The 56,512-nt window shown below is 65.3% G+C and carries 52 protein-coding genes (1 of these 52 only partly in view); 22 read left to right on the forward strand and 30 right to left on the reverse strand.

Features of this window, described 5'->3' with window-relative positions:
- The 4 genes from QX126_RS15075 to QX126_RS15090 form a co-directional block, all read left to right on the forward strand.
- Positions 1-334: the 3' portion of a hypothetical protein gene (locus QX126_RS15075; protein WP_315781943.1), read on the forward strand. It extends 20 nt beyond the left edge of the window; 334 of the gene's 354 nt are visible here — the last part of the coding sequence; its start codon lies beyond the left edge, outside the window; it ends in the stop codon at positions 332-334.
- Between the two features lie 164 nt (positions 335-498).
- Positions 499-1,620 (forward strand): efflux RND transporter periplasmic adaptor subunit, encoded by a 1,122-nt coding sequence (locus QX126_RS15080; RefSeq protein WP_315781945.1) that lies wholly within the window; start codon positions 499-501, stop codon positions 1,618-1,620.
- The gene (locus QX126_RS15085; RefSeq protein ID WP_315738582.1) at positions 1,621-4,695 is read left to right on the forward strand and encodes a CusA/CzcA family heavy metal efflux RND transporter; all 3,075 of its coding nucleotides are present in this window, start codon (positions 1,621-1,623) and stop codon (positions 4,693-4,695) included. It begins immediately after the preceding gene.
- Positions 4,692-5,003, forward strand: a complete 312-nt coding sequence (locus QX126_RS15090; protein ID WP_315781947.1) for a DUF3240 family protein — start codon at positions 4,692-4,694, stop codon at positions 5,001-5,003. Before QX126_RS15085 ends, QX126_RS15090 begins: the two co-directional genes overlap by 4 nt.
- Before the next feature lie 109 nt (positions 5,004-5,112).
- On the opposite strand, the gene bfr is transcribed toward QX126_RS15090, so the two are convergent.
- From bfr to QX126_RS15105, 3 genes are all read right to left on the reverse strand, one after another.
- Positions 5,113-5,598 carry a bacterioferritin gene (gene bfr, locus QX126_RS15095; RefSeq protein WP_315717837.1) on the reverse strand — a complete coding sequence of 162 codons (486 nt, stop codon included), beginning with the start codon at positions 5,596-5,598 and terminating at the stop codon, positions 5,113-5,115.
- A 120-nt stretch (positions 5,599-5,718) separates the two neighbouring features.
- A complete protein-coding gene (locus tag QX126_RS15100) occupies positions 5,719-6,003 on the reverse strand; it encodes a bacterioferritin-associated ferredoxin (RefSeq protein ID WP_315738584.1) in 285 nt (94 codons plus the stop codon).
- A gap of 188 nt (positions 6,004-6,191) precedes the next feature.
- On the reverse strand, positions 6,192-6,449 hold the full coding sequence (locus QX126_RS15105) for a hypothetical protein (RefSeq protein ID WP_315781949.1): 258 nt from the start codon (positions 6,447-6,449) through the stop codon (positions 6,192-6,194).
- A gap of 181 nt (positions 6,450-6,630) precedes the next feature.
- Here QX126_RS15105 and QX126_RS15110 point away from each other — a divergent pair, with 181 nt between their 5' ends.
- Together QX126_RS15110 and QX126_RS15115 are read left to right on the forward strand one after the other, a co-directional pair.
- Positions 6,631-6,969 (forward strand): hypothetical protein, encoded by a 339-nt coding sequence (locus QX126_RS15110; RefSeq protein ID WP_315738586.1) that lies wholly within the window; start codon positions 6,631-6,633, stop codon positions 6,967-6,969.
- Between the two features lie 215 nt (positions 6,970-7,184).
- Positions 7,185-7,466 (forward strand): hypothetical protein, encoded by a 282-nt coding sequence (locus QX126_RS15115; protein ID WP_008964967.1) that lies wholly within the window; start codon positions 7,185-7,187, stop codon positions 7,464-7,466.
- An 82-nt stretch (positions 7,467-7,548) separates the two neighbouring features.
- On the opposite strand, the gene QX126_RS15120 is transcribed toward QX126_RS15115, so the two are convergent.
- The 3 genes from QX126_RS15120 to ettA form a co-directional block, all read right to left on the reverse strand.
- Positions 7,549-8,736 carry a lytic murein transglycosylase gene (locus QX126_RS15120; RefSeq protein WP_315781951.1) on the reverse strand — a complete coding sequence of 396 codons (1,188 nt, stop codon included), beginning with the start codon at positions 8,734-8,736 and terminating at the stop codon, positions 7,549-7,551.
- A 132-nt stretch (positions 8,737-8,868) separates the two neighbouring features.
- Entirely contained in the window at positions 8,869-9,447 is a 579-nt protein-coding gene (locus tag QX126_RS15125) for a TIGR00645 family protein (protein ID WP_315781953.1), read from the reverse strand.
- A gap of 145 nt (positions 9,448-9,592) precedes the next feature.
- Positions 9,593-11,242 (reverse strand): energy-dependent translational throttle protein EttA, encoded by a 1,650-nt coding sequence (ettA, locus tag QX126_RS15130; protein WP_315781955.1) that lies wholly within the window; start codon positions 11,240-11,242, stop codon positions 9,593-9,595.
- Positions 11,243-11,546: 304 nt separating this feature from the next.
- Here ettA and QX126_RS15135 point away from each other — a divergent pair, with 304 nt between their 5' ends.
- Together QX126_RS15135 and QX126_RS15140 are read left to right on the forward strand one after the other, a co-directional pair.
- Complete coding sequence (locus tag QX126_RS15135) at positions 11,547-11,765, forward strand: hypothetical protein (protein ID WP_315738590.1); 219 nt, start codon at positions 11,547-11,549, stop codon at positions 11,763-11,765.
- Positions 11,766-11,889: 124 nt separating this feature from the next.
- A complete protein-coding gene (locus tag QX126_RS15140; RefSeq protein ID WP_315781957.1) occupies positions 11,890-12,852 on the forward strand; it encodes a D-2-hydroxyacid dehydrogenase family protein in 963 nt (320 codons plus the stop codon).
- A gap of 81 nt (positions 12,853-12,933) precedes the next feature.
- Here the strand turns inward: QX126_RS15140 and QX126_RS15145 are convergent, their stop codons facing one another.
- Complete coding sequence (locus tag QX126_RS15145; protein WP_315738592.1) at positions 12,934-14,169, reverse strand: L,D-transpeptidase; 1,236 nt, start codon at positions 14,167-14,169, stop codon at positions 12,934-12,936.
- A gap of 363 nt (positions 14,170-14,532) precedes the next feature.
- Here QX126_RS15145 and QX126_RS15150 point away from each other — a divergent pair, with 363 nt between their 5' ends.
- Positions 14,533-15,555 carry a hypothetical protein gene (locus tag QX126_RS15150; protein WP_409999102.1) on the forward strand — a complete coding sequence of 341 codons (1,023 nt, stop codon included), beginning with the start codon at positions 14,533-14,535 and terminating at the stop codon, positions 15,553-15,555.
- A gap of 14 nt (positions 15,556-15,569) precedes the next feature.
- Here the strand turns inward: QX126_RS15150 and sseA are convergent, their stop codons facing one another.
- The 3 genes from sseA to QX126_RS15165 all read right to left on the reverse strand — a co-directional run bounded on the left by sseA (position 15,570) and on the right by QX126_RS15165 (position 18,244).
- Entirely contained in the window at positions 15,570-16,427 is an 858-nt protein-coding gene (sseA, locus tag QX126_RS15155; RefSeq protein ID WP_315781960.1) for a 3-mercaptopyruvate sulfurtransferase, read from the reverse strand.
- A 107-nt stretch (positions 16,428-16,534) separates the two neighbouring features.
- Positions 16,535-16,948 carry a rhodanese-like domain-containing protein gene (locus QX126_RS15160; RefSeq protein ID WP_315755314.1) on the reverse strand — a complete coding sequence of 138 codons (414 nt, stop codon included), beginning with the start codon at positions 16,946-16,948 and terminating at the stop codon, positions 16,535-16,537.
- A gap of 120 nt (positions 16,949-17,068) precedes the next feature.
- The gene (locus tag QX126_RS15165; protein ID WP_315755313.1) at positions 17,069-18,244 is read right to left on the reverse strand and encodes a VWA domain-containing protein; all 1,176 of its coding nucleotides are present in this window, start codon (positions 18,242-18,244) and stop codon (positions 17,069-17,071) included.
- Between the two features lie 115 nt (positions 18,245-18,359).
- Between QX126_RS15165 and QX126_RS15170 the strand changes: the two genes are divergently transcribed.
- Together QX126_RS15170 and QX126_RS15175 are read left to right on the forward strand one after the other, a co-directional pair.
- Positions 18,360-18,605, forward strand: a complete 246-nt coding sequence (locus QX126_RS15170) for a GlsB/YeaQ/YmgE family stress response membrane protein (RefSeq protein ID WP_315781962.1) — start codon at positions 18,360-18,362, stop codon at positions 18,603-18,605.
- A 97-nt stretch (positions 18,606-18,702) separates the two neighbouring features.
- Positions 18,703-19,545 (forward strand): MoxR family ATPase, encoded by an 843-nt coding sequence (locus QX126_RS15175; protein WP_315781964.1) that lies wholly within the window; start codon positions 18,703-18,705, stop codon positions 19,543-19,545.
- A gap of 33 nt (positions 19,546-19,578) precedes the next feature.
- Here QX126_RS15175 and QX126_RS15180 read toward each other — a convergent pair whose 3' ends face one another.
- Both QX126_RS15180 and QX126_RS15185 read right to left on the reverse strand, forming a co-directional pair.
- The gene (locus QX126_RS15180; protein WP_315738598.1) at positions 19,579-19,962 is read right to left on the reverse strand and encodes a response regulator; all 384 of its coding nucleotides are present in this window, start codon (positions 19,960-19,962) and stop codon (positions 19,579-19,581) included.
- Positions 19,955-23,653: a PAS domain-containing protein gene (locus tag QX126_RS15185; RefSeq protein ID WP_315781965.1), complete on the reverse strand. Its 3,699-nt coding sequence runs from the start codon at positions 23,651-23,653 to the stop codon at positions 19,955-19,957. Before QX126_RS15185 ends, QX126_RS15180 begins: the two co-directional genes overlap by 8 nt.
- Positions 23,654-23,891: 238 nt before the next feature.
- Between QX126_RS15185 and QX126_RS15190 the strand changes: the two genes are divergently transcribed.
- Positions 23,892-25,403: an ATP-binding protein gene (locus tag QX126_RS15190; RefSeq protein ID WP_315781967.1), complete on the forward strand. Its 1,512-nt coding sequence runs from the start codon at positions 23,892-23,894 to the stop codon at positions 25,401-25,403.
- A gap of 45 nt (positions 25,404-25,448) precedes the next feature.
- Here the strand turns inward: QX126_RS15190 and QX126_RS15195 are convergent, their stop codons facing one another.
- Positions 25,449-27,578: a phosphocholine-specific phospholipase C gene (locus QX126_RS15195; RefSeq protein WP_315781969.1), complete on the reverse strand. Its 2,130-nt coding sequence runs from the start codon at positions 27,576-27,578 to the stop codon at positions 25,449-25,451.
- 277 nt (positions 27,579-27,855) lie between these two features.
- Between QX126_RS15195 and QX126_RS15200 the strand changes: the two genes are divergently transcribed.
- Entirely contained in the window at positions 27,856-29,448 is a 1,593-nt protein-coding gene (locus QX126_RS15200; protein WP_315738603.1) for an ATP-binding protein, read from the forward strand.
- An 849-nt stretch (positions 29,449-30,297) separates the two neighbouring features.
- Here QX126_RS15200 and QX126_RS15205 read toward each other — a convergent pair.
- Positions 30,298-30,702, reverse strand: a complete 405-nt coding sequence (locus QX126_RS15205) for a VOC family protein (protein WP_315738604.1) — start codon at positions 30,700-30,702, stop codon at positions 30,298-30,300.
- 103 nt (positions 30,703-30,805) lie between these two features.
- Between QX126_RS15205 and QX126_RS15210 the strand changes: the two genes are divergently transcribed.
- Complete coding sequence (locus QX126_RS15210; RefSeq protein ID WP_315738605.1) at positions 30,806-31,288, forward strand: MarR family transcriptional regulator; 483 nt, start codon at positions 30,806-30,808, stop codon at positions 31,286-31,288.
- 182 nt (positions 31,289-31,470) lie between these two features.
- Here QX126_RS15210 and QX126_RS15215 read toward each other — a convergent pair whose 3' ends face one another.
- Complete coding sequence (locus QX126_RS15215) at positions 31,471-32,649, reverse strand: cytochrome P450 (RefSeq protein WP_315738606.1); 1,179 nt, start codon at positions 32,647-32,649, stop codon at positions 31,471-31,473.
- A 90-nt stretch (positions 32,650-32,739) separates the two neighbouring features.
- Positions 32,740-33,531 (reverse strand): helix-turn-helix transcriptional regulator, encoded by a 792-nt coding sequence (locus QX126_RS15220; RefSeq protein WP_315781971.1) that lies wholly within the window; start codon positions 33,529-33,531, stop codon positions 32,740-32,742.
- A gap of 177 nt (positions 33,532-33,708) precedes the next feature.
- Here QX126_RS15220 and QX126_RS15225 point away from each other — a divergent pair, with 177 nt between their 5' ends.
- Positions 33,709-34,854 carry an ABC transporter substrate-binding protein gene (locus tag QX126_RS15225; protein ID WP_315781973.1) on the forward strand — a complete coding sequence of 382 codons (1,146 nt, stop codon included), beginning with the start codon at positions 33,709-33,711 and terminating at the stop codon, positions 34,852-34,854.
- 375 nt (positions 34,855-35,229) lie between these two features.
- On the opposite strand, the gene QX126_RS15230 is transcribed toward QX126_RS15225, so the two are convergent.
- The 5 genes from QX126_RS15230 to QX126_RS15250 form a co-directional block, all read right to left on the reverse strand.
- Positions 35,230-36,864, reverse strand: a complete 1,635-nt coding sequence (locus tag QX126_RS15230; RefSeq protein ID WP_315781975.1) for a GMC family oxidoreductase — start codon at positions 36,862-36,864, stop codon at positions 35,230-35,232.
- Positions 36,865-36,927: 63 nt separating this feature from the next.
- Positions 36,928-37,521 (reverse strand): GNAT family protein, encoded by a 594-nt coding sequence (locus QX126_RS15235; protein WP_315781976.1) that lies wholly within the window; start codon positions 37,519-37,521, stop codon positions 36,928-36,930.
- Positions 37,522-37,704: 183 nt separating this feature from the next.
- On the reverse strand, positions 37,705-38,631 hold the full coding sequence (locus QX126_RS15240; protein ID WP_315781978.1) for an SMP-30/gluconolactonase/LRE family protein: 927 nt from the start codon (positions 38,629-38,631) through the stop codon (positions 37,705-37,707).
- A gap of 160 nt (positions 38,632-38,791) precedes the next feature.
- Complete coding sequence (locus QX126_RS15245) at positions 38,792-39,631, reverse strand: AraC family transcriptional regulator (protein WP_315781980.1); 840 nt, start codon at positions 39,629-39,631, stop codon at positions 38,792-38,794.
- 78 nt (positions 39,632-39,709) lie between these two features.
- The gene (locus QX126_RS15250) at positions 39,710-40,087 is read right to left on the reverse strand and encodes a hypothetical protein (RefSeq protein ID WP_315738614.1); all 378 of its coding nucleotides are present in this window, start codon (positions 40,085-40,087) and stop codon (positions 39,710-39,712) included.
- Between the two features lie 134 nt (positions 40,088-40,221).
- On the opposite strand from QX126_RS15250, the gene QX126_RS15255 reads away from it, so the two are divergent.
- Positions 40,222-40,494 carry a hypothetical protein gene (locus QX126_RS15255; protein ID WP_315718054.1) on the forward strand — a complete coding sequence of 91 codons (273 nt, stop codon included), beginning with the start codon at positions 40,222-40,224 and terminating at the stop codon, positions 40,492-40,494.
- 23 nt (positions 40,495-40,517) lie between these two features.
- Here QX126_RS15255 and QX126_RS15260 read toward each other — a convergent pair whose 3' ends face one another.
- The 3 genes from QX126_RS15260 to QX126_RS15270 all read right to left on the reverse strand — a co-directional run bounded on the left by QX126_RS15260 (position 40,518) and on the right by QX126_RS15270 (position 42,741).
- Complete coding sequence (locus tag QX126_RS15260) at positions 40,518-40,994, reverse strand: HXXEE domain-containing protein (RefSeq protein ID WP_315738615.1); 477 nt, start codon at positions 40,992-40,994, stop codon at positions 40,518-40,520.
- A gap of 308 nt (positions 40,995-41,302) precedes the next feature.
- On the reverse strand, positions 41,303-41,737 hold the full coding sequence (locus QX126_RS15265; RefSeq protein WP_315781982.1) for a cupin domain-containing protein: 435 nt from the start codon (positions 41,735-41,737) through the stop codon (positions 41,303-41,305).
- A gap of 350 nt (positions 41,738-42,087) precedes the next feature.
- On the reverse strand, positions 42,088-42,741 hold the full coding sequence (locus QX126_RS15270) for a glutathione S-transferase family protein (protein ID WP_315781984.1): 654 nt from the start codon (positions 42,739-42,741) through the stop codon (positions 42,088-42,090).
- Between the two features lie 191 nt (positions 42,742-42,932).
- Here QX126_RS15270 and QX126_RS15275 point away from each other — a divergent pair, with 191 nt between their 5' ends.
- Positions 42,933-44,153, forward strand: coding sequence for a polyhydroxyalkanoate depolymerase (locus QX126_RS15275; RefSeq protein WP_315781985.1), 1,221 nt, complete (start codon positions 42,933-42,935; stop codon positions 44,151-44,153).
- On the opposite strand, the gene QX126_RS15280 is transcribed toward QX126_RS15275, so the two are convergent.
- The gene (locus QX126_RS15280; RefSeq protein WP_315781987.1) at positions 44,143-45,186 is read right to left on the reverse strand and encodes an AraC family transcriptional regulator; all 1,044 of its coding nucleotides are present in this window, start codon (positions 45,184-45,186) and stop codon (positions 44,143-44,145) included. The two genes, QX126_RS15275 and QX126_RS15280, sit on opposite strands and share 11 nt — an antisense overlap.
- 131 nt (positions 45,187-45,317) lie before the next feature.
- On the opposite strand from QX126_RS15280, the gene QX126_RS15285 reads away from it, so the two are divergent.
- The 3 genes from QX126_RS15285 (at position 45,318) to QX126_RS15295 (ending at position 48,486) form a co-directional block, all read left to right on the forward strand.
- Positions 45,318-45,767 (forward strand): cupin domain-containing protein, encoded by a 450-nt coding sequence (locus QX126_RS15285; protein ID WP_315718048.1) that lies wholly within the window; start codon positions 45,318-45,320, stop codon positions 45,765-45,767.
- 275 nt (positions 45,768-46,042) lie between these two features.
- Positions 46,043-47,530: a flavin-containing monooxygenase gene (locus QX126_RS15290; RefSeq protein WP_315781989.1), complete on the forward strand. Its 1,488-nt coding sequence runs from the start codon at positions 46,043-46,045 to the stop codon at positions 47,528-47,530.
- Between the two features lie 161 nt (positions 47,531-47,691).
- Positions 47,692-48,486: an extracellular solute-binding protein gene (locus tag QX126_RS15295; protein ID WP_315781992.1), complete on the forward strand. Its 795-nt coding sequence runs from the start codon at positions 47,692-47,694 to the stop codon at positions 48,484-48,486.
- A 77-nt stretch (positions 48,487-48,563) separates the two neighbouring features.
- Here the strand turns inward: QX126_RS15295 and QX126_RS15300 are convergent, their stop codons facing one another.
- The 4 genes from QX126_RS15300 to QX126_RS15315 all read right to left on the reverse strand — a co-directional run bounded on the left by QX126_RS15300 (position 48,564) and on the right by QX126_RS15315 (position 52,221).
- Positions 48,564-49,361, reverse strand: a complete 798-nt coding sequence (locus QX126_RS15300; RefSeq protein WP_315738623.1) for a transporter substrate-binding domain-containing protein — start codon at positions 49,359-49,361, stop codon at positions 48,564-48,566.
- A 165-nt stretch (positions 49,362-49,526) separates the two neighbouring features.
- On the reverse strand, positions 49,527-49,760 hold the full coding sequence (locus QX126_RS15305; protein WP_315782116.1) for a hypothetical protein: 234 nt from the start codon (positions 49,758-49,760) through the stop codon (positions 49,527-49,529).
- Between the two features lie 164 nt (positions 49,761-49,924).
- Entirely contained in the window at positions 49,925-50,866 is a 942-nt protein-coding gene (locus QX126_RS15310; protein WP_315781994.1) for a hypothetical protein, read from the reverse strand.
- A gap of 161 nt (positions 50,867-51,027) precedes the next feature.
- Positions 51,028-52,221, reverse strand: coding sequence for an MFS transporter (locus QX126_RS15315; RefSeq protein ID WP_315781996.1), 1,194 nt, complete (start codon positions 52,219-52,221; stop codon positions 51,028-51,030).
- 62 nt (positions 52,222-52,283) lie between these two features.
- Here QX126_RS15315 and QX126_RS15320 point away from each other — a divergent pair, with 62 nt between their 5' ends.
- Complete coding sequence (locus QX126_RS15320; RefSeq protein WP_315781998.1) at positions 52,284-53,090, forward strand: helix-turn-helix transcriptional regulator; 807 nt, start codon at positions 52,284-52,286, stop codon at positions 53,088-53,090.
- Between the two features lie 126 nt (positions 53,091-53,216).
- On the forward strand, positions 53,217-54,566 hold the full coding sequence (locus QX126_RS15325) for a malonyl-CoA decarboxylase (RefSeq protein ID WP_315755288.1): 1,350 nt from the start codon (positions 53,217-53,219) through the stop codon (positions 54,564-54,566).
- 712 nt (positions 54,567-55,278) lie between these two features.
- On the opposite strand, the gene QX126_RS15330 is transcribed toward QX126_RS15325, so the two are convergent.
- Positions 55,279-55,692 carry an SRPBCC family protein gene (locus QX126_RS15330; protein ID WP_315782117.1) on the reverse strand — a complete coding sequence of 138 codons (414 nt, stop codon included), beginning with the start codon at positions 55,690-55,692 and terminating at the stop codon, positions 55,279-55,281.
- Positions 55,693-56,512: the final 820 nt, after the last annotated feature.

Raw genomic sequence — 56,512 nt, forward strand, 5'->3', positions numbered from 1 at the left:
CGGTCTCACGATGGGCTCGCTCGCCTGCGCGACCGTCGCCGCCGCCTTCGACAGCGGGCAGTTCGACAACGTCCCGCCTGACATTCGCGCGTGGTTCAAGAGCGTGATCGCGCCCAACGGCGTGCCATGCTGCGATGTCTCCGACGGCCACCGCACGACCTATGACGTGCGTGACGGCACCTATTGGGTGCCGATCGAAGGCCGGTGGATGGCGGTGCCGGAACGCGCCATCATCCGCGACCGCGGCAACCCGATCGGCGAGGCCGTGGTGTGGTACGTCCATCACCGCGGCGACATCATCATCAGCTGTTTCGTTCCCGCCGATGCCGTATGAGGCGCCGGCGCGTGCGGCTACCACTCATGCGACTCATTGGCGGCACGAGGAAGTGACCTCCGGTTTCGTGACTAGCTCCGATTGACCTAAGTCAACAGTCGCGGAAACCGGCCGAAATAGTGTACACAATGTGTCATGCATGAACCTGAAGATTCTTGATCGAGATGCCCAAGCGATGGTTTCACTGGTCCGCAGGCCGCCTGGCCCGGGCGTCTCTCGGGCTGGCTCTCGTTGTGGCGCCCTGCGCCGCGTCGGCCGATGATGAGCTGAAGCTCACGCCAAGCCAGGCGCAGAACCTCGGCGTGCGCGTGACGCATCCGATCTCCAGCCGGATGGACAAAACGCTGCCCTATCCCGCGCAGATCGTCATTCCCACGCCTCAACTGTGGGTCGTCAGCGCGCCGGTCGCGGGGATGATCACCAACCTCGCCGTTGCCCGCGGCGATCGCGTGACCGTCGGACAACCGCTGCTCACGCTGGAGAGTCCGAGCTTCGTCTCGCTCCAGCGCGATTACCTGCATGCGCTGGCCCAGGAGGTTCTCGCGGTTCAGCAGTTGAAGCGCAATGCCGACCTGTTCGAAGGCAAGGCCATCCCGCAACGCGTGCTGGAGTCGAGCCAGACCGAAGCGCGCCAGGCCAGCATCGTCGTCGCCGAACGTCGGCAGATGCTGCACATCAGCGGGCTGTCCGACGAAGCCATCGCCCGGCTCAGCAGCGAGGCGGCGATCAGCGCGACGCTCACCGTGACGGCCCCGCGCACGGCGTCCGTGGTCGAGCTCGCGGTATCGCCGGGCCAGCGCCTGGAACAGGCCGCGTCGCTGGTGAAGCTCGCCCGGCTGTCGCCGCTATGGGCCGAGATCGCGATTCCCGCAACCAACATCGGCGCCATCAAGACCGGCGCCAAGGTCGACATCGAAGGCTATGCGACACCGGGCCAGGTCATCCTGGTGTCCGAGACGACCGATGCCGCCACGCAGACAATTCTCGTCCGCGCCGAGATTCCCAACAACGGCGAACTGCATTCCGGACAAATGGCGGCGGCCCGCATCGGCTTTGTCTCGGCAGGAGAAAGCGCGTGGGAAATTCCCTATAGCGGCCTCGTCCGGCGCGGTGAGCAGACCGCGGTGTTCGTCGCGACCGACGGCGGCTTCCGGCTCGTTGCGGTCACCCTGCTCGCGGAGGATCAGGATCACGTCGTCATCGCAGGCCCCCTCACGGACAAGAACGAGATCGCCATCGGCGGCATCTCGGCGTTGCGCGGCATCCTCTCGCGACTGGGGCAGTAGATGCTGCAACGGCTGGTCGCATTCGCGCTGTCACAGCGGCTCTTCGTCATCCTCAGCACGCTGCTGGTGATCGGCGCAGGCGCCGTTGTCTTGCCGAGCCTGCCGATCGATGCCTTTCCAGACGTCTCGCCGGTCCAGGTGAAGATCATCATGAAGGCTCCCGGCCTGACGCCGGAAGAGGTCGAGCAGCGCATCACGGTACCGATCGAGCTGGAGCTGCTCGGGTTGCCGAACAAGAAGATCCTTCGCTCGACCACGAAATACGCGCTGGCCGACATCACCGTCGATTTCGAGGACGGCACCGACATCTACTGGGCCCGCAATCAGGTGTCGGAGCGGCTGTCCAACATCTCGCGCGACTTTCCCGAGGGCGTGAACGGGGGCCTCGCCCCGATCACGAGCCCTCTGGGCGAGATGTTCATGTTCACGATCGACAGTCCCGAACTGTCGCTGGCCGAACGCCGGACCTTGCTCGACTGGGTCATCCGCCCAGCGCTGCGCACGGTGCCCGGAGTAGCCGACGTCAACGCGCTCGGCGGCTATGTCCGCGCCTTCGAAATCGTGCCGAGAAATGACGCGCTGGCGGCGCGCGGCATCTCGTCCGAGCTGTTTCGCAAGGCCATCGAGGCCAACAGCCGCAACGACGGTGCCGGGCGGGTCAACCAGGGCGAAGACAGCGCGCTGGTCCGCATCGAAGGCAGCATCCGCGGCATCGACGACATCCGGGCGATCATCGTCGACACCCGCGACGGAATCCCGATCCGGGTCAGCGACGTCGCGAGGGTCAAGATCGGCGCACTCACCCGCTATGGCGCCGTCACGACGGACGGCAAGGGCGAGACGGTCGAGGGGCTCGTGCTCGGTCTGCGCGGCGCCAACGCCGGACAATTGGTGCGCGACGTTCGGGCCCGGCTGGATGAACTGAAGCCGTCGCTGCCGAGCAGCGTCTCCATCAACGTGTTCTACGACCGCAGCCGGCTGGTCAACCGCGCCGTCGGCACGGTGGTCCGGGCGCTGGGCGAAGCCACGGTGCTCGTCGTCGTGCTGCTGCTGCTGTTCCTCGGCAATTGGCGCGCCTCGCTGGTGATCGCGCTCAGCCTGCCGCTGGCGATCGTGATGGCGCTGATCGTGATGCGGGCGGTCGGCATGTCCGCTAACCTGATGAGTCTGGGGGGCCTTGCAATCGCGATCGGCATGCTGATCGACGCGCTGGTCGTGGTGGTCGAGAACATCGTCGGCAATCTCGCCAAGCACGATCACGGAAGCGCCACGCCGCTGATCCACGTCGTCTACCGCTCGGTTTGCGAAGTCCTGCAGCCGGTCGCCTCGGGCGTTCTGATCATCATCATCGTGTTCGTTCCGCTGCTGACCTTGCAGGGGCTGGAGGGAAAGCTCTTCATTCCGGTCGCGCTGGCGATCATTTTCGCTCTGGCCGCATCGCTGCTGCTTGCGCTGACGGTGCTTCCGGTCGCGACGTCCTTCGTGCTCACATCCGCGTCGCATGACGATCCAATGCTGATCCGGGCAGCGCAGCGCGTCTACGCGCCCGCACTCGACTGGGCGCTCGGGAACGAGCGCAAGGTGATCATCGCGGCGCTGGTCAGCCTCGTTGCCGCGGGATACGGCTACACCCAGCTGGGCAAGACCTTCATGCCGACGATGGACGAAGGCGACGTCATCGTCAGCGTGGAAACGCTGCCGTCCGTCAATCTCGACGAGTCCCTCGCCATCAATGCCCGGCTGCAGACGGCGTTGATGAAGGTGCCAGACGTCGCCGGCATCATCGCGCGCACCGGCTCGGACGAGCTCGGGCTCGATCCGATGGGACCCAATCAGACCGACACGTTCCTGGTGCTCAAGCCGGCAGACCAACGGCAGACCAGCGACCGCGATGTCCTGCTCGAGAAGCTTCGCGAGGTCCTGACCGGCTTCCCCGGCGTCTCGCTCAGCTTCACGCAACCCATCGACATGCGTGTGCAGGAAATGATCAGCGGCGTGCGCGGCGACGTCGCGGTCAAGATCTTCGGCCCGGACATCACCAAGCTCAACGAGATCGCAGCGAAGCTGTCGGCGATCATGTCCGACATCGATGGCGCCCAAGACGTCTACACGACGCTCAACGAGGGCGCGCAATACTACACGATCGCCGTCAACCGGATGGAGGCGGGCCGCCTTGGGCTCACCGTGGACTCGATCTCGGCCGCCTTGCGCACGCAGATCGAAGGCCGAACGATCGGCACCGCGCTCGAGGAGGGACGCCGGACGCCGATCCTGGTCCGCGGCGGCGAGGCCACGCGGCAGGCTCCGACGATGCTGGCGGCGCTGCCGCTGACGCTTGCGTCAGGCCAGCATGTTGCGCTCTCGCAGGTCGCCCGCATCCAGAGGGTCGACGGCCCGGTGAAGATCGATCGTGAGGACGGCAACCGCATGAGCGTGGTTCGCAGCAACGTCCGCGGCCGTGACATGGTCGGCTTCGTCCAGGCGGCCCAGCAAAGGGTCGCAGCCGAGCTGCCGCTGCCGTCCGGCTATCGGCTGACATGGGGCGGGCAGTTCGAGAACCAGCAGCGTGCAGCCGCGCGTCTGTCCGTCGTTGTGCCGGTCGCGATCGGCCTGATCTTCGTGCTGCTCTTCACGACGTTCGGCTCGGTGCGCCAGGCCCTGCTCGTCCTCGTCAACATTCCCTTTGCGCTGATCGGCGGCGTGTTCGCGCTGGTCTCGACCGGCGAATACCTCTCCGTCCCGGCCTCCGTCGGCTTCATCGCACTGCTTGGAATCGCCGTGCTCAACGGCGTCGTGCTGGTGTCTCATTTCAACCAGTTGCGCGCTCACGGGCTCTCCGAGCAGCGCATCGTGGTCGAAGGCGCAAAGCGCAGGCTGCGGCCGGTGCTGATGACGGCGAGCATCACGGCGCTCGGATTGATCCCACTGCTGTTTGCATCCGGACCTGGATCGGAGGTCCAGCGTCCGCTTGCGATCGTCGTGATCGGCGGCCTGTTGTCGTCTACGCTGCTGACGCTGATCCTGTTGCCGATCCTGTATCGCCGCTACGGCGCCGCTGCGAAGGACGCGACATGACCAGCCAAGCCGTCTGCCTGACACTGATCGTGCCGGATGCGCTTCGTGCCGAGGTGCTCGACCATCTGAGCGAGCAGACCGATCTGGTGAGCGGCTTTACGGCCTCTGATGCGTCCGGACATGGCGTCCGCGTCCGGCTGCGCAGCGCGGCGGAGCGGGTCAAGGGACATGCCGACGAGGTCGTCGTGCGGATCGTGCTGCAGGGACAGGATCTCGAGCACCTGCTGGAACGGCTCAGGAACGCATTTGCAGGGACGAAGCTCGTCTATTGGGTCATGCCCGTGACGGACTTCGGCACTATCGACTGAGCACGACTCTGGGCGCCCCTCACGTCACAGGGGCGGTCGATTCAGGGCATGAAACACCAGCCCTGAATCGACCCTGTACCGAAAGCGGACGACCGGCTCACCGTCGACGTCAGTGCTCGCTCTCGAGGCCGCCGACGTGCTTCTGCGTGTAGAGTTCGAGACCGATCCGGTTGATCAGGTCGAGCTGGGTCTCGAGGAAATCGATGTGATGCTCCTCGTCCTTCATCAGTTGCTCGAACAGGTCGCGCGACACGTAGTCCTTCACGCCGTGACAATAGGTTGCGGCTTCCTGATACAGCGTCCGCGCGCCGATCTCGGCGGCGAGATCGCACTCGATGATCTCCTTGACGTTCTGGCCGATGCGCAGCGGATCGAGCACCTGCATGTTGGGGAAGCCGTCGAGGAAGAGAATGCGGTCGGTGAACTTGTCGGCGTGCTCCATCTCCTCGATGGATTCCTTGCGCCAGACCTTCGCCATGTCGAGAAGGCCCCAATTGTTCAACAGGCGATAGTGCAGCCAATATTGGTTGATGGCAGTCAGCTCGCTGCGCAATCCCTTGTTGAGATATTCGATGACCTTGGGGTCGCCCTGCATGGATAAGCTCCGAAAAAGTTAGAGGCCGCAGGCGCTCAATAACAGGTTCGAAGTGCGGAGACGACCCCCGTTCATGTGCATTTTTAGGGCGGAAAGCACGCGACCGAGGGCAAACGCCTGTCAGCAGGCGGCGAGCGCGAACCGGCTCTGAAGGTCGTCATCGATCGCCTGCACCGGCGCCGCCCCATGATGGTGGCCGTGCTGACAGCCAACCTGGCAGGAGCGGGCGCAGGGACCCAGCGCCTCGTCGATGATCGTCTTGATCGTGCGCGCACAGCGGCCGCATTCCGCGCTGCACCCCAGGCAACCGTAGACCTGCTTGGGGTTCCGCGGCAGTTCGTCCGCAGACTTCACCGCGTTGCGGATGTCGTGATCGCTGATGACGTTGCAGGAACAAACAATCATGAGAAACCGGCCAATCGTCCTTGGTCAGGTATCGATAGTCATCCGCAGCTACCCGCGCAAAGGGAAAACGGCGCTTTTGAAGCGATTCCAATTTCCAGATCAATCTAGAACGACTCCAACTATGCGAGCTTGCCGCAGATCAAAGTCGTCGCCGGACGACCATCGAGTGGCGATCGAGCAGCCGGAACTCAGTCGCCACCACCCCCGTCGCCTCCACCACTGTCGCCACCGTCATCCCCGCCATCGATCGGGTTTCCCACGACGTCTGACGAGGTATTGGAAAACCAACTCGCAAGTCCGATCCCCTGGCCGTCGTGCGATGAGCTGCCGGAATCGCTGATGGTGGTGTCGGTGGAAGAGCGGCGGCGGTTGGGCCCGCGGTCGGCGCGAACCAGCAGCGCGTAGCAGATGGCCGAGGTCAGTCCAATCGCCACGACGATCGTCATCGTGGGAGTCATGCCTGCTCCGAACCGGCGTCAAATTTTGTGCACTGCAGCATTGAACGCATCCTTGAGATGGGTCGTCCAATGGAACGCGCCCGTTCATTGATCATTCAAGCGGGATATGTGAACCTGCCGTATCGCTTGATGCGCGATCCGCCGACTTGGAGTGAGAGAGGTTAAGGTCATGAAGAAGACTCTTGCGGCCCTGGCCGCCGTCGCGACGCTGTCGACCGCAGCGCTGGCCCCTGCTCCTGCTGAAGCGCGCAATGGTCGTGTCGCCGCCGGTGTCGCTGCCGGCCTGCTCGGCGGCGCCCTCATCGGTGGCGCCATCGCTGCGGGCAGCAATCCCTATTATTACGGGCCGGGTTACTCCTACTCGCCAGGATATTCCTACGGGCCGGGCTACTCCTATTACGGCGGGCCTGCCTACGTCGCCGATCCCGGCTATGCCTGCTATTGGCAACGCCAGCGCTTCTGGGACGGCTACGGCTGGCGGCTTCGCCGCGTCCGCGTTTGCGAGTGATCGTTCACCTTCATTAATTCCATGACCTTGCACCGGAATTTCGAGAACGGCGGCCTCCACGGCCAGAAAAAACCGTTTTTCCGTCGCATCAGGTCGGACAGAGTTTACGAAGGGTTGACGGATTGTCGTGTTTTCTCACGATGCTGACGGCCCCTGATCGTGCGTGAATCACCAACCTGGTGCCCGCGAGGGCGCCTTCCAGGAGATCTCGGAACATGAAGAAGATCCTGACCGCAGTGCTTGCGGTTGCGACCATCGCCGGGTCGCTGAGCGTGACGGCACCAGCCGCCAAGGCTGGCGACGTGGGTGCCGGCGTGGCTGCCGGCCTGATCGGCGGCGCCCTGATCGGCGGCGCGATCGCGTCCAGCCGCCCGGCCTATGGCGGTCCGGTCTATGTCGAAGCCCCTCCGCCGGGCCCGCCGCCGTGCGTGTGGCGCCGTGAGCGCTATTGGGACGGCTACGGCTGGGTGTCGCGCCCCGTTCGCGTCTGCTACTGATCCTGACGACGCATAGCGTTGCAGCAAGCCCGGCCCTGCGGCCGGGCTTTTTGCTACCGGCCAATCCGCTGAATTCGGTCGATCAGCGCGCGGCGTCGATCGCCTGCAGCACCGACTCGCTCGGCCAGCAGTCGACCTTCAGGCCCGCCTTCTTCTGAAATGCGCCGAGCGCGGCGCGGGTCTGCATGCCGGCCTTGCCGTCCAGCTTGTCGCCGTAGAGACCGAGCCGCGTCAGGCCCTTCTGCATCGCCTCGACGTCCTTGCTCCGAAGCTGCTTCGACGCCGCCCACGGCGTCGCGAACGGGGCCGGGCTCGTCATGCGGTCCGCGAGGTGGCCGACGAACAGCACGTAGAGATCGGAGAAATTGTACTCCTTGATGACGAAGTAGTTCGCCGTCGTCAGGAAAGCCGGACCATAGATGCCCTCAGGCTGCAGCAGCGACGCTGGCTGCCGCTGCTCGGCGGCGCTCAGCCGCTGGCCACGCACCGGGACGAAGCCGGCCCGCAGCCATTCGCCGATCGGCTTCTTCACCTCCGGCACACCCATCGCGCAATCGACATTGGCAGGCGGCTTGACCTCGTAGGCCCAGCGCACGCCGCGCTGCCAGCCCTTGTTCGCAAGCTGCAGCGCCGCCGAGCCCAGCGCGTCCGGCACCGAATGCCAGAGATCGACCTTGCCGTCGCCATCGAGATCGACGCCGTGCTTGTAGTACTCCGACGGCAGGAACTGGGTGAGCCCGACCGCCCCGCCCCATGAGGCCCTGAGATCGCCGCGCGACACGACACCGTCGCTCAGCATCTTCAGCGCCATGATGAACTCGGTGCGGTACTGGTCCTTGCGCCGGCCGACATAGGCCTGCGTCGCCAGCACGCGCAGCGCATCGTAGGGCAGCGCATAGCGGCCGAAATCGGTTTCGCGGCCCCAGATCGCGAGCACAACCGGCCCCGGCACGCCGAAGCGGCGTTCGATCTCGGCGAGCGCCGAACGATATTGCTGGATCAGCTTCTCACCGTGCGCGGCCAGCCGCGCGATCGACGCTTCCTTGATGTAGTCGGCTGGCACCTGCACGAACTCGGCCTGCGCCGGCGCCCCCGTCGCGGGCCGGCCGGGCAGCAGCAGATCGGGAAGCTTGTAGTCAGGCTCCAACCCCCGCGTCTCGGCCTCGAATGTCGCGCGGGAGACGCCCTGCTCCTTGGCCTCGGGCCAGAGCGAGTTGACGAACTCCGTGAAGGCGGCGTCGTTCGCGCTCGCTTGGCCATCGCCAAACATGCAGAGCACCAGACCGACGAGAACGAGCCTGCGCAAACGGAGTAGCAGCTGCCGAGCCATCCGATACGGCTAGCACAGCCCGCGGCCGTTGTGAACGTCAGCAGACCGCGCGGCGGAACTCGAGGTTGCCGCTCAATGCCCCGCCTGCTTCGCCTCTTCGATCGCGGCATTCGACAATTTGTCGACCACGGCGATGCCGATCGCGGAGAGGATGAAGACCGTGTGGATGATCGTCTGCCACATCACGCCGGTCTCGGTGTAGTTCGACTTGCCCGACGAGAGCGCGCCGGCCTCGATGAAGGTGCGGAGCAGATGAATGGAAGAGATGCCGATGATGGCCATCGCCAGCTTGATCTTCAGCACGCTGGCATTGACGTGGCTGAGCCATTCGGGCTCGTCGGGATGGCCCCGCAGATTCAACCGCGACACGAAGGTCTCGTAGCCGCCGACGATCACCATCACGAGCAGGTTCGAGATCATGACCACGTCGATCAGGCCGAGCACCGCGAGCATGATCTGCTGCTCGGAGAAATCGAAGGCGTGAGCGAACAGGTGCCAGAGCTCCTTCAGGAACAGCACGACATAGACGCCCTGTGCGATGATCAGCCCGACATAGAGCGGTAGCTGCAGCCAGCGCGAGCCGAAGATCAGCATTGGAATGGGGCGCAGCGCTCCGCCCTTGGAGGACAGGGGCGCGTCGGGGGAAGACATGATGGGATTTTCTCGCGGCTGGATGGGATTGCGGAACGACTATCTACGCAATCACGTCGCACATGGAAGCGACAACTGGCCGCAGCCTGGGCGCGACGCTTTGTCCCGGAACGAAGACAGCGTCGCGCCTTGCGATGTCCTGAGATCAGCGCGTCAGCTTCTTGTACTTGACCCGGTGCGGAATCACGCTGTCCTGGCCGAGCCGGCGCATCTTGTCCTTCTCATAGTCCTGGAAGTTTCCTTCGAACCATTCGACATGGCTGTCGCCCTCGAAGGCCAGCATGTGGGTCGCGATACGGTCGAGGAACCAGCGATCGTGGCTGATGATGACGGCGCAGCCGGCGAAGTCTTCCAGGGCCTCTTCGAGCGCACGCAGGGTATCGACGTCGAGATCGTTGGTCGGCTCGTCGAGCAGCAGCACGTTGGACCCGGACTTCAGCATCTTGGCGAGATGCACGCGATTGCGCTCACCACCCGACAGCGCGCCGACCTTCTTCTGCTGGTCGGCGCCCTTGAAGTTGAACGACGAGCAATAACCGCGCGAGTTGACTTCCTTCTTGCCGAGCAGGATCAGCTCGTTGCCGCCGGAGATCTCTTCCCACACCGTCTTGTTGCCATCGAGCGCGTCGCGCGACTGGTCGACATAGCCGAGATGCACGGTCTCGCCGATGGTGATGGTGCCGGCGTCCGGCTTCTCTTGTCCCGTGATCATGCGGAACAGCGTGGTCTTGCCGACGCCGTTCGGGCCGATCACGCCGACGATGCCGCCGGGCGGTAGCTTGAAGGTGAGATTGTCGATCAGCAGGCGATCGCCGAAGCTCTTGGTCAGCCCCTCGAAATCGATGACGTTGTTACCGAGCCGCTCGGCCACGGGAATGATGATCTGCGCGGTCTGGGTCTGCTTCTCGCTCGCCTTCTTGAGCAGCTCCTCGTAGCGCTGATAGCGCGCCTTGGATTTCGCCTGGCGGGCCTTCGGCGACGCCGCGATCCACTCCTGCTCGCGCGCCAAAGTGCGCTGATGCGCCGCGTCCTCGCGGCCTTCCTGCTCCAGCCGCTTCTGCTTCTGCTGCAGCCAGGACGAGTAGTTGCCCTCGTAGGGGATGCCCTTGCCGCGGTCGAGCTCGAGGATCCAGCTGGTGACGTTGTCGAGGAAGTAGCGGTCGTGGGTGACGATCAGGATCGCGCCCGGATAGTTGCGCAGATGGCCTTCGAGCCACGACACCGATTCGGCGTCGAGATGGTTGGTCGGCTCGTCGAGCAGCAGCAGCTCGGGCTGGTCGAGCAGAAGCCGGCACAGCGCGACGCGGCGACGCTCGCCGCCGGACAGCTTGGCGACGTCGGCATCGTCGGGCGGGCAGCGCAGCGCATCCATCGCCTGGTCGACCTTGCTGTCGAGATCCCACAGGCCCTGCGCCTCGATCTCGTCCTGCAGCTTGGTCATCTCGTCGGCGGTCTCCTCGGAGTAGTTCATCGCCAGCTCGTTGTAGCGATCGAGAATCGCCTTCTGCTTGCCGACGCCGAGCATGACGTTCTCGCGCACCGTGAGCTTCGGGTCGAGCTGCGGCTCCTGCTCGAGATAGCCGACGCGGGCGCCCTCGGCGACCCACGCCTCGCCGGTATAGTCCTTGTCAATGCCGGCCATGATCTTGAGCAGGGTGGACTTACCGGAGCCGTTGACGCCGAGCACACCGATCTTGGCGTCCGGGTAGAACGACAGATGGATGTTATCGAGCACCTTGCGTGTCGGGTAGGTCTTGGACAGACCCTGCATGAAGTAGACGAACTGGCGCGCCATCGCGTGTCCCTTGAAGCCTGCCGGAATTTTCGGAAAATGGTTGCCGCTGATGTAACCGCGCGGTCCCCAAAGGGCAACCGGCGAGCCGGTCCTGACCGGAACAAATGCCGGGAGAATCACGGTCGTTCCTGCGCCGGGACGGGCCTCCCGCCCACGGACGAATACGGGTCCGTCACCTTGTGTGTGGCGGATCACAACAATTGCAACCATCTTTTAATTAATTCGGCGGGACACTCGGTCTCGGCCCGCAAGACCCGCGCGCCCAAGCGGCAAAAGCCGCGACCGACAACAGCGAGAGCCCGTCATGGCAGCCTTCACCTCAGCCTCCCTGCCCGCTCCGGCGGCCCACCGCAACGACCGATCCGGGATCGTCGACGAGATCCGCGGCTTCTGGCGCGACTTCGTCACGCGAGCGTTCAACCCGTACCGACCGGAGCTGCATTACATGCGTGGCCCCGGCCCCGCCTGGCGCGCCAAATACGGCCATGACGCAGCGTTCCGGCTGAAGACCCGCCTCGACTGATATCGCCTGGTTCCGCGTCACAGCGGGACGACGCCTTGCGCACCCAGCCCTTTGCGCGCAAGCATGGCTCCATTCCCGACGGCATTCATGATTGCCGCCGTTTCCCGATGAATGGACCTTCCCGATGACACGGCTGCGCTGTGCGATCCTCGACGACTATTACGATACGGCCCTCTCATTGGCCGACTGGCCCCGGCTGGCCGACAGAGTGGATGTGACAGCTTTCACACAGCCGTTCGGCAACGAGGAAGCGGCCGCCGGCGCGCTCACCGATGCCGACATCATCTGTGCGATGCGCGAGCGGACGCCATTGCCGCGCTCCCTGATCGAGCGGTTGCCGAAGCTGAAGCTCCTGATCACCTCGGGCATGCGCAACGCCGCCATCGACATGGAGGCCGCCAAGGCGCGCGGCATCATGGTCTGCGGCACGCAATATGGTCGTGACCCCACCGCACCGCTCACCATGGGCCTGATCCTGGAGCTGACCCGCAGGATCGGCCAGGAGAACGCCCGCATGCATGCCGGCGAGCCTTGGCAGGCGCTGGGCGGCGTGGAGATCGAGGGCAAGACGCTGGGCGTGATCGGGCTGGGCAAGCTCGGCACCAAGGTCGCAGAGCTCGGCAAGGCGTTCGGCATGAACGTGATTGCCTGGAGCCCCAACCTGACGCCAGAGCGTTGCAAGGCGGCGGGCGTCGGCTACGCCACCAAGGAGGAGCTGTTCGCGACCGCCGATGTCATCACCATCCATGTCGTGCTCAGCGACCGCTCACGCGGGCTGGTCGGCCCCGCCGACCTCGCGCGGATGAAGCCGACCGCCTACCTCGTCAACACCTCGCGCGCACCGATCGTCGACGAGGCCGCGCTGCTGCAGGCGCTGCGCGACAAGCGCATCGCCGGCGCCGGGCTCGACGTGTTCTCGGTCGAGCCGCTGCCGGTCGCCCATCCGCTGCGCGGGCTCGGCAACGTCGTGATCACGCCGCATCTCGGCTACGTCACCGAGGAGAGCTTTCGCGCTCACTACGGTCAGATGGTCGATTGCATCGCCGCCTGGCTCGCCGGGTCCGAGCCGCCGCGCCGGCTGGCTTGAGGCAGGCGAGAGCGGCTCACAAAGCAAAACACCCTCCGCGAGGAGGGTGTTTCCAACGGGCTCAGCTCGGGCAAACGCGCCTCAGCGGATCGTGACCGGCGGCGGCAGCGGCTGCATGTTGGCCGGCTGGCTAGCCGGCACGGCCGCCTGCGCCTGGACAGGCGCCTGAGCCGGTGAGGCCGCGGCGGCAGCCATGTTCTTGCCGGAGCCCGGAGGTGCACCGCCCGGCATCACGACCACGCGGGTGCCGACCTTGACCCGGTCGAACAGGTCGGCGACGTCGTCGTTCAGCATGCCGATGCATCCTGACGACACGAACTTGCCGATGGTCGACGGCTGGTTGGTGCCGTGGATGCGGTACACGGTCGAGCCCAGATACATCGCGCGGGCGCCGAGCGGATTGCCGGGACCGCCGGCCATGAAGCGCGGCAGATAGGGCTGGCGCTCGATCATCTCGCTCGGCGGATACCAGTCCGGCCACTCGGTCTTCTTGGTGATCTTCTGCACGCCGGTCCAGGTGAAGCCTTCGCGGCCGACACGTACGCCGTAGCGCATCGCCCGGCCGTTGCCGAGCACCAGATAGAGGTAGGTGTTGGGCGTATCGACGACGATCGTTCCCGGCGGCTCCTTGGTGACGAAGTCGACCTCCTGGCGGCGCAGGTTCGCCGGCAGCGGCGCCGGCGCCGCATCGGGTTGTTCCTCAGGCGGCAGAGCTGCCACCGTCATCGGACGATCTCCGGCAGCCGGAGCCTGTGCGGCGCCCGCGACGGCGGGAGCGCCACCGACGGCGCCGGGCGGCCGCGGCGCGCCGGAGTCGCCACCGGGCGCGCTGTTGCCGTAGGCGCCACCATAAGCCTGTTGGCCGGAGGCGGGACGATCACCGTAGATCACCGAGGGCGGACCAGCCGGGCGGCCGTAACGCGGATCATCCGGGGACATCACGGGGCCGTTCGGAGCTGCTCCATAGACCGCCGCACCGGCCGGACGCCCATATCGGGGATCGTCGGGGGACAGGATGGGGCCGGTCGGAGCCGCAGCGCCATAGACCGGCGCATTGGCTGGACGACCGTAGCGCGGATCGTCCGGCGAGATCACCGGGCCGGGCGGCGGCAGGGCCGCGGAATTGCCAGGCGCATCCTCGTCGTCGAGCGCGTCGAAATCCTGCCCCTGCCCGCGCGCATCGGCCGGGTAAGGCGTCGGCGCCGGTGAATACGCTCCAGGCGCGGTCTGATAGACCTGCTGTGCCTCGGCAAACGAAGCTGCCGTCACGCCCGCTGCCGCGACCGCGCAAACCGTCAGGATTTGTCTGATCATCATCGCCCTTGCAGTATCCCCAAGCCGCCGATTGGGACCTTTGCTGTGCCAGATGGCCGAAGATAGCGGCGCATTCAAGACAATTCCGGCCAGAGCGGCCTGACTTCGGCAATTTGTGATCATGTCTCCGTCGTTGCACGGAAGTCTCACGCCGCCGAAAAAGTGCAGCGGAGCCCCCGCAGGCCCTATCGATGCCGTGATTTGCCGAGCGGGCGGGAACACTTCCGGTATTCTGACTTGAGCCTGATTCGCGATGCACGGCAGAAGCCGGCCTCGTCGCGGACGCGGCTATTCCCTGTGATCACCGCGTTCCCTACTGGCTCGAATGTCTCGGCAGTCCCGCTGCCGTGGCGAGAGTTACCGTCAATGCTTCCCGGCTTTCGTTTTCTGGTCGCCGCGATCGTCTGTTCCATTTCTCTCACCATCTTCGGCATGGGCGCTGCGGCTCTGTTGCGCGCCGCCCATGAGCAGTTCGCCAGCAACGCGTCCTGGCGCACGACTCAGGCGTCGGGCTTCACGACGTTCCTACCGCCGGCCGAGCCCACGCCGGTGCTCGCGGTGCTGCGGGTGGATTCGATTCCGACACCGCCGGTGACGCCGCCGCCGGTCGTGGCCGATGCTGCCCCGGCCACGTCCGAACAGCCGAGCGCGCCGTCGACGGCGGCGCCGCTCACAGAAGCGCCCGAAGTGACACCCGTTGCGGTGGCCACCGATCTGCCGACGCCCTCGCTGCCGGCGGAAACGGTCGACACGTCCCGCACCTCCGCCATTGTCGCGACCGCGTCCGCGACGAATGACCGGATCGAGAGCATCAAGCCGGAGCGCCCCATTCCGGACACGACCGCTTCGATCGTCGTTCCGGTCGAAAAAGCGTTCGACAAGCCGAGCATGGACAGCTCGCCCGAGACTGCAGCGACCGCCCCGCCGCGGGCGTCGCGCGAAGCTGCGGCTGCCGTGGTGGCACCGCCGCCGCCAGCTCGTCAGATCCTCGCCAGCGCCGATCCGATGATGACGACCGCAGCCGCCGCTTCAACCGCGCTCGCGCCCGTTCCGGTGGTGCTCGACCCGATCGCCGCCAAGCTCGCCGCACTGGCCGAACAGCCGGCTCATCAGGAGCGGCCCGCCGCCAGCGAGCATCGTGCCTCGGTGAAGGTCGCGAGCATTCAGTTGCGCCGAAGCATCCTCAAGAAGCGCCAGGCCCGCGAGAAGCAGATCGCGGCGCGCCGCGCCAACCAGCGGCGCATCGCACAGCGGCTCCGGTCGGCACGGCAAGCTGCTGCTGCTGCTGCTCAGCAGCAACAGGCCGCATTCCCCGATCCGTTCGGACAGCAGCCGTTCGGTCAACCGCAGGCGGTCAGCCAGCAGGCGGCCGGGCCGCGCACACGGTAAAGAGGAGCCGCCGATCAGGCTGGCCCGGTCGCAACCGGCGGGCCGTTCTCGATGCCCCACTCCGACCACGAGCCGTCGTAGAGCGCGGTGTCGCGGATGCCGAGACGATAGAGCGCCAGCGTGAGCACCGCCGCCGACACGCCGGAGCCGCAGGAGGTCACGATCGGCTTGGCGAGATCGACTCCAGCGGCGCCGAATGCCTCGCGCAACTGGTCGAGCGGCCTCATCACGCCGGTCGTCGCGTCGAACAACTCCGCATAGGGCAGATTGCGGCTGCCGGGGATATGGCCGGATCGGAGGCCGGGCCGCGGCTCGGCGACCTCGCCCGCGAAGCGCGGCGCCTGCCGTGCATCGATCACCTGCTCGGCATTGCCAGCGAGATTGGCAACCATCTGCTCGATCCGGCGCACGCGCGTGGCATCGAATTTCGCGCTGTAGGTGCCGAGCGCCGCCGTGACCTGTCCGCTCTCGACCGGGCGTCCCTCCGCCATCCACTTCTTCAGCCCGCCGTCGAGCACGCGCACATCCGTGTGGCCGAATGACAGGAACATCCACCAGGCGCGCGGCGCGGCGACCCAGCCGCCGGAATCATAGACCACTACCGTATCGCCATTGCTGACGCCGAGCCGGCCTGCGTCGCGGCCGAACTGCTCGGCGCTCGGATACATGTGCGGCAGCGGATTGGAATGGTCGGAGACCTCGTCGACGTCGAAGAACACGGCGCCGGAGATGTGCGCCTTCAGATAATCGTCCTTCGGCAGCGGCAGCACACCCGGCATCTTGAAGGTCGCGTCGAGCACCTTGACCCTGGGATCGCCCAGATGCGCAGCGAGCCAGTCGATGGAGACGAGAGGGTCGTTGGGGGTGGTCATGCGTGGCTCCGCGGTCACTTTCTGTCCTCATGGCCGGACTTGATCCGGTCATCCATCTTCTTCAAGCGATGGACACGCGGGTCAAGCCCGCGCGTGATGGGCAGCGATCAATCCTTCTTCTTCGGCACCCAGGCCTCGACCGGCCCGCCGGCGTCCCGCCACGCCGCGAAGCCGCCGCCGATATGGGCGACCGGTTTCAGGCCCATGTCCTGCGCGGTCTTGGCAGCGAGCGCTGAGCGCAGGCCGCCAGCGCAGTGGAAGATGAACGTCTTGTCCTCTTGGAAGATCGCCTTGGCATAGGGGCTCTGCGGATCGATCCAGAACTCCAGCATGCCCCGCGTACAGGAGAACGCGCCGGGGATCCTGCCCTCGCGCTCGATCTCGCGCGGATCGCGGATATCGACGATGACGACGTCATCGCGCTTGGCGGCCTCGATTGCCTCAGCCGCAGAGAGCGTGGCGATCTCGGCATTGGCTTCGTCGAGCAGCGCCTTGATGCCGCGGGTGATGGTCTGGGGCATTCTCTCGTTTCCTCTTGGCGTCATTCCGGGCCGATGCGAAGCATCGAACCCGGAATCTCGAAGTGGCAACGCAATGTCGGGATTCCGGGTTCGCTCTTCGGGCGCCCCGGAATGACAGCATCACCGCACCAGCTCCTTCATCGCCGCTTCCAGACCCTCGATCGTGATCGGATACATGCGCTCGGAGAAGATGCGGCGGATGAGGGTGGTGGACTCCGAATAGTCCCAGTGCTTCTGCGCCACCGGATTGAGCCACACCGCGTGTGGATAGGTGCGGATGACGCGGTCGAGCCACACCGACCCCGGCTCTTCGTTGACGTGCTCGACCGAGCCGCCGGGCACCATGATCTCATAGGGCGACATCGAGGCGTCGCCGACGAACACGACCTTGTAGTCGTGCGGGTACTTATGCAGCACGTCCCAGGTCGGCGTGCGATCGGTGAAACGCCGCTTGTTCTGCTTCCATACGCCCTCATAGAGGCAGTTGTGGAAGTAGAAATATTCCATGTGCTTGAATTCGCTCTTGGCGGCCGAGAACAGCTCCTCGACCTGCGCGACGTGCGAATCCATCGAGCCGCCGATGTCGAAGAACACCAGCACCTTCACCGCATTGCGCCGCTCAGGACGCATATGCACGTCGAGATAGCCGTGGTTGGCGGTCTCGCGGATCGTGGTGTCCAAGTCGAGCTCGTCGGGCGCACCGGTGCGGGCGAACTTGCGCAGCCGGCGCAGCGCCACCTTGATGTTGCGGATGCCGAGCTCGACATTGCCGTCGAGATCCTTGAACTCGCGCCGGTCCCACACCTTCACGGCGCGATTGTTGCGGTTCTTCTCCTGGCCGATGCGGACGCCTTCGGGATTGTAGCCATAGGCGCCGAATGGCGAGGTGCCGGCGGTGCCGATCCACTTGCTGCCGCCCTGGTGACGGCCCTTCTGCTCTTCCAGACGCTTCTTCAAGGTCTCCATGAGCTTGTCCCAGCCCATGGCCTCGATCTCCTTTTTCTCCTCCTCGGTAAGGTATTTCTCGGCCAGCTTCTTCAGCCATTCCTCGGGGATTTCGGCCTTCTCCATCGCATCGAGCAGGTTCTCCAGCCCCTTGAATACGGTGCCGAACACGCGATCGAACTTGTCGAGATTACGCTCGTCCTTCACCAGCGCGGTGCGCGAGAGATAGTAGAAGTTCTCGACCGAATGCTCGGCGAGGTCGGCGTCGACGGCCTCCATCAGCGTGAGATATTCACGCAAGGAGACCGGGACCTGCGCGTCGCGCAGCGCTGTGAAGAATTGCAGGAACATGCCCATTAGATCGCGCGGCCGGGAGGGCACGTCAAGGGCCGCTCCACGCCCCGCGCTGGACCCGCCCGCATTTTGCTCTACAATCCCTGGAACAACAGGCGAAATGGGGGCTTTCATGGGTATCATCGCAGCGCTGATCATCGGCGCCATAGCGGGCTGGCTGGCAGGGCTGATCGTGCGCGGCGCCGGTTTCGGCCTGATCGGCAACATGGTCATCGGCATCATCGGCGCGCTGGTCGCAAGCTACGTGCTGCCGGCACTGCACATTGCGCTCGCCAGCGGCACGCTGGGGACGATCCTGGACGCCACGATCGGCGCCGTCATCGTGCTCGTGATCCTCTCATTGGTCAGGCGCGCTTGATTATTTCTGCTTCCGATGGCAGCCATCATCTCAAGGCCGCAGCGGCGTTGCCGCTGCGTAGCCACTCAACACAAGTTCGAACGATGAGCGAGACGCGATGAAATTTACCGGCACCCAGGACTACGTCGCCACCGACGACCTCAAAGTGGCCGTCAATGCGGCGATCGTGCTCGAGCGCCCGTTGCTGGTGAAGGGCGAGCCGGGGACGGGCAAGACCGTGCTGGCCGAGGAAGTCGCAAAGGCCGTCAACGCGCCGCTGCTCACCTGGCACATCAAGTCGACCACCAAGGCGCAGCGGGGCCTTTACGAATACGACGCGGTGTCGCGGCTGCGCGACAGCCAGCTCGGCGACAGCAGGGTGTCCGACATCAAGAACTACATCAAGCGCGGCAAGCTGTGGGAGGCCTTCACGGCTGAGCAGCGGCCGGTGCTCTTGATCGACGAGATCGACAAGGCCGACATCGAGTTCCCGAACGACCTGCTGCTCGAGCTCGACCGGATGGAATTCCACGTCTACGAGACCAACGAGACCATCAAGGCGAAACTGCGCCCGATCGTCATCATCACGTCCAACAACGAGAAGGAGCTGCCGGATGCGTTCCTGCGCCGCTGCTTCTTCCACTACATCAAGTTCCCCGATCCGGATACGATGGGCCGCATCGTCGACGTGCACTTCCCTAACATCAAGAAGCGTCTGGTCGAGGAGGCCCTGCGCATCTTCTTCGAGGTCCGCGACGTGCCCGGCCTGAAGAAGAAGCCGTCGACCTCCGAGCTGCTGGACTGGCTCAAGCTGCTGCTCAACGAGGACATCGGACCCGAGCAGCTGCGCGAGCGCGATCCGCGCAAGCTGATCCCGCCGCTGCACGGTGCGCTGCTCAAGAACGAGCAGGACGTCCACCTGTTCGAGCGGCTCGCCTTCCTCAGCCGGCGCGAGGTGTGAGGCGCCCGGCTCAATCCGACGGGGCCGAACGCGTCATTGCGGCGCCGTCCTCTCGATCAGGCGTCCGAGCGCGCGCATGATCCCATCGACGGCAATCGGCTTCTCGCAGCGGAGGATCTTCGAGAAGCGGTCCGGGATGACCGATTCGTCATAACCGGTGGTGAAGACGAAGGGCACGCCGCGCTCGACAAGCAGATCGGCGACCGGAAACGCCATGTCGCCGCGCAGGTTCACGTCGAGAACGGCGCCTTCGATCCGCCCCTCGCGTTTGATCAACGCAAGCGCGTCAGGGACGGTTCCGACCGGGCCCAGGATCGTGCCACCGGCGCCGCCGAAGGCGCAGCGCAGCTCGTCGGCAAGCATGTATTCATCCTCGACGATGAGGATATGACGGTCGCGAAGCGAGCGTTCAGGCATGCTCATCGAGCTCCAGTGTGGTGAGCGAAACGGGAATCGATATCGTGCAACGGACACCGTCGGATTCGAAAGTGTATGAGGTCCTCGCGCTGAGCTGATAGGGCAAGGCCTGTTCGATCAGCTCGCGCCCTTGTCCGGTGCCGCTGGGCATCGTGGCTGGCGGCGGCATGTCGACGCCGCTCTCGCGCCAGTCGATGTGCAGCCAGGGGCGTCCCTCCGCGCCTTCGCACTCGAGCGACCAGCCCACGCAGAGCCGGCCGGACGGCTGCGCCAGCGCACCATACTTGACCGCGTTGGTGGCGAGCTCGTGCAGCGCCATGGCAAGGGTCTGAACCGTCGACGACCGCAGCCGAACGCCGGACGGCCCCGAAAGCTCGATGCGCTCGGAACCGCCGGCGATAGCAGACAGCTCGCTGCGGATCAGATCGTCGAAGGTGACGCGATCATGCTCCTTGAGGCGCGACAGCAGGCCCTGGGCGCGCGACAGCGTATCCAGCCTATCACGGAAGCGGGCGCGAAAATCGCCGAGATCGGTGCTCGCGCGCGCCGTCTTGTCGGCCATCGAGCGGACCACGCCGAGCAGGTTGCGGGTGCGATGCTGCAGTTCGGCGACCAGCACCTTCTGCCGCTCCTCCCATTCGCGCCGCTCGGTCACGTCGACCATGGCGCCGGTCATGCGGATCGGTCGTCCTGCATCGTCATAGAAGAAGCGCCCACGGCCGTACAGGCAGCGAATTGCGCCGCCCGGATGCACAACACGAAACTCGCTGACATATTCCTGGTGCGCCTCCATCGCGCGGTGAAGCGCGGCTTCGGCTGCGGGACGATCGTCGGGATGGATGCGCGCGGCCCAGACCTCGTAGCTCGGGGTCAGTTCGCCAACACCATAGCCTTCCATGCGAAAGTGCTCGTCCGACCAATACACCTCGCCGGTCGCGACGTTCCAGTCCCACAGGCCGAGCCGCCCCACCTCGACCGCGCTGCGCAGGCGCTCCTCGCTCTTGCGCAACTCCCGTTCGGCCTTGTTCTGCTCGGAGATGTCGCGCGCCGTTCCGAACCACTCGATGATCTCGCCGTTGCGCCCGAGAATGGGGATGGCGCGCGAATGAATCCAACCGAGGCTGCCATCGATCCGGATGACACGGTGCTCCAGCTCGAACATGCTCTTCGTCGCAACGACCCTGCTGATCGCCGCCATCACCTGCGGCTGATCGTCCTGATGAATGTATTTCGCGAGCCAGCCCTGGCTCGGCTTCATCGTATCGGCAATGAAGTCCTTGCCCTGCAACTGGCGCATCTCCCGCCAGTCAGGACTCATGCGATAGACGACGTCGGAGCTCGCCGTGACGAAAGCGCGATAGCGCTCCTCGCTGGCACGCAGCCGCTCCGTCGCCTCGGCACGCAGCCGGGCCATCTTGAGATGCGCCTCGACGCGCGCCAGCAGTTCACGCGCACTGAACGGCTTGATGAGATAATCATCCGCACCGGCCTCCATGCCTTCGACGCGGCTCTCTTCTGCGGCCCGGGCCGACAGCAGGATCACCGGGATGGTGCCGACCTGTTCATCGGCGCGCAGCCGGGCGAGCAACTGCATGCCATCGATGCGCGGCATCATCACGTCCGACAAAACGAGGTCGGGTTTGTCGCGGGCGATGGCCGCGAGCGCGGCTTCACCATCGGCGACGGTCTCGACATCGTAGCGCGCTGCGAGCAGGCGGCGGACATAGTCGCGCATGTCGGCATTGTCGTCGGCCAGGAGGATGCGGGGACGCGGCCCGGCCCTGTTGGCGGAGGGGGCGGGGACGTCGATGTCCCGAACGGCATGCGCATCGAGCGGCGGCGTATCCGGCAGCCAGCGCAACGCCTCCTCGATGAAGGGGCGCTCACCGCGGAGCATCGGCTCCTGCGCTGGCGCCGCGTCGACCTGGTCGGACGGCAGATGGCTTCGTCCCCTGGGAATTCTGACTACGAACGTGCTGCCCTGCCCGGCTTCGCTGGTCGCTGCGACGGATCCACCGTGCAGCTCGGCGAGCTCATGCACAAGCGCGAGCCCGATGCCCGAGCCTTCATGGGTGCGGCCGCGCGCGCCGGCGACGCGATGGAAACGGTCGAAAAGTCGCGGCAGCTCGTGCTGCGGGATGCCGGTTCCGGTGTCCTTCACGCTCAGCTCGAAATGACGATCGCAGGGGACGAGCCGGACCTCGATGTCGCCCGTGAAGGTGAACTTGAACGCGTTGGACAGCAGGTTGAGGACGATCTTCTCCCACATTTCGCGATCGACATAGGCCGGCTCCGGCAGCGGCGGGCAATCCACGATCAGCCTGAGGCCGGCGGCCTCGATCGCCGAGCGGAAGGTGCTGGCGATCTCCGCGGTCAGGCTCGCGAGGTCGACCGGCGCGTAGACTGCCTGCATCCTGCCGGCCTCGATCCGCGAGAAATCCAGCAGCGTGTTGACCAGCTTGAGCAGCCGCAAGGCATTGCGCTGGGCGATTTCCAACCGGTCGCGATCCACCGGCGGCAAGCTCTGCGACCGCAGCAGGACATCTTCGAGCGGACCGAGCATCAGCGTCAGCGGCGTGCGAAACTCGTGGCTGACATTGGCGAAGAACGCGGTCTTGGCCCGATCGATCTCGGCGAGCGTCTCGGCGCGGCGCCGCTCCTGCTCGTAGGCCAGCGTCTCGGCGAAGGCGCTGCCGAGTTGAGCGGCCATCAGATCGAAGAAGCCCTGGTGCTCGGCATCGAGGGCGCGGCGCGGATTGACGCCACAGATCAGGATCGCCGTCGCCTGCTCCCGGCCCGTGGCAACCGGCAGCGCAAGCGCCAGCTGTGGCGGCTCGGGCCATGCGCCGGTCGGCACGCCGGCAAATTTCGCACGATCCAGCACGACGCGAATCGGTGCCGCCGCACGCGCCGCCTCCCGGATCGGCCACAGCGCGCCTCCGTTGCCGTCGAGGGCAATCTGCGCCGGCGCGATCGCGCTGTCCGGCTGCACCCCCGCAGCGCTCAACAGCCGTGCCGATCGCTGGTCCTCGCTGAGCTGGTAGATCACCGCAAATGGGACGTCATGCGGATTCTCGGCGAGGACATCGGTGGCTTCGCGACAAGCATGGGCCAGACTGTCGGCACGGCCGCGCGCGGCGAGATCGCGCAAGGTCCGCATGCGGCGCTCGCCCACGACCCGGGCCGTCGTCTCGATGACGGGGGTGAATACGCCGCCGACGCCGCCGGTCTCATCGCGAATCGGCGAATAGGAGAACGAAAAATAGGTCTCTTCGAGGTAGCCATGGCGGTCGATGAACAGCGGCATGTCGCGTGAGCGGGTCGCTTCGCCAAGCCCAACGACCTGCCGCAACATCGGGCTGATGACCTCCCAGATCTCGGACCATACCGCGCGCCCCGGTGCCCCCAGCGCGGCGGGATGCTTCTGCGAGCCGAGGATCGGGCGATACTCGTCATTGTAGAGCATGACGAGCTCCTGGCCCCACCAGATCAGGATCGGGAACGCGCAGTCCAGGCAGGTGCTGACCGACGTGCGCAACGACTGAGGCCAGCTCTCGGGCGGCCCCAACGGCGTCCGTGACCAATCATGGATGCGCATGAGCGCTCCCATCTCGCCGCCACCCTGCAGGAAGTCGGCCCCGCGCGCGAACGCCTGAAACGTTGCGCGACCGGCATCCGAATGCTGGTTCACTCCTGGTCCCTTTTGGCCCCTTTTTCGCCGCACAGTATCGCGAAATGCGCGCGGGCGCCAAGCACGGGCCTGAACGAGCGACAAGCGCATCGACGGGGAACTCGGCGGCGAGGCGGGTTCCATCTGTCCATCCACAGCCGATCTCGCAATTTGGGACAGTCCACCGCAAACGCTCGACGTGCGCGCCTGCGCTTGTTAAGCGCCAGCCTCTGCGTGAGGCGGGGTTGAGTCGGGGCACATGACGGTTGCGATCGAGATGGGGCAGACGGCGACGGGATCGCCTGCAGCTCTCGACCTCGAGGAACTCTTGGCGACCCGGCTCCTGGTGCAGGGCAATTCCGGCTCCGGCAAGTCGCATCTCTTGCGCCGCCTGCTGGAGCAGAGCGCGCCCTGGGTGCAGCAGACGATCATCGATCCGGAGGGCGACTTCGTCACGCTCGCCGAGCGATTCGGCCATCTTGTGATCGCGGCCGAGGATCACACCGAGCGCGCGCTGCAGGTCGCCGGCGAACGGGCGCGGATGCATCGCGTCTCGACGGTCCTCAACCTCGAAGGCCTCGATGCCGAGAATCAGATGCGGCGCGCGGCCGCCTTTCTCAACGGCCTGTTCGAGATCTCCCGCGACCATTGGTACCCGATGCTGGTCGTGGTCGACGAGGCCCAACTGTTCGCACCGGCGGTTGCGGGCGAAGTCTCGGACGAAGCCCGCAAGGCTTCGCTCGGCGCGATGACCAACCTGATGTGCCGCGGCCGCAAGCGCGGCTTGGCGGGCGTGATCGCGACGCAACGACTGGCGAAGCTCGCCAAGAACGTCGCGGCCGAGGCCTCGAACTTCCTCATGGGCCGCACCTTCCTCGACATCGACATGGCCCGCGCTGCCGACCTGCTCGGCATGGAGCGGCGCCAGGCCGAGGCATTCCGCGACCTCGAGCGCGGCCAGTTCATGGCGCTGGGCCCCGCGCTGTCGCGCCGGCCGCTGGGCCTGCGCATCGGCCCGACTGACACCAAGCCGCGCAACGCGACGCCGCGGCTGATGCCGCTGCCGGAGGCCTCGCTCGAGGACGCCCGCGCGGTGATTCTCGCCGCACCGCCGCCCGAGACGAACGCGAGGCCGCAGCGCAAGCCGCAGCCCGAGCTGCTCGACCAGTTGATGGCGGCGAAGTCCGCCGCGCTCGAACTGCGCCCCGAACCGCCGGCGCCCGCCGTCAGCGAGGAGGAGCTCGCCGAGCGCCGCGCCCGCGTCGAGCGCGTGCTGCGCGCCGTGCTGGCCGAGCCCGACGCCGGCTTCCGCGCCGTCGGCGTGCTCTATCAGGAGTTCGTCGTCCGCTGCCGCATCGAGGGGCTGGGCACGGCGGTGCCAGACCTCAACGAGTTCCGCCGCATGCTGACGCGCGCCCGCGCGGGGCTCGGCGGCGACGAGACGGCCGACGACGCCGGCTGGCGGGACGTCACGCTGCGCGCCTCGCTGCTCCCTGAGGACATGCAGGGCGTGTTCATGATGATCGCCCGCGCCGCCAAGGACGGGCGCCCCTGCCCGAGCGATGCCGCGATCGCCCGCGCCTATGGCTCGCACTCGTTGCGCCGGGCGCAGCGCCTGCTGACCTATATCGAGGACCAGGGCCTCATCGTCTGCCAGCTCGATGGCGCCGGCCGCCGCATCGTCACTTTGGTCGAACTCGCCTGGGCGACCGCGCCGGGTGATCCCAATGCCGACGACGCCGAGCAAAGTCTCGTCACCTCATCATCTTGAGGATGCGCCCGGATCGCTCCGGGCGCATCCCGATATCGTTCGCGATCAGGTCGCGGCGATCCTGCCCATCGCCGGGTCGCTGATGCTGGGCCGGCCGTTCTCGACATGACCCGCGAGCTGCCAGTTGAAGTTGGCATCGGTATCAGTCGTGACCGTCAGATCGTACCAGCCATGGGTCTGCTGCAGGCGAACCCGCGTCTCGAGCCGCTGTCCGCGCTGCAGGCGGTGCCGCTCGCTGCGTCCCGTATAGTTGTCGGCCAGCGTCACGACGCAGCTCGCCCCCTTGTTGGTGAGCGCGATCGCAAGGCTGCGCGAATCGTCGCCATCGTCCCAATCGCAGAGATGGACGGTGTCGACATCGACCAGCGCGGCGGTGGTGGCGACGCCGCCCTTGAAGTGGCGGAAGAAGCCGTTCGGCCCGTACACCGACAGATCGTACTGGCCGGCGCTGGCCGCGAGGTCCCATGCGCCCCGCAGCGACTTGCCGGCCTCGACGGTGTAGCTCCACGGTCCGGCCGCGGTGTTGCCGGAGCGGACGTGGAAGCAGACGCCCGCCTGCCCCGGATTGACGAAGCGGATCGCAAACGTCCTGTGCGCGGCGTCGGCATCGCCGTCGACGCGGAGATCGTAGGGCAGCGCGCGCGCCGGGCGAATGCCAGGCTCCTGCTGCGGCATCACCTGCTTGGCCGGCGGAACCGGGTGATAGTCGTCGAAACGCGCACCGGAGGTGATGTCCGCGACCGGCGGCTTGAAGCCGGCCGTGCTCGGCAGCGGCGCCATGCCTTCGTTGGGCGAGGTGAAGTTGAACGCCGAGGTGAGATCGCCGCACACCGCGCGCCGCCAGGCCGGGATGTTGCTCTCGAACAAATCAGGCGCCTTGTGATGGAAGCGGCGCTCGATGAAGCGGATCACCGAGGTGTGATCGAACACTTCCGAGCACACGAAGCCGCCGCGCGACCACGGCGACACCACCAGCATCGGCACGCGCACGCCAAGGCCGTAGGGACCAGCCACGTGGCTGCCGTCGCCGGCGAAGAGGTCCGTGCTGACATCGACGGTCGACTGGCCCCAGGCCTGCGACATCGCCGGATACGGGCCGACGGCATGGTCGAAGAATCCGCCGCCCTCGTCGTAGTTGATGATCAGCGCGGTCTTGCTCCACAGTTCCGGATTCGACGTCAGGATGTCGAGCACCTTGGAGATGTACCAGGCGCCCGGCCCCGGCAGCCAGTTCGGATGCTCGCTGAACGCTTCGGGAGCTGCGATCCACGACACCTGCGGCAGCGTGCCGTTGCGCACGTCGTTGCGCAGCCCGTCGAACAGGTTCTCGAACGTGCCGCCCTTGGCGATGTTGCTGCCGCGCAGCGCCTTCTCGTACAGCGGACTGCCCGGCTGCGAGTTCTGATACTGGTGGAAATACAGCAGCGAGTTGTCGCCGTAATTGCCGATCCACGGATTCTGGGTCCAGCCCCAGAAGCCTTCCGCCGTCAGGCCGAGACCGATGTCCTGGTAGACCTTCCAGGAGATGCCCGCCTTCTCCAGCCGCTCCGGGAACGTGGTCCAGTCGTAGCCGGCTTCCGCGTTGGTGATGACCGGGCCGCCGCCCTTGCCGTCGTTGCCGTCCCAGCCGGTCCACAAGTAGTAGCGATTCGGATCCGTCGGGCCCATCACCGAGCAGAAATACGAATCGCACACCGTGAAGGCGTCCGCGAGCGCATAGTGCCAGGGCAGATCCTGCCGATTCATGCAGGTCATCGTCGTGGTGCCCTTGTTGGCGATCCACTTGTCGTAATTGCCGTTGTTCCAGGCCTTCTGGCCGTCGTTCCAGCCATGCGCCACGTCCTCGACATAGACCTGGCCGGCATTGTCGACGCGGAACGGCATCACCGGTCCCGTGCCGCCCGGCTGCTGCCACACCGGGTTGCCGTTCGGCAGCTTCACGGCGCGCGGATCGTTGAAGCCGCGCACGCCGCGCATCGCGCCGAAGTAATGATCGAAGGCGCGGTTCTCCTGCATCAGCACAACGATGTGCTTGACGTCCTCGATGCTGCCGTGGCGGTTGAACGCCGGAATGGCATGCGCGCGCTCGATGCTCTGGCCGAGGGCCGCGGTCGCAGCCGACGCTCCGAGCAGCCGCAGGAACTCGCGCCGGTTGTGCGCGATCGTGTTCGACATCTCGTTCATTCCCCATGGTGATGACGGTGTCGAGCGACTTAGGTCGGCGCGTTAACAGCCGCGTGACCGGCCGGTAAAGGATGTGTGGCAGGCTTTTGACGCCGCGCGGCGGTGCGGCATTCGCGGCGGCGCGAAGGCGCCCTGCCGCGATCCGCGTCGAAGCCGCCATTGCCCTTGCGCCAGAGGCGAAAAGCTGAATGATCCGTTCGGGTTGAGACGATGACAGGCCGGGCCGCCACCGGGTTTGGCGCGTTGCGTTTTTGAGGATGATTTGCATATGCCGACGTTGACGGTGCAAGCGGCGGGTCTGCAGGGAGCGCCGGTATGGATATGGCTGCAGGTCGTGTCCAACGGACTGGTCGCCAGCGCCTTCTTCACCATCGCCTTCGTGGTCGGCACGTTTCTGCGGCGGCGTTGGCGCGACGTGATGTTCCGCGGCATCGTCGGAGCGCTTGCGACCTTCGTGGCCGTCGTCGGGGTCACGCGCCTGCTGGCGATCGTCGATCTCTGGGTGCCGACCTCGACCATCACGGGCCTCATCAACATCTTTCTTGGCGTCACCTCGATCGGAATCATCGTCGTCATGATCAAGATGCTGCCGCAGCTTCTGGTGCTGCCGACGCGCATCACTTTGCAGAAGGCCTATGCGCAGCTCGAGGAGGAGATCCGCCAGCGCCGCGCCGCGGAGGCGATGGTGCGACGATTCCAGGAGATCGAGGCCAACGAGGCCCAGGTCCGTCAGGCACAGAAGATGGAGGCGATCGGCCAGCTCACCGGCGGCGTCGCGCACGACTTCAACAACATCCTGACCGTCATCACCGGGACGATCGAGATCCTCGCCGATGCGGTCAAGGACAAGCCCCAGCTCGCCGGCATCGCCGGCATGATCAGCGCCGCCGCCGAGCGCGGCGCCGATCTGACCCGGCACCTGCTTGCCTTCTCGCGCCGCCAGCCGCTGCAGCCCCGCGCCACCGACATCAATGCGCTCGTCGTCGAAGCCGGCCGTCTGCTGCGGCCGACGCTCGGCGAGCAGATCGAGATCGAATCGATGCTGGCCCATGACAGCGCGCCGGCGCTGATTGATCCGAGCCAATTGTCGACGGCGATCCTCAACCTCGCGCTCAACGCGCGCGACGCGATGCCGGACGGCGGCAAGCTGACCTTGGAGACCAAGAACGTCACGCTCGACGAGCACTACGCGCAACTGAACCGCGACGCCAAGCCCGGAAGCTACGTCATGATCGCGGTCAGCGACACCGGCCAGGGCATTCCCGCCCCGCTGCTCGACAAGGTGTTCGAGCCGTTCTTCACCACCAAGGACGTCGGCAAGGGCTCGGGTCTCGGCCTCAGCATGGTCTATGGCTTCGTCAAGCAATCGAACGGCCACGTCAAGATCTACAGCGAGGAAGGCCACGGCACGACGGTCAAGCTCTATCTGCCGCGGGCCGCGAGCGCACCGGAGCCGCCGGCGGCCGAGCCCGGCCGGCCGGCTGTCGCACAGGGCGACGAGACCATCCTGATCGTCGAGGACGATGCGCTGGTGCGCGACTACGTCGTGGCTCAGGTGCGCCGTCTCGGCTATCGCACGCTCGCCGCGAGCAACGCCGCTGAGGGCTTGGCGCTGATCGACAATCCGGAACGCATCGACCTGCTGTTCACCGACGTCATCATTCCAGGCGGCATGAACGGCCGCCAGCTCGCGATCGAGGCCGAGAAGCGCCGTCCCGGGCTGAAGGTGCTCTACACATCGGGCTACACGGAGAACGCGATCGTGCATCATGGGCGGCTCGATGCCGACGTGCTGCTGCTCGCCAAGCCCTACGTCAGCGCCGATCTTGCGCGCATGATCCGCACTGCGCTGGAGGCGTGAGGCTGACATCGGTCGTTGCGGTCGCGATCCGACATCTGATCGACGTTTCCAACAGCCCATCCTCGCCACGTCTGTCATCACCCGCGAAGCCGGGCGTGACGGCGGAGCTTGTAGAGCTCATGCTGATCTCACATCCGCCCATTCTGCTCATGGGTACACGCTCTCGCAGCTGATGGGGCCCGAGTGATGCGGCAGTCACGTCCCTCCCGAACAACGAGAGGGCGCAGGGAAGGCCGGGAGCTCGCCGCCCCCATGGCCCCCGTGCGGAAAGAATGCACGGGGCAGGAACCACAGGTTCGACCGAGACATCCCGGCCTTCCCTGCGCGATGGCTCTACGAATTATACGTGATCTCCCTGGGGATCGGCTGTCTTGCCCCCATCGTCCGCGCGTGCCGTCAAGCAACGACCGCGGACTTGACCTCAGCGTCGAGAGGCCAGGACCACACGACTTCTCCGTACGCGCCGACTGCGCTCGTCTGGCGCAGCCATCACGTCCATCGCCCCCCACCTCCACGTATCGTGACGACGCGTACGTCCCTCTGCACGAGGCGGGTTGGCAGGAGATAAGCACATTTTCCGAAAAAGCGAAAGTAAAATTTTGTTGCGTGCGCGGGATGCCGGACTGCCTGGAAGCTCACGCCAGGATGAAAGCAGCGCCGCTCACCCAGCAAGGCGTCGCTGCGGCTCCTCGGCGCCATCAGGCCTGTATTCGAGCAGGTCGCCCGGCGGGAGACATCCTCGGCTCAGGGCCTATTGAATTGCTTGCGGGACAAGGGCGGCTCGATTCACAGGCACCCCGAGGAGACGCCGGCATGAGTGATCTGTGCTTATGGGGTAATCTTCCACGTTTAGGTGTTTGCTGACGAGTTCATCCACACGATTTCCCAAACGTAGCCATCCGGGTCTTCAATGTGGCGGTTGTACATGAAGCCGAGATCCTGAGCTGGGTTGGGATCGGCGCGTCCGCCCGCAGCAACAGCGCGAGTTAGGGTTGCATCAACGGCATCGCGGTCGGCGACCGTAAGGGCGAACATAGCCTGACTCTCGCGTCGAGCGTCGCCGATCGGGCGTTTGGTGAATTCGCGATATTGATCGTGGGTCAGCAGCATCACACCGATCGTGTTCGTGAACATGAGGGACGTCGAGCTTTCGCCGGAAAACTGTGAGTTCACCGCCCCACCAAGGGCAACGTAGAATGCTGTCGACGCGGCGAGATCTCTCACGGGGAAGTTCACCAAAATCATGTTGGGCATCGCTTTCCTTCCAAGACCTATGAGGCCAAGCTGTCGCCTCGCCTCATAGCGGTAGTCCAAATGTATCTTAATATCAAGATACTTTATCGAAAGACACTTGCCCATGGATCGTGCCGAGATCGCTTCAAAACAATGGGCTCGGGAGCGCCCTGATCTTCCAACGCTGCCTGTAGAGCTCGTGGGGCGTTTGCTTGACGCCGCCGCACGGGTGATCCGCGACCACATGAACCCATTGCTCGCAGAAGCAGGGCTACAGGTTGGCGAGTTTGACGTCCTCACGCCCCTCAGGCGCGCCGGTGAGCCCTATATGCTTTCACCGACCCAGCTCTATGAAGCGGCAATGATCTCTTCAGGCGGCATGACGAACCGCCTCGATCGGTTGGAGCGCGCCGGATTGGTCGAACGATACCCCGATCCCAATGACCGACGTGGCAGGCAAATTGCGTTAACCCCTGCCGGCAAGCGCGCGATCGACGATCTGATTGGTCCAATGGTGGCCCTGGAGGCACGATTGATTTCCGTCCTGACACCGGCGGAACAGAAGACGCTCAACGCTCTTCTCAAGAAATTGCTCACCGGCCTCTAGGTCGTTTTGGCACCTCAGCCTTCACCTATCACCTGGGACGACTGCTTCACACTGGCCGCGAGCTATGTGATCTCGTCCAACTACGCGGTTGCGGGTGCCGACACAATCTCGAGATTCCGGGTTCAAGGCCTACGGCCTTGCCCCGGAATGTCGATGGTCGCGACGCAAGAGGATTGCGTCCGTCAATTCGGCCCCGCGTTCCAGGTCACCGGCAGATTCAGCAGGCCGCGGAAGGCCCAGCCGCCGATGCGCACGGGCTCGGTGTTTCGGAGCCTCAGGTTCGGCAGCCGCGCAAACAGCGTCGGCAATGCGACCTCGGCAATCATCGCCCGCGAGGCCCAGGCGCCGGCGCAGAAATGCGGACCGGCGCCGAAGGCGATGCTCTTGGAGACGTCGCGGCGGATGTCGAAGCGATCCGGCTCGGAAAAATGCGTCTCGTCGCGGTTGGCCGAGCCGAACATCAGGAACACGCGCTCCTCCGGTTCGAAGGCGACATCGCGAATCGTCCAGGGCTTGGCGATGCGCCGGGGCGTCATGCCGATCGGCGAGATCCAGCGGGCATATTCCTCGAATACCTGCAGCCAGCGCACCTCGCCATTGAGGGCCAGCGCGAGCTGATCGGGATGCGTCAGCAGCGCCCACACCGTGCCGGCGATCGCATCGCGCGGCTCGTTCTGGCCACCCGAGATGGCGAGCTTGATGTTGGCGCGGATGCTCTCCATCGGCATTTGCGTGGCAAGCATCACGCCAAGCAGGCTCTGGTTCGGGGTCTTCTCCAGCACCGGCTGCATGTCGTCGATTGCGGCGTCGATGCCGGCAGTCGCGGCGCTGCAACGCGCCTCGACCGCGGGATCGGCGGTGTAGTTGGCGATGCCGTCGATCATCGCCTGCGACCACGCATTCATGTCCTGAAAGCGCATGTTGGTGAGGCCGGTGATCAGCTTCAGGCACTCGGCCGAGAACGGCAATGCGAAGTCGCGGACGAGGTCCACGTCGGCGGTGGGATCGAGCGCGTCGATCAGCCGGTCGGCATGGGCCTGGAACTGCGCCAGCCAGTGCACCCGCACGGCCCGCGGCGACACCGCCGGCGCGATCGCCTGGCGCTCGGCCATGTGCGCCGCGCCATCCTTGCGCATCATGTTGTGGCCCATCAGCCGGTTCATCAGGCCCTGCGGCTGATGCGAGCTGAAGACGTCGATCTGCTTCTCGGACACGAAGATGTCGTCGCGACGGCACAACAGCGTACTGCCGAGCTGCGGCACGAAGGCGATCGGCGCCTCCTGGCGCATGCGCGCCAGCGCCGGATAGGGATCGGCCCAGAAGGTGGCGGTATCGATATCGAAGCGCGGTGCTGTGCTCACTCTCGGTCTCCGGTCTGACGGCGCAGGCTAGCTGCACGCTCCGGCAACGTCTGTCCCGGCGATGGGTGACAGCAGGCGAGCCCTCCTCGCTCAGTTCAGCGGCCGCGGTGTCGCCATCAGGCGGAGGGCGATCGCAAACAGCTCGTTCTGCGAGGCGATGCCGAGCCTTTCATAGGCGCGCTTGCGATAGGTGAAGACGGAGTTGAGGGCGATGCCAAGATCCCCGGCGATCGCCTCGGAGGTGAAGCCTTCGAGGATGCGACGGCAGACGTCCTTCTCCCGCGCGGTCAGCACCGACAGCGGTCCGCCGGCGGCAAACAACGAAGCAAATTTGTCGGCCGGATCCATCGCGGCGGCGCGATCCTGGCAATGACGCGCGACGATGGTCCCCACGATCGGGGCGACCGCGGCGATGCGCTGGCGCTCGTGGGGCGCAAAACCGCCTTGCACAGCGGTGCGATAGAAGTTCACGTAGGTGCAGTGCTCGCCGACCCAGATCGCGGTGGCAGCCTTGTCGACGATCTCGGAATCTTCGAAGAACAGCTTGCGGTAGCCCTTCGGGTACATGCGGCGCGCGAAATTCGGCAGCAGGATGTAGCGCGCGTCCGCGCGCCTGCGGAAGATCGTGTCCCGGTTTGGATCGGCCGTGTGGAAATGCTCCGAATAGGCCGCGCCGAGATCAGGCCCGATCGCGATGTTCCCCGTGCTGAGCAGGCAGCGCGCCGAGCGCTGGTTCTCGAAGGTGAACACCATGCAGTGGCCGACATCGGCAACGGTGCGCAGCGTCTCGATCAGGACTTGCGGAAACTCGGGCTGTCCGATCGCGAGCACCATCGCGCCGACGGCGCCGGCCGCGTCGATACCAGGCCCCTGAGCCTCCATGCGTTCCTCCCGGATCTCTTTGTTCGCCGAAACCTAGCAGCAACCCGCCTCGGCTGGAAGCGCCGCCCCGCGTCACCAACCACGGGGACAGACACGGGGCCGCCAGTCCGGCTACGCTCATCGGCCAAAGTCTCGGCCAGTCAACGCGCCGAGCACGCTCAACGGGGAGGAACCACGATGAGAGCCGCGCTCACGGCGATCGGAATTGCTGCAACGATGGCTTTCGGCTCGCCCGCGCGCGCCGACATCAAGGTCGGTATCGTGGTGTCCGCAACCGGGCCCGGCTCGGCGCTCGGGCAGCCGCAGATCAAGGCGGTAGCTGCGCTGCCGAAGGAGATCGGCGGCGAGAAGATCGTCTATATCGCGCTCGACGACGAATCCGACAGCGTGAAGGGATTGCAGAACGCGCGTCGGCTGGTGATCCAGGATGGTGTCGACGTCATCATCGGCTCGTCGCTGACGCCGGTCACCATGCCGCTGCTCGACGTCGCGCTCGAAAGCAGGACGCCGCTGCTGTCGCTGGCGGCCTCGACCGCGATCGTGCAGCCGATGGACGACAAGCGCAGATGGGCGTTCAAGGTCGTGCCCAATGACGACATCATGGCCGCGGCGATGCTCAAATACATCGCCAAGACGGGGGTGAAGACACTCGGCTTCATCGGCGTGTCCGACGGTTATGGCGAAGGCTACTATCAGGAGGTGACGAAGCTGGCGCCGAAGCTCGGGCTCACGGTGACCACCCACGAGGTCTATGCCCGCGGCGACACCAGCGTCACCGGCCAGGCGCTCAAGGTGATCGCCACCAATCCGGATGCGGTGTTCATCGCCTCGGCCGGCACGCCGGCTGTGCTGCCGCAGCAGGCGCTGCGCGAGCGCGGCTATGCGGGCAAGATCTTCCAGACCCACGGCGTCGCGACGCAGGAGTTCATCAAGCTCGGCAAGGAGAATGTCGAGGGTGCGGTATTCGCCGGCGAGGCGTTCTCGATCGCCGACGATCTCGCGCCTGAGGATCCGTTCCGTCGGGCCAACGACGCATTCGTGACCGCCTATCAGGCCGCCAACGGCGACAAGCCGAACATCTTCGCCGCGCATCTGTGGGACACGGTCACCTTGCTAAAGGGCGCGATTCCCGGCGCACTGAAGGCCGCCAAGCCCGGCACCCCGGAGTTTCGTAGCGCCCTGCGCGACGCGCTGGAGCGCGGCAAGGACGTCTATCTCAACAACGGCCTGTCCAACATGAGCCCGACCGACCACAACGGCTACGACGAGCGCTCGGCGTTTCTGATCAAGGTCGAGGGCGGGAGATTCAGGCTGGTGAAGTAGTTTGTGCACGTCGCGCGTGACCGCCGCCTGCCGCACGGGCAGTGAGCTCCCCTCCCCCTTGCGGGGAGGGGGCGGGGGTGGGGGGTCCGCGAGTCCTGCTCTAAATGATGAGCGATTGAGAGCTCCGAACCGTGTCCACATCGTTAGCTCGCCGGGCCACCCTCGGCTTGCTTTGACTCGTGCGATAGATCACGACTTGCAGATATCGTGGTTCGCTCTTGCGAAACAACAGCGCCCTGCCGACAGCGCGCCCACAACGGAGTTCAGCGCCCGTGGACCCCCACCCCCGACCCCTCCCCGCAAGGGGGAGGGGAGCTCACCTCCGCTGGGGTAATTGCCCGACCTCCAAGCAAGTGCCGAGTGTGGGGCGCCCCACTACGCCGACAGCCTCTCCCCCACCGGCGCCTTGCCCAAAATCAAATCCGCCGCCTTGTCGCCGATCATCAAGGTCGCAGCATTGAGGTTGGCGGAGATCATGCGCGGCATGATCGAGGCATCGGCGACGCGCAGGCCCTGAAGGCCGTGGACGCGGAGCTGGTCGTCGACCGTGGCCCAGGTCGAGTCCGCCGGGCCCATGCGGCAGGAACAGCCGGGATGGAACGTGGTGGTGGCACGCTGCGTTGCGGCTGCCAGGAGCTCGTCATCGCCTTGCACCTTCGGCCCAGGAAAATCCTCGTACGCGTAGTACGGCGCGAGCGGCGCGGAGGCGAGCAGCCGCCGCGCCAGCTTCATGCCGGCGACGACGACGCGGCGATCGAGCTCGGCGGTGAGATAGTTGGTCTGGATCAGCGGCGGCGCGAACGGATCGGCCGAGCGCAGCCGCACATAGCCGCGGCTCTCCGGTCGCTGCTGCCACGACGCGACCGTCATGCCGGGCTCGTCCTCGAGCTGGCCCTGCACGCCCTCCTTGTAGCTCGCCGGCGTGAAGGTGAGCTGCAGGTCGGAGCTTTCGGCGGTCTCGCCGGAATGCCAGAAGCAGTAGACCATGGTCGGCGACAGCGACAGGATGCCGCGCCGCGTCACCGCCCATTTCAGCGCCTCGCCCCACAGATTCACGCCGCGCGCGAGCTCGTTGATGGTCTTGATGTTCTTGACGCGCGCCACCGTGCGCGGCGCGTAGTGGTCCTGCAGGCCCTCGCCGACGCTTCGGAGCGCATGACGCACCTCGATGCCGTGCTCCTGCAGCAGCTCGGGCGCACCGATGCCGGACAGCTGCAGCAGCTGCGGCGAATTGTAGGTGCCGCCGGACAGGATCACTTCTTTTCGCGCGCGCACCTCGACCGGGACGCCGCCGCGCCCGCCACGGCTATAGCGCACGCCGACCGCACGCTTGCCTTCGAGCACGACGCCGGTGGCATGCGCATGGGTGCGCACCTCGACGTTCGGCCGCTTGCTGGCCGGACGCAAGAACGCGGTTGCCGACGACACGCGGCGGCCGTTCTGAATGGTGCGCTGGACGTAGGAGACGCCTTCCTGGATCGCACCGTTGTAGTCGGGATTGCGCGGGATTCCGAGCGACACCGCGCCGTCCATGAAGGCCTCGCACAGCGCGTCCTTCCACTCCATGGTGGTGACGATGAGGTTGCCGTCGCGGCCGCGATACTGATCCTCGCCGGCGCCGATGCGCTTCTCCATGCGCTTGAAGTGCGGCAGCACATCGGAATAGCTCCAGCCGCGATTGCCCATCTGCGCCCAGGTGTCGAAATCCTGGCGCTGGCCGCGGTTGTAGACATGGCCGTTGATCGAGGAGGAGCCGCCGAGCGTCTTGCCGCGCGGCGCGTAGATGCTGCGCCCGGCGGTGTAGGGTCCCGGCTCCTGCTGGTAGCCCCAATTGATGCTCTTCATGTAGAAGGTCTTGATGAAGCCGGCCGGCAGATGGATGTAGGGGTGCCAGTCGCGCGGCCCGGCCTCCAGCACGCACACCGTCACCGACGGGTCCTCGCTGAGGCGGCTGGCGAGCACGCAACCGGCGGAGCCGGCCCCCACGATCACATAATCGAACGTATCCATCTCGTCTGTCGTCCCGGTCTCGTCGTCGTCAGCCGCGCCAGGCGGCAAGCGGCCATAGCGCGATCAGCGCGGCTTGTCATTCAATTGGTAGTCGAGATGCACCTTCACGGTTGGCCATTCGGCCGCGGTGATGCTGTAGACGACGGTATCCCGCAGCGTGCCGTTCGGCGCGATCTGGTGGCTGCGCAAAATGCCGTCCAGCTTGGCGCCGAGCCGCTCGATGGCGCGACGGCTCTGGTGGTTGAAGAAATGCGTTCGGAACTCGACCGCGATGCAGTTCATCGCCTCGAAGGCGTGCGCCAGCAGCAGCCGCTTGCACTGGGTGTTGAGCGCGCTGCGCTGCACCCGCTTCGCATACCAGGTCGAGCCGATCTCGACGCGACGGTTGGCGGCATCGACGTTCATGTAGGTCGTCATGCCGGCGACGCGGCCGTCGGGGTCGAGCACCGTGAACGGCTGCATGCTGCCGGCCGCGAGCAGGCCGAGCCGGCGCTCGATCTCCTTGGCCATGGTCTCGGGTTTCGGAACTGCGGTGTACCACAGCTTCCACAATTCGCCGTCGCTGACGGCCTCGACCAGCGCGTCGTGATGGTCTGATGACAGCGGCACGAGGCTGGCGTGCGCGCCGCGGAGGGTGACCGGTTCGAGAAAGGGCATTTGACACTCCTTCCCCTCATCCTGAGGAGCAGCGCGCAGCGCTGCGTCTCGAAGGATGAGGCCGAGGTCGGGCCTCATGGTTCGAGACGCGCCTACGGCGCTCCTCACCATGAGGAGCAATTCCGAGAACGTTCTACGTTGCTCGTTATCATCCGCGCAGCGTCATGACGATGCCCAGCTGTCCTACTTGTTCAGAAAATTCAGCGGCAGGCCCGGCCGCGGCCAGTCCATCGCCACCAGCTCACCCCTGCCCGACAGCGTGATGTAGGCCGTCTTCAGCTCGGGACCGCCGAAGGCAATGTTGGTCGTGACGCGGTCACCGGTCGGCACCTGCTCGACCAGCGTGCCGTCGGGCGCGATCACGCTGATGCAGCCGGTCACCAGCGTGGCGACGCAGACATTGCCGTTCGCCTCGACCGCGAGCGAATCGAACATCTGGTAGCCGCCGAGGCCCGCGATCGGCCGGCCGCGCTCGCCGCGATAGATCACCTCGCGCGGCTTCACCGTGCCGGGCTCGGTGAGATCGTAGGCCCAGAGACGCGCGGTCGGCGTCTCCGCGATGTAGACGGTCTTCTCATCCGGCGCCAGCCCGATGCCATTGGCCGGCAGGATGCCGTGGACGGCCTCGACGATCTCGCTCATGCCGGGCTTGAGATAATAGAACGCGCCGACATCCATGTCGCGGGCGCGGCGCTTGCCGAGATCGGAGAACCACAGGCCGCCATGGCGGTCGAATACGAGGTCATTCGGCCCGCGCAGCTCATGCTCGCCGCAGCGGCTGACCACGGTCTCGATCTTGCCGCTCTGCAGATCGACGCGCTGGATCGAGCCGCCGAGATAATCCTCGGGCTGCGGGCCCGGCATGATCATCTTGCCGGTCGGAATCCAGGAGAAGCCGCCATTGTTGCAGATGTAGATCTTGCCGTCGGGCCCTAGGGCTGCGCCGTTCGGCCCGCCCGGAATCTGCGCCACGACCTCCTTGCGGCCGTCGGGAAACACCCGCGTCAGGCGCTTGCCGCGGATCTCGACCAGCACCACCGAGCCGTCGGGCATCACCACGGGCCCTTCCGGAAATTCCAGATCGGTGGCGAGCACGCGCATGTCGGACATCGGACGACCTCCCGCTTTCGTCGCCGCGCTGCGGCGCATTTGTTGTTAGGCGTGAGGTTATCGCAAACGTGCCGCTGCTTGCCAAGCAATCGACGGGGTCCGGCGCCGCAGGGCTGGCCTGCAGCGTCTCGACACAAATCCGGGACGCCTCCGGCGGGGGTCAGCGAATCACCGGAACCCAGATCTCGAACCCGCCATCACCGGTCCTCGGATCGAAGCGCTGATCGTAGCGTTCGAAGCTCGGTGCGTCGGCGACCGTGCAGCCCGATTGCGGCAGCCAGTGATTCCAGATCGTGTTGACGGTGCGGCGGATGGTCGAGACGTGGCCCGGATGGGCGAACACGGCAAAGGTCGCGGCGGGAATCCGAACCTTGGCGAAGCTGCGCGGCAGGTCGGAGAAGTCGGTCACCGCGACTCCTGCCACGTAGTCGAAATTTCCGGCATCGTCGCCGTTGCAGCAGACACCGTAGGCGACATCTCCGATGCGAGCCGGGATCTCGTGCACCCCCTGGTGGAAGCGCTGCCACAGCGCCGGGATACCGGCCCCATTGTCGTGGCTGAAGCGTTCGGAGACGCCCGCCACGAGCAGGGGCTTGGCCGTCACGAAGCGCGGGGCGGCGAGATCGTCGAGCGGGGTCTGGTCCATCATGATCGGCTCCTGAAGCGGCAGGCCATCGAGGCATGGGTTGGCGCGCACCGATTCCGGCGTGACGCCAAACTGGTCGCGGAACGCGCGCGTGAACGCTTCGTGGGAGCCGTAGTCAGCCTCAAGCGCGAGACTGAGAATGTCGGGTGCGCCAGAGGCCAGAGCCCGTGCCGCCTCGCTGAGACGGCGCAGCCTGACATAGCGCATCACCGAGACGCCGGTCGCCGCCGCGAACGCGCGCACGATGTGGAAGCGCGACACGCCGGCGATGGCCGCCACGTCATCCAACGTCAACGGCGCCGACAGATGGCTCTCGATGAACCAGAGCGCCTTCTGGGCCGGGTTGGTGGACACGCCTCTCTCCTATCGAAGCGCCCGATCCTGCGCGCGGAGATCCACGTGCGCTTGATCGTTATTGCGCTGCGGACCGTGCTATTTGCTGGTCGGCTTCGCCGGCGCCGCGTCCTTGGCAGCCGGCGCATCGGCCTTCTTCCTCAGCTCGTCCGCGAGCTTCGCCTGCGACGCCTTCAGCTCGTCGATCAGGCCCTGCTGCGAGATCAGCGCGGCCTTTAGCGCCTGGATCTGGCGATTCGCCGCATCGAGCTTCTGCTGCTGATCGAGCGATTGCTTGGTCATCGTCTTCTGCAGGAAATCGATATTGCTCTGCAGACATGATGTCCGTCGATCCATCGCCTTTTCTGCAGTGCAGATTTCGATGCCCGGAATATCCTGCGCATGTCCGGCAGAACTCACACATATCGCGAGCACGCTCGCGGCAAAGATGATTCGCGCGGCAACGAATTTTCGCATCACAATTTTCTCATTGGCTTGCCCAACACATGATTTTGCGTGGAACTGACGGAGTTTCCTGATTGATACCATACTGAGACCTCAATCGCGCATTGAAGTTCCGGCCGGGACCCGTTTTTAGGGAGATGGACAGAATGGCTACGCGCGAAAAACGGCTGGCGCAATTCGACGGCAGCGGTGAGCCACCGCCGGGGCAGACGGTCGAGGTGTTGTGCGAGGATCACAGCGGCACCTATCAACTTCCGTTCCCCTGTTTCTACATTGATGGCAAATGGCACAACAAGGAATCCGGCGGCGCGCTCGAAGCCACTGTCATCGGCTGGCGCTTCCCGCGCGCGCGATTTGATGAGCGCAATGGACGCCGTCCGCAGCCGAGCTTCGTTGCCGATCGCGCTTCGTCTTATTGATCACACCGGGCCCTGAGTTCTGCTCAGGGCCGGTCTTGCCGAAAATACGGTTTCGAACGCAGATTGAGCATCACGACCGGATAGGCCATCAGCAACGCGCCGGTGACGACCGCAAGGACAGCCGTTCCAACGTCGAGCACACCGTCACCCCACGCCCGCCGCCACATCGCAATTGCGATCGGAAAGAACAGAATCAGCGCCGTCGCCAGCCCCGGCGAGAATCTGCCTCCACTGCGCAGGAACGGCAGAATGTGGAAGAAGATGGCGTTGATAATCATCAGCGCTGCGTAGGCGAGCGCGGCCGGCGGCCATGTCTCGGCAAGCTCTGCCTGCACCGCGCCGAGCACGACCACCAGCGCGTTCGTCACGTAGAAGTCGCTCCACTCGACCGGCAGCTTCATCACCGCACGCGCCCAATTGCGCCAATCGAACGTGTATTCCTCGAGAATATGCGCGCCATAGGCCGCGAGCGCGAGCCAAGCCAATGTGGTCAAGGTCATGATCGATGCTCCCCTCGCGGGTGATGGACCGGCGCCAGACCGGTCGCAAGGGGCAATGTAGGGCACCAAGGCGCGAGACAGGCAGCGCGCGTGCCGTGTTTCAAAATGCGACGCCGCTGCCTTGCCGTCTTAATCCCTGGAACGCTGCTGGAACGAATCGCGTCCGAATCGGACGCCGCATCTGGTACGCGATCTGTTCACGCTAGATGTCGGACACAATAGAGACGACGCACCACATCGTGAGGAGAAGCCTCCGGCCGCTTGCCGCAACCGGATGCCAAAGATTAACGGAGAAGGAGCTCAGGCGTTCAGGTCCACGGCGTGACCGGGGGCACGTTGTCGGTCGCCGGCGGCATCTCGACCGTCTTGAAGTCGGCCGGGCTGACGATCTCCATATATTCCATGTCAGGCGAATAATCGTAGAGGTAGTGCACGATGCCGGGACGCTGGTGCACGACGTCGCCGGCCTTCACCAGGGTCGGCTTGTCCTCGTACATGAAGCGGGCCCAGCCCTTCATCATGATGACGATCTGGAAATCGCAATCATGGCGATGCCAGCCGGTGCCATCCACCGGCGGACAATCCGGATTGGCCTTGACGAGGTGGCAGATCACCTGCCCGCCGGTGGCGTCGGCGATGCCCAGATCGCGATACAGGAAGAAGTCGCGCAGCCCGCCGCCCGTGTAGGCGGTGTCGTCGGGCTTCACTTGCGAGAACTTGGTCACCACTGCATGCTGGTTCATGACGGCCTCCACCGGTTGATCGCGACATCGGCGACCGTTGCGGCCCATCGATCGGCCACAGAGGCCACCACGTCCGAAAGCGGATTGTGCCATGCGAAAACCACGCCACGCCCCGTTTGCAACGCAAAGATCGGCAGGCCAGGCGCGCCATCGCGGGCCGAACCGATTGCCAACAACCGGGTTTTGGCCGACGCCACACGGCAATGGTGACGTGCTGACAGCTCACGCCACGCGCCGCGAAGACGCAGATCCGGCTTCAAATTGAGCAGCACCTGCCCGTGGCATGAGCCGTTCTCGCCGGAGCCGGCAGCTGCAAAGGGCCGCGGGCACGGGCCGCTGACGGCAGGACCCTAGTACTCGACCTCCAGCTCCTCGATCTCCTCGGGCTCGGCCTTGGCGGCCTCGATCCATTGCTGCATCTCCGGCAGCGCCATGATCAGGTCGGCATAGGCCCTGAGCTGCGGCTCGAGCTTCACGTCATAAGTCACGAAGCGCGTCACCACCGGCGCATACATCGCATCCGCCATGCCGCGCCCGCCGAACAGAAATGGGCCGCCGGATCTGTCCAGGCAGTCGCGCCAGATCGCCCAGATGCGGTCGATGTCGGCCTGCGCCCGCGTCCAGACCTTGAAGCCCGGAAAGCGACCCTTGAGATTGACCGGCAGCGACGCCCGCAGGGTCGTGAAGCCGGAATGGATCTCGCCCGAAATCGAGCGGCAATGCGCGCGCTGAATGCGGTCGGCAGGCAGTAGGCCCGCCTCCGGAAAGGTCTCGTTGAGATACTCGCCGATCGCCAGCGTATCCCAGATCGTCGCACCATCGTGGCGCAGGCACGGCACCAGGATCGAGGACGACAGCAGCAGGATCTCGGCGCGCGCCGATGCGTCGTCCGGACCGACCACGACCTCGTCGAAATCGAGCCCGGAAAATTTTGCGAGCAGCCAGCCGCGCAGCGACCACGACGAGTAATTCTTGCTGCTGATGGTCAACGTCGCTTTGGCCATGTCGCCCCTACCCTCTTGCCGCTTTGCCGCTTGTCGTTCGCCCACCGTGCCGCTCGTGCGAGCGGCATCATGCGCGGAGCCGGATACGTCAGAGATTTCAGCGAGCAAGCGACATGCCAGTTTTTCAGGCAAGACTCGGCCACTCTGGCTCCGATATTGCATACAGCGATGCATGTAATGGATCGGACGCGATGGCGCTGCTGTACCAAGCCTATCAGAACCACATGGACCTGACCGAGCCGTGGCGCCAGAGCGCAGCAGCCGCCATGCGCTATCTCAACCTGATCCCATCAGGGCTATCCAGCCGCGCCATGCGGCGTCTGTCCGCCGCGCTCGAGCTGATCTCCCGCGCGGCCTTGACCTACGCTCGCCCGGCGTATGGCATCGACAGCGTGACGGTCGGCAACCGCGAACTCGCCGTCACCGAAGAGGTCACGTTCAAGACACCGTTCGGCTCGCTCCTGCACTTCAAGAAGGACGCTGCGCCGGATCAGCCCAAGGTGCTGCTGGTCGCACCGATGTCCGGCCATTTTGCCACGCTGCTGCGGGGCACCGTGAAGACACTGCTGCAGGACCACGACGTCTACATCACCGACTGGCACAATCCGCGCGACATCCCGCGCGATCATGGTCGCTTCGGGCTGGAAGACTACACCGATCATCTCATCACCTTCCTCGGCCAGCTCGGTCCGCGGCCGCACATGGTGGCGATCTGCCAACCGTCGGTCTCCGCGCTCGCGGCCACCGCCGTGATGTGCGAGGACAACCATCCGTCGCGCCCCGCCACCTTGACCTTGATGGCCGGACCGATCGACACGCGGATCCAGCCGACCAAGGTCAACGAGTTCGCCAAGAGCAAGCCGATCGACTGGTTCGAGGACAACCTGATCCACTACGTGCCCTTCCAGTGCAGGGGCGCGTTCCGCAAGGTCTATCCCGGCTTCGTGCAGCTCACGGCCTTCGTATCGATGAATCTCGAGCGCCATGTGAAACAGCACATGGATCTCGCCAATCATCTCGCCAAGGGTGAGGTCGAGAAGGCGGAGACCATCAAGACGTTCTACGACGAGTATTTCGCGGTCATGGACCTTCCCGCCGAGTTCTACATCGAGACCGTGCGCGACGTGTTCCAGGAGCATCTGCTGCCGCAGGGCAAGCTGATGCATCGCGGCCGTCCCGTCGATCCGAAAGCCGTGCGGCGCATCGGCCTGATGACGGTGGAAGGCGAGCGCGACGACATCTGCTCGATCGGACAGACGCTCTCGGCGCAGGACATCTGCACCAATGTACGTGCCTATCGCCGCGTCCATCACATGCAGGCCGGCGTCGGCCATTACGGCGTGTTCAGTGGCAAGAAGTGGAATAACGAGATCTATCCGCTGCTGCGGGATTTCGTTCACGTCAATTCGTGAAGCGGCCGCGCTGCACGCGTTGCAGTGTCGCCGACGGCGCCTCCCCGAACTTGTCGCGATAGGCACCCGCCATCCGCCCGAGATGGGTGAAGCCGAGGTCGAAGGCGATGTCGATGATCCGCGCCTCCGGCGGAGCCGCCATCAATTGCGCATTGAGCCGCGCCAGCCGGATGTCGAGCAGCATGTCGGAGATCGACATGCCGAAATGGCGGCGGAAGCCGCCTTGCAGCGCCCGGATCCCCACTCCTGACGACGCCGCGAGTTGCGCCAGATCGAGCGGTTCGGCTGCGTGCGCCGCCAGGAGATCTCGCGCCCGGCGGACGGCCTGCGGCAGCGTCTCGACCCGGCCGGAATGCAGCCTGATCGCCTCCGCCAGGCCATTGCCCGGCTGCTCGAACAGAATATCCAGCAGCGTCTCGCGCCAATTGGCTGCCGCAACCGATGGCAGGCCGCGCCCACCGCCGAGACGCTCGGCGAGGTCGGCGAGCCCAAGCATGTGAGCCCGGAGCCGCGAGCCATGACGTCCCGACAGCGCGATCGCGGGATCGAATTCGATCGGTTGCACCGCGCGCCCGGACAGCGCGGCAGCGCGCTGTTCCACGAGACGGCGGTCGAGCAACAGGATCAACTGAGCGCAAGCGTCCCAGACCATACGCGTGGGCAATGTCGGCGACAGCAGCGATGCTGCATGGTCTGGCGCCGTGGCGACCTCGCCGGCCCCGGCGAAAACCCGCGCGGTCCCCGCCAGCGGAAGCTGCAGCAGGAAGAAGCGGTCGAGACAGCCGGGATCGATGGTTACCGCACCGCCATAGGCGACGTAGTTGATGGAAAAGCCATCGAATGCCGCACAATTATGCAGAGCCAGGAAATCGCGCGCAGTATCGGCCTCCGGTTGCAGCCCATGCGGACAGAAGATGCGGCCTATTTGTTCAGCGGCCTCATCGACATCGTGCGTTGCAACACGGCCATAGGCTGTAAGCCGCGGCTCAGCCGGTGACTTCCAACTACGATCAGCGGCTGCACCTGCAGTCATGGCCTACGTCGTCCGTCGAGATCGTTTGAAACCTATAATAATTAGCAACTGACGTCGAGGGATTCGTTTTCTGGATAGACTTGGCGTCGCCCCGGCTTGATCCTCCCATGCGTGCAGCAAGGAGATCCGCCATGATCACACTCGAAAAAGGCATCACGCGCGCAGGTACCGGCTATGCCGGCAAGACCTGGAATATCCTGGGTCAGCTCTATTATCCCAAGGCCGTCACCGACTCCACGTTCGCCTTCGAGACCAACAGCGAGCCCGGGCAGTTCGTGCCGGTTCACGTTCATCCCACCCAGGACGAGTTCATCCTGGTGCAGGAAGGCGTCCTCGACCTCAAGCTCGACGGCGTCTGGGTCAAGGCGAATGCCGGCGACCTCGTGCGCATGCCGCGCGGCATTCCGCATGGCTATTTCAACAAATCCGACAAGCCGGCGCGCGCGCTGTTCTGGGTGTCGCCGATGCAGAAGCTGGAGGCGCTGTTCAACATGCTGGACAATCTCGCCGACCCGGCCGAAGTGGTGCGGATCTCGGCGGAGCACGAGGTCGACTTTCTGCCGCCCGAGGCCAACGACTAGGCGGCAGCGCCGGGCCCGGCGAGCGCTCCTCAATTGTTGCGGTACGGACGGCGCGCGATCATCGCTATCGGCCCGGTGCGCCTGCAGCATGAGCAACGGCTGCGCCTGAACGACATGCGATCGGCGAGATCCTTCTCGCCCTGATTTCGAAGCTGGCTTGTCCGTCGGCATCGCACATCTCGGTCGCGCCGGGCGACCTTCGTCACCATCAAACTCTTGCGGGCTCTTGCGGCGCGGCGGGTGCGCGGCCGCGCGCCCGACAACAAGGAAGTCCCATGATCAATCGAAAGAATGTCTGTGTGATCGGCGCCGGCGTCTCCGGCCTGGCTGCAGCCAAAGCATTCGCCGCCCGCGGGCACGACGTCACCATCGTCGAGCGGAGCGCCGATCTCGGCGGCGTCTGGGAGCCCGCGCGATCCTATCCCGACGTGCAGACGCAGAGCCCCAAGGAGCTCTATCGCTACACCGACAAGGCGATGCCGGATCACTATCCCGAATGGCCGAAGGGACCGCAGGTCTATGCCTATCTTGCCGACTACGCGAAGTCCTACGACCTCATCCGCCTGATGCGGTTGAACACGACCGTCCTTGCGATGCAGCGCCGCAATGACGGCAAGCCTGGATGGAGCCTCGACCTCAAGACCGGAGACCGAACGAGCCGGGAGGATTTCGATTTCGTCGCCGTCTGCACCGGTCAGTTCAACGAGCCGCAGACGTTGTCGCTTGCCGGCGAAGATCAGTTCGCGGCCGCCGGCGGCTTGATCCTGCATTCCTCGAAATACAACGATGCCGCGCTCACGAGGGGGCGCGACGTGGTGGTCCTCGGCGGCTCGAAATCGGCAACCGACATCGCGGTCAACGCCGTGCGCTCCGGCGCGCGCTCGGTCACGATCGTGCTTCGTGAAGCGGTGTGGCGCATTCCCTACTTCATCGGCGGTCTGATCAACTTCAAGCGCATCCTCTATATCCGCGCCCAGGAGCAGATGTTCCCAAGCTGGGGCATCGGCCCGCTCTCGCGCCTTGCCCATCTGCTGGCCAAGCCGCTCGTCTGGGCCAATTGGCGCGGCCTGGAGAGCCTGCTCAAGACGCAGTTGAAGCTCGCCAAATGCAACATGGTGCCGAACGGCAGGATCGAGGACGGCGTGAACTGCTCCGTCCCGATCGCGACGCCCGACTTCTTCCCGATGGTCGCAGACGGCCGGATCAAGGCTGTCTACGGCACCTTCGGCCACTACGAGCCGAACACCATCGTGACCAGCGGCGGTGAACGAATTCCGGCCGACGTCGCGATCCTCGCCATCGGCTACAAGCTCGGGGTCCCGTTCCTGTCGGCAGCCGACCGCGCCAGACTGGTCGATCCGGACGGGCAGTACCGGCTCTATCGGCTGATCGCCAATCCCGATCTTCCCGACATGGGCTTCGTCGGCTTCAATTCGAGCTTCTGCACCGTGCTCTGTGCGGACATGGCCGCCAACTGGCTGGTGCGGTATGCCGACAAACAGCTGGCGCATCAGCCGAGCGAGCGCGAGATGCGCGACAACATCGAGATGATGCTGCATTTCAAGCGGATCGAGCGCCCTGCCGCGGGCGTCTATGGCGGACTTTGCGTCGCGCCCTATCACTTCAAGCATTTCGACGAACTGCTTGCGGACATTGGCGCCCAGCGCCGACGGCGCAACCCGTTGGCCGAGATGTTCACGCCGCCCGATGCGGACGCGTATAACGACTTTCTCGCATCCGCGCCGGCCTATCAGGCCGGCTGAGGTAGCGGCGAGCAGCCTCGCCACACTACTAACACAGTGACGCCGCAAGCGAGACGCATTGCAGGGACGGCCGTATGCGCCGACGCCGGCGCTGGCCTTCCTGGCAAGGCCGGGCTATCCAAAGCGCCCCCGGCCTCCAGCCGTTCGCCTCGGAGCCTGCCATGATACTCTCGCCCCATCTCCGCACCATCGGTCTCGCCGCTTCGGCCGCGTTCCTCCTGACCACCGCGGCCCAGGCCGCAGATGTCCACGTCATGATCTCCGGCGGCATGACCGCTGCGTTCAAATCCCTGGTGCCGGAGTTCGAGCGGCGCTCGGGTCACAAGGTCACGATTGCCTACGGCCCGTCGATGGGAACGACAACGAATGCGATTCCCGCTCGCCTCGAGCGTGGCGAACCTGCCGATGTCCTCATCATGGTGGGCTACGCGCTCAGCGATCTCACCACCAAGGGCAAGGTGATGCCGGATAGCCGTGCGGACCTCGCCAATTCGCCGATCGGCGTCGCGGTCAAGTCGGGGATGCCGCATCCCGATATTTCGAACGCGGAAGCCGTGAAGCGCATGCTGATCGCCGCCAAGACCATCGCCTATTCGGACAGTGCCAGCGGCGTCTACGTCTCCACCGAGATGTTCGACAAGCTTGGCATCAAGGACGAGATGAAAGGCAAGGCGCGGATGATTCCGGGCACTCCCGTCGGCGAGATCGTCGCCCAGGGCGAAGCGGAGATCGGCTTTCAGCAGATCAGCGAGCTCAAGCCGGTGAAGGGCATCGACATCGTCGGGCCGCTGCCGGCCGGACTGCAGAAGATCACCGTGTTCTCCGCCGGCATTGCCACGGACGCCAAGGAGCCGGAGGCCGGCAAGGCGCTCATCAAGTTCCTGGAATCACCGGATGCACGTCATGTCATCACGGAAAGCGGCCTCGATCCGATCGTGAGGCGGGCGCCGAACTGAGATGAAGCGCGCCGGCTGAGACGATGGCTCTCCCCCGCCGGTGGCGTGGGAGAGTTCGGCAGGCAGCGTCGGTGCGCCTACTGGGTGAGCAAAGTCGATTCGCTCAGATTGTTGGCGCCGTAGGCTTTCTTGAGCAGGCCGTTCGCCTTGGAGTCCGTCATGAACTTGGTGACGAAGGCCAGCGACTGCGGATGCTTCAGCGGCACCGCAACCGCGGTATCCGTCTTCTTGAAGGTCTCGGCGAGCACCTTGGTGCCGGAAATCTGCTTGGTGATGAGATTCAGTTGATCGCGCGCCAGCGCGAGCGCGTCGATCTCGCCCGCGCTGAGCAGCGCGTAGACTTCCTCGTAGGACTTGAAGCCGGTGACGGTCGCCTTCTTCAGGAAGGCCTTGGCACCGCGCAGCACGGTCGTGTCGTTGATGGCCGCAACCTCGGTGCCGGCCTGGTCCAGCGCCGCGATGTTGGCGACGTCGAGACCGGCGCGGATGATGAAGGTGGTCTCGACCGAATCGTAGACCGGACCGAACGAGACCTTGGTTTCGCGCTCCGCGTCCTTCGGCATGAAGGCCACATCCCAGACGCCCCGAGCAGCTTCATCGGTGATCGCATTGGAATTCGGATGCTCGACGAACTCGACGGGCACACCGACCTGCGCGGCCATCGCCTTGCCCAGTTCGACCGGAACGCCTGAATAGCCGCTGTCCGACTTGACGCACCAGAACGCACCGCCGGCGGGGCCAACGGCAATGGCGACGCGAAGCTTGCCCGTCGGCGCGATTTCTTCCTTCAAGCCGGCTGCGCCCGCGGCGTGGCCGGCAAACGTGACTACCGCAGCTACCAGGGCTGCGTCACGCAGCCAGCGCCAAAACGCCATGGCCCTCTCCCATTGGATTGCAGGTTGGATACGAGCCGCACCTTGCCGGGAGCACCGTTAAATACAGCTTACCTCGCTTACGCAAAGCAGCATGCGACGCGCAAAACTTGCGCGTCGCAATTGCGGTTTCAAATAACTCGATACCGAAAACCGATTAAGCGTCGCTTAAACGCAGCGCCGAACCGCGACGCCATTGACGATCACCGTGCGGCACGCCGCGGCCGCCACGGGCGGCTTGCGAACCACCACGGCGCCCGCCGCACCGGCGCAGCCGGCCCGCACGACGCCGCGAGCGCAGACCACGGCCTTGGCATCCGACATCGACACGAACGGCATCGCCGCCAGGATGAACAATCCGCACAGCGTGGAAATAATGGCACGTGAAACAATGGCGCTCATCTTCAAACTCCTGATCATGATCTGATTGGTCAAATATCCACCCTGTCGCGACCTTGCCTGGGACCTCCCCGCCCGACAACTGGGACAATTTGGGTGGATTCGCTTTCGTGTGCATCCCCGCGGGCACGGCGGCGGTAACCGTGAATGGCGGCAGCCACCCTGCATCAGCGATTGGCCGCAAACTGCGCGAGCATGCCCTTGCAGCCAGGTGTCAGCGCGCCGGCATTGGCCGCGAGGCACTGCGCAATCCGGCCGCCGCCCGGCTCGATGCCGCTGCACAACGCCCGCGCGTCCGCGCCGCACGCGGCCCTCACGATGCGCAACTCCTCGAGCGGCCGCAGCGGTCGCAACACCAGCGCCGGCGCCGCTGGTCCAGCGGTGGTTGTCGCCGCGGGCGAGGCAACAGCCGCAGTCGCCGTCGATGCCCCGGTCGTCGCGGCACCACCGCTCGAAGCCGCCATGGCCTGAGCGCAGGGAGCGGACACCTTGGCCTTGTTCTGCTCCAGGCACTGCAGCGCCGCCGCGCCGCCCGGCGGCACGCTGCTGCAGACCTTGCGGTAATCGGAGCCGCAGGCACTTCGGATCGCGGCAACCTGCGCCTCGCTCGGCCTGACCGCAGGCGCCGACGCAGCCGGCTTGGCCGCAGCCGTGGCGGACTGGGCAGGCACGGCCGGGACGGACGCGGCCGGCTGCGCCGCGACCTTCGGAGGCTCGGCGGGAGGCTTGCTCGCCTCGGTGGCGGCCGGCCTGCTCTCGGCCGGTGGCGCCGAATCCGGCTTGGCTTGCACGACAGGCTTGGCCTCTGCCGCGGGCTTGGCCTCTGCCGCGGGTTTGGCTTCTGCCGCAGGCTTGGTCTCCGCGGCAGGCTCGAGCGCCTTGACCGCCGTCTGACAAGATGAGGACAGGCTCGCGATGTTCTTCTGCAGGCATTGGAACGCCGCCGTGCCGCCGGGCGGCACGCTCGCGCATTTCGACATGTAGTCCGACCGGCATGCCGACTTGATCGCGTTGCGCTGCGCATCGCTCTGCGCCAGCGCCTCCGTTGCAGCAAGGCCGGCCGCCGCGACCATCCCGAGCACCAGCATTCTCCTGAAGCGATTGATCATCGATCGATCCTCAATGGTGTCGTGCTTCAATCTCTCGTCGCCACCGCGGTCGCCTGCATGGTGGCCAATCAGATCTCATCAGTATCAGCACGCGCATATCGGCCCAGGCTGCGCCGGCAGCGCGTGCCTGGCAATTGGGAAAATTTGGGTGGATCGCATTCTCACTCCGCCGGCGCCTCCCGCAGCGCCGGCTGCGCCGCCGGAAGCTCCGGCGGCAGGATCAGCGCGGCGATGACCGCAACCAGGCAGAGCACGGCGAACGCCTGCAGCATGGTGACGAAGCCGCCGCGCTCATACAGCCAGGCGACCAGGCCAACCGAGGCGCCGGCCGCGGTGAAGCCGACGAAGTAGCGCACCGCATAGGCGCGCGAGCGCCATTCCTCGGCCGTGTATTTGCCGACCATGGCGTCATTCACGGTGACCTGCCCGAACGCACCCATGACGATGCCGATCGAGGCCACGATCAGCGCCCAGTCGCGCGCGTCGGCGGCGAGATACAGCAGCGGCGCCAGCACCAGCGACAGCGGCAGCGCGATCGTCTTCAGCGCGTGGCGATCGAGCAGCCGCCCTATCGTGTACTGCGTCATCGCGCCGAACACGTAGACGCCGGCCGCGATCACGCCGAGCAGCGCCGGGCTCTGCGTCAACCCGGCCAGCCGCTCCGCGAACAGCTTTGGCAGCGCCACGGTGATCGCGTTGAACGTCGTGGAGATCGCGATCACCACCAGCAGCAGCGCGAGCACCACGCGCCACATCTGGTCGCGCGCGACACGGGCCTGCGCCGCGGCCTGCTTCGATCCGCGGCGGTCCTCATGCACGACCGACAGCGCGAACACCACGCCGATCGCCACCGTGATCACCCCGGGTACGATGAAGGCGAAGCGCCAGCCGAGATATTGCCCGACCACGCCGGTGACCAGCGCCGACGAGGCGACGCCGAGATTGCCGAACACGCCGTTCAGCCCCATGTCCCGGCCGAGCCGGTCGGCGTAGGACACCAGCATCGCGGTTCCCACCGGGTGATAGATCGAGGCGAACAGACCGATCGCGAGCAGCGCCGCGCCGAGCTGCCACGGCGTCTGCACCAGGCCGACCGAGATCATCGACAGGCCGATGCCGAGATAGAAGATCAGCATCATGTGCCGCCGGCTCCAGCGGTCGCCGAGCCAGCCGGTCAGGAGCGACCCGGCGCCGAAGGCGATGAAGCCCGGCGTCGCGTAGGGCAGCAGGTCCGCATAGGCCATGCCGAGCGCCGGGCCCATGATGATGACCGCGGCTGCGAAGATCAGCATCGCATAATGGTCGATGAAATGGGCCGCGTTGACGAAGCCGATGACGCGGCGGGCGCTGTTCATGGGAGTTGTCCTCGATTCCTGACAGATCGGTTATAGTCGACGCGACCAACGAGAAGCCGCCAATGACCGTCGTGGACACGCCATTGAAGCCGCTCGGCGCCGACCGGGTGACGACCGAGCCCGGCGTCCATCTGATCGCGCGCCTCTATCACAAGGGTGCGCGGCTCGATCCGCACATGCACCGCGAATCCCAGTTGATCTACGCCTCGCGCGGCACGATGCAGGTGACGACGCCGCGGGGACGCTGGCTGGTGCCGCCGGACCGCGCGGTCTGGGTGCCGGCGCGCCATGGCCACGCCATCGACATGCTGGCCGACAGCCAGATGCGGACGCTGTATTTCGAGCTGGACTGGCTGAAGCGGGAGACGCGGGGCGCGCGGCTCGACCGCGAGTTCGTGGTGCAGGTCTCGCCGCTGCTGCACCAGGCGATCCTGGCGCTGTTCGCAGCGGACGGCGGGCCCGAGCGCACGGCGCTCCTGGTGCGGCTCGCTCTGCTTGAGTTGCGCCGCGCCGAGGACTCCTCGACCTTCATCCCCTTGCCGCAGGATCCGCGCGCGCGCCGTGCCGCCCAGCTCGTCCTCGCCTCTCCCGCGAGCGAGGAGGACCTGGCGACCCTGGCGGGCAAGGTCGGCAGCTCGGCCCGCACCCTGTCGCGGCTGTTCGCGGCGGAGACGCGGCTGAGCTTCAAGGCGTGGTGCCAGCGTGCCCGGATCGCCGCCGCGATCGAGCGGCTGTCCACCGACCGTCACCTCTCCGTCAAGCAGCTCGCTGCCGATCTCGGCTATGCCAGCGTGCCGGCGTTTTCGCATGCCTTCAGGCAGGTCACCGGCCGCACTCCGACCGAATTCGCGGAGCAGACAGGTGCATGACACGCCGGCCGCATATGCGCGCCGCGACGGCGGCGTTGACGATTTGTTATGTTTGAATGTGACCAGCTTTGCCATAAATCCATGTAACATCGCCTTCATCACGCTCTGGGATTCGACCGACATCAGATGGCCAATGCCTTTTTCACCGACCTGATCACCACAATTTCCGAGCGAGGCCGGACGCTGCTGCGCGGCGGCGGCGCTCCTGTCGAGAAGCACGATGCGACGAGCCTGGCCGAGCTGTGCGAGGCGCTGGTGTCCGGCGCCGGCGAGGCCTCGGGCACGGCGATGGCCCGCGACGTGCTCGACGGCTATCACGATCTCGACCCCGAGGGGCGCAAGGCGTTCTTCACCGCGCTGGTCCATGATTTCGGGCCCGACAAGGCCAGGCTCGCCAAGGCGATCGACGACTGGCGTGCGGCGCCGTCGGACGAAGGCGCGAGCGCGCTGCATTTCGCCTCCGAGCCGCGCCGGCAGGAGCTGATCCGCCGGCTCAACCGCGCGCCGGGCGGCACGCCCGAGCTGGTGGCGATGCGCACCGATCTCCTGGATCTGTTGAAGGCCAATCCGGAACTCGCCGCGCTCGATCGTGACGTGGTGCATCTCTTGAGCTCGTGGTTCAACAGGGGGTTTCTCGTGCTGCGCAAGATCGACTGGTCGACGCCGGCGAACATTCTGGAGCAGATCATCCGCTACGAGGCGGTGCACGAGATCCACGACTGGGACGATCTGCGCCGCCGCATCGATCCGGTCGATCGCCGCTGCTACGCCTTCTTCCATCCGGCGATGCCCGACGCGCCCCTGATCTTCGTCGAGATCGCGCTGACCGAGACCATCCCCGGCGCCATCGCGCCGCTGCTCGCGGTCGACCGTCCGCCGGTGCCGGCCGACCGCGCCCGCACCGCCGTGTTCTATTCGATCTCCAACACCCAGCGCGGTCTCGGCGGCATCTCGTTCGGCAACTTCCTGATCAAGCAGGTGGTGGAGGAGTTGAGGCGCGAGCTGCCGAAGCTCGACACCTTCGTGACCTTGTCGCCGGTGCCGGGCTTCATGAATTGGCTGAAGTCGACGGCCGATGCGACCGAAGAGGATCGCAACGTGCTCAAGCTCCTGAACGAGCCGCGCTGGGTCGAGGACGCCGAGATGTCCGCCGAGCTGCGCCCCGTGATCGAGCCGCTCGCCGCGCACTACTTCCTGAAGGCGCGCACGTCGAAGGGAAAGGTGATCGATCCCGTCGCCCGCTTCCACCTCGGCAACGGCGCGAGGCTGGAGCGCATCAACTGGCTCGGCGACCTCTCGTCCAAGGGCCAGCGCGAATCCGCGACCGTGATGGTGAACTATCTGTATCGGCTCGAGGACATCGAGAAGAACCACGAAGCCTATGCCAATGACGGCGAGGTCGTCGCCTCCAGCGCGGTCAAGAAGCTGTTGCGCGCCGAGGGCCGGCGGCTGCTGGATATGCGGCTGTCATCGTAATTGGTCCCCTATACGGCGCATGGGACGAACCACGCGAACCACAAAGTCAGTGTCATCCCGGCGAACGCCGCGATCCATAACCCCAGGACGTGATTTGGGGCGGACTCGTCGTTAGACCTCGCGTCCCACATCCGCCGCGGAGTATGGGTCCCGGCGTTCGCCGGGACGACGCTGTAGGAAAACCGCTTTCACATCTCAAACAGCTGGAGGACGTGCGACCGCGGCCTCGCGGCGCCTGACGCCCGAGTGCTGCGAAACACGTCACCCTCATCAAATACAGAGGGCGCAGGGAAGACCGGGTGCTGGCCGCAACCCATGGCCCCCGTGCGAGAGAAAGTGCACGGGGCAGGAACCACAGGTTCGACCGGTGCATTCCGGCCTTCCCTGCGCGATGGTTTGAACGGTGTCCTTCGTGCTCTCCCTGGGGATCGGCGTTCTTGCCCCCATCGCCCGCGCGTGCCGTCAAGCAACGCTTGCGGACTTGACCTCAGCGTCGAGAGGCCAGGACCACACGACTTCTCCGTCCGCGAAAGGCGCCGGTCGTCCACCGTCGCCTCCACGGCCACCGCATCCCACCCCGACGTTCGTGACGACGCGTACGCCCCTCTGCGATGAGGCGGGATGGGCGCATCATTGCTGATTTTCGGAATTTGTCAAGGGAAAAATACAGGCGCCGCTCGCGGCGCCTGTATGGAGACCCGCTCCCGCGGCCTCACGAAGCCTTCTTCGCCTCCACGTATCGCGCGAAGCTGTCGAGAATCGCCTGCCATCCGCCCTGCTGCTGCTCGACCGAGTGCGTCGTTTCGGCATCGAAGACGACGCGAACGATAACGCCCTTCGAGCCTGGCTCGAAGTGAACTTCGGCCTTGCGGTCGCCGAAGGAGTATTCGATCAGCTTGTCCTCGACGATCTTGGTGTAGGTGCCGGCGAAGTCAAAACCCATGCTGCCGTCCTTCGCCTCCATCCGCGACGAGAACGCGCCGCCTTCTCTCAGGTCGACCGTCGCCTTGGTCGTATGCCAGTCGTCCGACGCGGCATTCCATTTCACGATGTCGGCAGGCGTCGTATAGGCCCGCCAGACCTGATCGATGGGGGCGGCGACGTTGGTTTCGACGGTGATCCTCATGAAACATTGCTCCTGGTTCGATTCTGACGGGCTCACCGCATGTGTGCAGAGGGCGGTGTCGGTTAAATGACGATCCAGACTGGCCGGTCCCGACAATTGGTGGGACAAATCTTGCGCCTAGGAGACAGTCCATTCCGGGATTTTTCGATGGGCAGAACGATCCGAGCATCGTTCATTGCCTTCAGCCCTGGTGGGCTGCTCGCTTGGAGCGGCCGTTCTTGGATATGGGGCTTTGGCGTTCGGCTTCTTTGCTTTCAGTTTCGCGCGATCGAGCATTCACAGCGACTGAAGCATCCTTGCATTATTGGGCATCGAGGTCGGCGCTGGTCTGGCCGTCCTGTTCGGGATTTGGGGCTCCGATATTCCCGATATTTAGATATTCCGGCCTTTCCATTCAAAGCTCAACGCTTTAGCGAAACTTCATTATATGATTTCGCCTTATTCAACCTCCCGCCAGCCGCTTCGTTTGCGCGCAGAAACATACATAACACGACGGACGCACGTTCGATTGCGGGTAGCCCTTCTCGGGTTCGCAGATCGGGCAGGATCTGAGAAACGCTGATGATCCCCTGGTTCTCCATTCTGCTGCAAATTTGGATTGGGGTTGGAACGCTTGTGTTTGCATGGCGGTTTCGCATTTTGGTTCAGGAGGAGAAGCAGACAACCAATCCGGACCGTTCCTTCTATCGGCGTAATGACAACGCCTTTCTTAGACTGATTCTCTACTTTCTTGTCTGGTGTTCGACCCCGGCCCTTCTCTACGGCCTATGGCTCTATAGTTTAAGGTAACTCCATATGAATGGGCGCTCCTGGTGGCTCT

The sequence above is a fragment of the Bradyrhizobium sp. SZCCHNPS1003 genome (assembly GCF_032381555.1).
GTDB lineage: Bacteria > Pseudomonadota > Alphaproteobacteria > Rhizobiales > Xanthobacteraceae > Bradyrhizobium.

Bases quoted from the DNA above. Each gene is read 5' to 3' on its own strand.
- QX126_RS15240 (WP_315781978.1), bottom strand. From the start codon at position 38,631: ATGTCCGACATGCGCGTGCTCGCCACCGATCTGGAATTTCCGGAAGGG.
- QX126_RS15330 (WP_315782117.1), bottom strand. From the start codon at position 55,692: ATGAGGATCACCGTCGAAACCAACGTCGCCGCCCCCATCGATCAGGTC.
- QX126_RS15205 (WP_315738604.1), bottom strand. From the start codon at position 30,702: ATGCCCAACATGATTTTGGTGAACTTCCCCGTGAGAGATCTCGCCGCG.
- QX126_RS15140 (WP_315781957.1), top strand. From the start codon at position 11,890: ATGACACGGCTGCGCTGTGCGATCCTCGACGACTATTACGATACGGCC.
- sseA (WP_315781960.1), bottom strand. From the start codon at position 16,427: ATGACCACCCCCAACGACCCTCTCGTCTCCATCGACTGGCTCGCTGCG.
- QX126_RS15110 (WP_315738586.1), top strand. From the start codon at position 6,631: ATGAAGAAGACTCTTGCGGCCCTGGCCGCCGTCGCGACGCTGTCGACC.
- QX126_RS15230 (WP_315781975.1), bottom strand. From the start codon at position 36,864: ATGGATACGTTCGATTATGTGATCGTGGGGGCCGGCTCCGCCGGTTGC.
- QX126_RS15175 (WP_315781964.1), top strand. From the start codon at position 18,703: ATGAAATTTACCGGCACCCAGGACTACGTCGCCACCGACGACCTCAAA.
- QX126_RS15195 (WP_315781969.1), bottom strand. From the start codon at position 27,578: ATGTCGAACACGATCGCGCACAACCGGCGCGAGTTCCTGCGGCTGCTC.
- QX126_RS15315 (WP_315781996.1), bottom strand. From the start codon at position 52,221: ATGAACAGCGCCCGCCGCGTCATCGGCTTCGTCAACGCGGCCCATTTC.
- QX126_RS15125 (WP_315781953.1), bottom strand. From the start codon at position 9,447: ATGTCTTCCCCCGACGCGCCCCTGTCCTCCAAGGGCGGAGCGCTGCGC.
- QX126_RS15250 (WP_315738614.1), bottom strand. From the start codon at position 40,087: ATGCGAAAATTCGTTGCCGCGCGAATCATCTTTGCCGCGAGCGTGCTC.
- QX126_RS15295 (WP_315781992.1), top strand. From the start codon at position 47,692: ATGATACTCTCGCCCCATCTCCGCACCATCGGTCTCGCCGCTTCGGCC.
- QX126_RS15160 (WP_315755314.1), bottom strand. From the start codon at position 16,948: ATGCCCCAGACCATCACCCGCGGCATCAAGGCGCTGCTCGACGAAGCC.
- QX126_RS15145 (WP_315738592.1), bottom strand. From the start codon at position 14,169: ATGATGATCAGACAAATCCTGACGGTTTGCGCGGTCGCGGCAGCGGGC.
- QX126_RS15080 (WP_315781945.1), top strand. From the start codon at position 499: ATGCCCAAGCGATGGTTTCACTGGTCCGCAGGCCGCCTGGCCCGGGCG.
- QX126_RS15275 (WP_315781985.1), top strand. From the start codon at position 42,933: ATGGCGCTGCTGTACCAAGCCTATCAGAACCACATGGACCTGACCGAG.
- QX126_RS15220 (WP_315781971.1), bottom strand. From the start codon at position 33,531: ATGGAGGCTCAGGGGCCTGGTATCGACGCGGCCGGCGCCGTCGGCGCG.
- QX126_RS15120 (WP_315781951.1), bottom strand. From the start codon at position 8,736: ATGTTTGGCGATGGCCAAGCGAGCGCGAACGACGCCGCCTTCACGGAG.
- ettA (WP_315781955.1), bottom strand. From the start codon at position 11,242: ATGGCGCGCCAGTTCGTCTACTTCATGCAGGGTCTGTCCAAGACCTAC.
- QX126_RS15150 (WP_409999102.1), top strand. From the start codon at position 14,533: ATGCTTCCCGGCTTTCGTTTTCTGGTCGCCGCGATCGTCTGTTCCATT.
- QX126_RS15265 (WP_315781982.1), bottom strand. From the start codon at position 41,737: ATGAACCAGCATGCAGTGGTGACCAAGTTCTCGCAAGTGAAGCCCGAC.
- QX126_RS15270 (WP_315781984.1), bottom strand. From the start codon at position 42,741: ATGGCCAAAGCGACGTTGACCATCAGCAGCAAGAATTACTCGTCGTGG.
- QX126_RS15180 (WP_315738598.1), bottom strand. From the start codon at position 19,962: ATGCCTGAACGCTCGCTTCGCGACCGTCATATCCTCATCGTCGAGGAT.
- QX126_RS15190 (WP_315781967.1), top strand. From the start codon at position 23,892: ATGACGGTTGCGATCGAGATGGGGCAGACGGCGACGGGATCGCCTGCA.
- QX126_RS15210 (WP_315738605.1), top strand. From the start codon at position 30,806: ATGGATCGTGCCGAGATCGCTTCAAAACAATGGGCTCGGGAGCGCCCT.
- QX126_RS15255 (WP_315718054.1), top strand. From the start codon at position 40,222: ATGGCTACGCGCGAAAAACGGCTGGCGCAATTCGACGGCAGCGGTGAG.
- QX126_RS15165 (WP_315755313.1), bottom strand. From the start codon at position 18,244: ATGTTCCTGCAATTCTTCACAGCGCTGCGCGACGCGCAGGTCCCGGTC.
- QX126_RS15170 (WP_315781962.1), top strand. From the start codon at position 18,360: ATGGGTATCATCGCAGCGCTGATCATCGGCGCCATAGCGGGCTGGCTG.
- QX126_RS15200 (WP_315738603.1), top strand. From the start codon at position 27,856: ATGCCGACGTTGACGGTGCAAGCGGCGGGTCTGCAGGGAGCGCCGGTA.
- QX126_RS15225 (WP_315781973.1), top strand. From the start codon at position 33,709: ATGAGAGCCGCGCTCACGGCGATCGGAATTGCTGCAACGATGGCTTTC.
- QX126_RS15325 (WP_315755288.1), top strand. From the start codon at position 53,217: ATGGCCAATGCCTTTTTCACCGACCTGATCACCACAATTTCCGAGCGA.
- bfr (WP_315717837.1), bottom strand. From the start codon at position 5,598: ATGCAGGGCGACCCCAAGGTCATCGAATATCTCAACAAGGGATTGCGC.
- QX126_RS15305 (WP_315782116.1), bottom strand. From the start codon at position 49,760: ATGAGCGCCATTGTTTCACGTGCCATTATTTCCACGCTGTGCGGATTG.
- QX126_RS15115 (WP_008964967.1), top strand. From the start codon at position 7,185: ATGAAGAAGATCCTGACCGCAGTGCTTGCGGTTGCGACCATCGCCGGG.
- QX126_RS15100 (WP_315738584.1), bottom strand. From the start codon at position 6,003: ATGATTGTTTGTTCCTGCAACGTCATCAGCGATCACGACATCCGCAAC.
- QX126_RS15280 (WP_315781987.1), bottom strand. From the start codon at position 45,186: ATGACTGCAGGTGCAGCCGCTGATCGTAGTTGGAAGTCACCGGCTGAG.
- QX126_RS15260 (WP_315738615.1), bottom strand. From the start codon at position 40,994: ATGACCTTGACCACATTGGCTTGGCTCGCGCTCGCGGCCTATGGCGCG.
- QX126_RS15310 (WP_315781994.1), bottom strand. From the start codon at position 50,866: ATGATCAATCGCTTCAGGAGAATGCTGGTGCTCGGGATGGTCGCGGCG.
- QX126_RS15285 (WP_315718048.1), top strand. From the start codon at position 45,318: ATGATCACACTCGAAAAAGGCATCACGCGCGCAGGTACCGGCTATGCC.
- QX126_RS15105 (WP_315781949.1), bottom strand. From the start codon at position 6,449: ATGACGATCGTCGTGGCGATTGGACTGACCTCGGCCATCTGCTACGCG.
- QX126_RS15320 (WP_315781998.1), top strand. From the start codon at position 52,284: ATGACCGTCGTGGACACGCCATTGAAGCCGCTCGGCGCCGACCGGGTG.
- QX126_RS15290 (WP_315781989.1), top strand. From the start codon at position 46,043: ATGATCAATCGAAAGAATGTCTGTGTGATCGGCGCCGGCGTCTCCGGC.
- QX126_RS15090 (WP_315781947.1), top strand. From the start codon at position 4,692: ATGACCAGCCAAGCCGTCTGCCTGACACTGATCGTGCCGGATGCGCTT.
- QX126_RS15235 (WP_315781976.1), bottom strand. From the start codon at position 37,521: ATGCCCTTTCTCGAACCGGTCACCCTCCGCGGCGCGCACGCCAGCCTC.
- QX126_RS15135 (WP_315738590.1), top strand. From the start codon at position 11,547: ATGGCAGCCTTCACCTCAGCCTCCCTGCCCGCTCCGGCGGCCCACCGC.
- QX126_RS15300 (WP_315738623.1), bottom strand. From the start codon at position 49,361: ATGGCGTTTTGGCGCTGGCTGCGTGACGCAGCCCTGGTAGCTGCGGTA.
- QX126_RS15085 (WP_315738582.1), top strand. From the start codon at position 1,621: ATGCTGCAACGGCTGGTCGCATTCGCGCTGTCACAGCGGCTCTTCGTC.